The organism is Pseudaeromonas sp. HNCC25DJ182, assembly GCF_055413365.1.
Genome location: NZ_JBVAYG010000015.1, coordinates 1 through 57,435 on the forward strand (window position 1 = coordinate 1; position 57,435 = coordinate 57,435).

The 57,435-nt window shown below is 56.5% G+C and carries 52 protein-coding genes, 5 tRNA genes, 2 pseudogenes and 1 riboswitch (1 of these 60 only partly in view); of the genes and pseudogenes, 29 read left to right on the forward strand and 30 right to left on the reverse strand.

What is annotated here, in order from left to right:
• Positions 1–164: 164 nt before the first annotated feature.
• From metF to ACZYUB_RS12400, 11 genes and pseudogenes are all read right to left on the reverse strand, one after another.
• Positions 165–1,061 (reverse strand): methylenetetrahydrofolate reductase, encoded by an 897-nt coding sequence (metF, locus tag ACZYUB_RS12350; RefSeq protein ID WP_463948301.1) that lies wholly within the window; start codon positions 1,059–1,061, stop codon positions 165–167.
• A gap of 469 nt (positions 1,062–1,530) precedes the next feature.
• Complete coding sequence (locus tag ACZYUB_RS12355) at positions 1,531–2,601, reverse strand: protein-glutamate methylesterase/protein-glutamine glutaminase (RefSeq protein ID WP_463948303.1); 1,071 nt, start codon at positions 2,599–2,601, stop codon at positions 1,531–1,533.
• Positions 2,595–3,080 carry a chemotaxis protein CheD gene (locus tag ACZYUB_RS12360; protein ID WP_463948305.1) on the reverse strand — a complete coding sequence of 162 codons (486 nt, stop codon included), beginning with the start codon at positions 3,078–3,080 and terminating at the stop codon, positions 2,595–2,597. The genes ACZYUB_RS12355 and ACZYUB_RS12360 overlap by 7 nt, the downstream gene beginning before the upstream one ends.
• Positions 3,077–3,892 (reverse strand): CheR family methyltransferase, encoded by an 816-nt coding sequence (locus ACZYUB_RS12365; protein WP_463948306.1) that lies wholly within the window; start codon positions 3,890–3,892, stop codon positions 3,077–3,079. Before ACZYUB_RS12365 ends, ACZYUB_RS12360 begins: the two co-directional genes overlap by 4 nt.
• A 2-nt stretch (positions 3,893–3,894) precedes the next feature.
• Positions 3,895–4,422, reverse strand: a complete 528-nt coding sequence (locus ACZYUB_RS12370) for a chemotaxis protein CheW (RefSeq protein ID WP_463948308.1) — start codon at positions 4,420–4,422, stop codon at positions 3,895–3,897.
• 170 nt (positions 4,423–4,592) lie between these two features.
• Positions 4,593–5,274, reverse strand: a pseudogene (locus ACZYUB_RS12375) (methyl-accepting chemotaxis protein); the annotation flags it as partial.
• A 255-nt stretch (positions 5,275–5,529) separates the two neighbouring features.
• Positions 5,530–6,084: pseudogene (locus ACZYUB_RS12380) on the reverse strand (MCP four helix bundle domain-containing protein); the annotation flags it as partial.
• A 24-nt stretch (positions 6,085–6,108) separates the two neighbouring features.
• Positions 6,109–8,280 carry a chemotaxis protein CheA gene (locus ACZYUB_RS12385; RefSeq protein WP_463948310.1) on the reverse strand — a complete coding sequence of 724 codons (2,172 nt, stop codon included), beginning with the start codon at positions 8,278–8,280 and terminating at the stop codon, positions 6,109–6,111.
• A 16-nt stretch (positions 8,281–8,296) separates the two neighbouring features.
• A complete protein-coding gene (locus ACZYUB_RS12390) occupies positions 8,297–8,602 on the reverse strand; it encodes an STAS domain-containing protein (protein ID WP_463948312.1) in 306 nt (101 codons plus the stop codon).
• Positions 8,603–8,614: 12 nt separating this feature from the next.
• Positions 8,615–8,980, reverse strand: coding sequence for a response regulator (locus ACZYUB_RS12395; protein WP_460883174.1), 366 nt, complete (start codon positions 8,978–8,980; stop codon positions 8,615–8,617).
• Positions 8,981–8,992: 12 nt separating this feature from the next.
• A complete protein-coding gene (locus ACZYUB_RS12400) occupies positions 8,993–10,009 on the reverse strand; it encodes a methyl-accepting chemotaxis protein (protein WP_463948314.1) in 1,017 nt (338 codons plus the stop codon).
• A gap of 476 nt (positions 10,010–10,485) precedes the next feature.
• On the opposite strand from ACZYUB_RS12400, the gene ACZYUB_RS12405 reads away from it, so the two are divergent.
• From ACZYUB_RS12405 to hfq, 3 genes are all read left to right on the forward strand, one after another.
• On the forward strand, positions 10,486–10,848 hold the full coding sequence (locus tag ACZYUB_RS12405) for a DUF3302 domain-containing protein (protein ID WP_463948316.1): 363 nt from the start codon (positions 10,486–10,488) through the stop codon (positions 10,846–10,848).
• Positions 10,849–11,982 carry an HlyD family secretion protein gene (locus ACZYUB_RS12410; protein WP_463948318.1) on the forward strand — a complete coding sequence of 378 codons (1,134 nt, stop codon included), beginning with the start codon at positions 10,849–10,851 and terminating at the stop codon, positions 11,980–11,982.
• 136 nt (positions 11,983–12,118) lie between these two features.
• A complete protein-coding gene (hfq, locus tag ACZYUB_RS12415) occupies positions 12,119–12,481 on the forward strand; it encodes an RNA chaperone Hfq (RefSeq protein ID WP_463948320.1) in 363 nt (120 codons plus the stop codon).
• A gap of 54 nt (positions 12,482–12,535) precedes the next feature.
• On the opposite strand, the gene ACZYUB_RS12420 is transcribed toward hfq, so the two are convergent.
• The gene (locus tag ACZYUB_RS12420; RefSeq protein WP_463948322.1) at positions 12,536–13,141 is read right to left on the reverse strand and encodes an HAD family hydrolase; all 606 of its coding nucleotides are present in this window, start codon (positions 13,139–13,141) and stop codon (positions 12,536–12,538) included.
• Between the two features lie 92 nt (positions 13,142–13,233).
• Positions 13,234–14,106 carry a 4-hydroxy-tetrahydrodipicolinate synthase gene (gene dapA / locus ACZYUB_RS12425; RefSeq protein WP_463948324.1) on the reverse strand — a complete coding sequence of 291 codons (873 nt, stop codon included), beginning with the start codon at positions 14,104–14,106 and terminating at the stop codon, positions 13,234–13,236.
• 282 nt (positions 14,107–14,388) lie between these two features.
• On the opposite strand from dapA, the gene rsmC reads away from it, so the two are divergent.
• From rsmC to ACZYUB_RS12465, 8 genes are all read left to right on the forward strand, one after another.
• Positions 14,389–15,432 carry a 16S rRNA (guanine(1207)-N(2))-methyltransferase RsmC gene (gene rsmC, locus ACZYUB_RS12430; protein WP_463948326.1) on the forward strand — a complete coding sequence of 348 codons (1,044 nt, stop codon included), beginning with the start codon at positions 14,389–14,391 and terminating at the stop codon, positions 15,430–15,432.
• Positions 15,433–15,563: 131 nt separating this feature from the next.
• Positions 15,564–16,781, forward strand: coding sequence for a glucose-1-phosphate adenylyltransferase (gene glgC / locus ACZYUB_RS12435; protein ID WP_463948328.1), 1,218 nt, complete (start codon positions 15,564–15,566; stop codon positions 16,779–16,781).
• A gap of 3 nt (positions 16,782–16,784) precedes the next feature.
• Positions 16,785–18,242, forward strand: a complete 1,458-nt coding sequence (gene glgA, locus ACZYUB_RS12440; protein WP_463948330.1) for a glycogen synthase GlgA — start codon at positions 16,785–16,787, stop codon at positions 18,240–18,242.
• 117 nt (positions 18,243–18,359) lie between these two features.
• Positions 18,360–18,444, forward strand: a tRNA-Leu gene (locus ACZYUB_RS12445).
• Positions 18,445–18,513: 69 nt separating this feature from the next.
• Positions 18,514–18,598: transfer RNA gene (locus tag ACZYUB_RS12450), tRNA-Leu, on the forward strand.
• A 66-nt stretch (positions 18,599–18,664) separates the two neighbouring features.
• A tRNA-Leu gene (locus tag ACZYUB_RS12455) sits at positions 18,665–18,749 on the forward strand.
• Between the two features lie 77 nt (positions 18,750–18,826).
• Positions 18,827–18,911 (forward strand) — tRNA-Leu (locus ACZYUB_RS12460).
• An 87-nt stretch (positions 18,912–18,998) separates the two neighbouring features.
• The gene (locus ACZYUB_RS12465; protein WP_463948332.1) at positions 18,999–19,283 is read left to right on the forward strand and encodes a late competence development ComFB family protein; all 285 of its coding nucleotides are present in this window, start codon (positions 18,999–19,001) and stop codon (positions 19,281–19,283) included.
• 112 nt (positions 19,284–19,395) lie between these two features.
• Here ACZYUB_RS12465 and ACZYUB_RS12470 read toward each other — a convergent pair whose 3' ends face one another.
• From ACZYUB_RS12470 to ACZYUB_RS12490, 5 genes are all read right to left on the reverse strand, one after another.
• Positions 19,396–19,662 carry a SemiSWEET family transporter gene (locus ACZYUB_RS12470; RefSeq protein ID WP_463948334.1) on the reverse strand — a complete coding sequence of 89 codons (267 nt, stop codon included), beginning with the start codon at positions 19,660–19,662 and terminating at the stop codon, positions 19,396–19,398.
• Positions 19,663–20,020: 358 nt separating this feature from the next.
• The gene (gene rlmD, locus ACZYUB_RS12475; RefSeq protein ID WP_463948336.1) at positions 20,021–21,394 is read right to left on the reverse strand and encodes a 23S rRNA (uracil(1939)-C(5))-methyltransferase RlmD; all 1,374 of its coding nucleotides are present in this window, start codon (positions 21,392–21,394) and stop codon (positions 20,021–20,023) included.
• A 177-nt stretch (positions 21,395–21,571) separates the two neighbouring features.
• Positions 21,572–22,360: a substrate-binding periplasmic protein gene (locus tag ACZYUB_RS12480; RefSeq protein WP_463948338.1), complete on the reverse strand. Its 789-nt coding sequence runs from the start codon at positions 22,358–22,360 to the stop codon at positions 21,572–21,574.
• Positions 22,361–22,566: 206 nt separating this feature from the next.
• Entirely contained in the window at positions 22,567–24,441 is a 1,875-nt protein-coding gene (locus ACZYUB_RS12485) for a carbon starvation CstA family protein (protein WP_463948340.1), read from the reverse strand.
• A 251-nt stretch (positions 24,442–24,692) separates the two neighbouring features.
• Positions 24,693–24,860: a hypothetical protein gene (locus tag ACZYUB_RS12490; RefSeq protein ID WP_463948342.1), complete on the reverse strand. Its 168-nt coding sequence runs from the start codon at positions 24,858–24,860 to the stop codon at positions 24,693–24,695.
• Here ACZYUB_RS12490 and ACZYUB_RS12495 point away from each other — a divergent pair.
• Positions 24,859–27,042 (forward strand): alpha-amylase, encoded by a 2,184-nt coding sequence (locus tag ACZYUB_RS12495; RefSeq protein ID WP_463948344.1) that lies wholly within the window; start codon positions 24,859–24,861, stop codon positions 27,040–27,042. The two genes, ACZYUB_RS12490 and ACZYUB_RS12495, sit on opposite strands and share 2 nt — an antisense overlap.
• Before the next feature lie 393 nt (positions 27,043–27,435).
• Here ACZYUB_RS12495 and yedF read toward each other — a convergent pair whose 3' ends face one another.
• Both yedF and yedE read right to left on the reverse strand, forming a co-directional pair.
• Entirely contained in the window at positions 27,436–27,672 is a 237-nt protein-coding gene (yedF, locus tag ACZYUB_RS12500; RefSeq protein ID WP_460881974.1) for a sulfurtransferase-like selenium metabolism protein YedF, read from the reverse strand.
• Positions 27,669–28,889 carry a selenium metabolism membrane protein YedE/FdhT gene (gene yedE / locus ACZYUB_RS12505; protein ID WP_463948346.1) on the reverse strand — a complete coding sequence of 407 codons (1,221 nt, stop codon included), beginning with the start codon at positions 28,887–28,889 and terminating at the stop codon, positions 27,669–27,671. The genes yedF and yedE overlap by 4 nt, the downstream gene beginning before the upstream one ends.
• 1,106 nt (positions 28,890–29,995) lie before the next feature.
• On the opposite strand from yedE, the gene ACZYUB_RS12510 reads away from it, so the two are divergent.
• From ACZYUB_RS12510 to ACZYUB_RS12545, 8 genes are all read left to right on the forward strand, one after another.
• Entirely contained in the window at positions 29,996–30,283 is a 288-nt protein-coding gene (locus ACZYUB_RS12510) for a hypothetical protein (protein WP_463948348.1), read from the forward strand.
• A gap of 466 nt (positions 30,284–30,749) precedes the next feature.
• Positions 30,750–32,774, forward strand: a complete 2,025-nt coding sequence (locus ACZYUB_RS12515) for a pentapeptide repeat-containing protein (RefSeq protein ID WP_463948349.1) — start codon at positions 30,750–30,752, stop codon at positions 32,772–32,774.
• Between the two features lie 317 nt (positions 32,775–33,091).
• Positions 33,092–33,622: a GNAT family N-acetyltransferase gene (locus ACZYUB_RS12520; RefSeq protein ID WP_463948351.1), complete on the forward strand. Its 531-nt coding sequence runs from the start codon at positions 33,092–33,094 to the stop codon at positions 33,620–33,622.
• A 133-nt stretch (positions 33,623–33,755) separates the two neighbouring features.
• Positions 33,756–34,184: a hypothetical protein gene (locus tag ACZYUB_RS12525; RefSeq protein ID WP_463948353.1), complete on the forward strand. Its 429-nt coding sequence runs from the start codon at positions 33,756–33,758 to the stop codon at positions 34,182–34,184.
• Positions 34,185–34,345: 161 nt separating this feature from the next.
• The gene (locus ACZYUB_RS12530; protein WP_463948355.1) at positions 34,346–34,675 is read left to right on the forward strand and encodes a hypothetical protein; all 330 of its coding nucleotides are present in this window, start codon (positions 34,346–34,348) and stop codon (positions 34,673–34,675) included.
• Between the two features lie 118 nt (positions 34,676–34,793).
• Positions 34,794–35,678: a class A beta-lactamase gene (gene bla, locus ACZYUB_RS12535; protein WP_463948356.1), complete on the forward strand. Its 885-nt coding sequence runs from the start codon at positions 34,794–34,796 to the stop codon at positions 35,676–35,678.
• Positions 35,679–35,924: 246 nt separating this feature from the next.
• Complete coding sequence (locus ACZYUB_RS12540; protein ID WP_463948358.1) at positions 35,925–36,320, forward strand: GFA family protein; 396 nt, start codon at positions 35,925–35,927, stop codon at positions 36,318–36,320.
• Positions 36,321–36,361: 41 nt separating this feature from the next.
• Positions 36,362–36,865: a tetratricopeptide repeat protein gene (locus tag ACZYUB_RS12545; RefSeq protein ID WP_463948360.1), complete on the forward strand. Its 504-nt coding sequence runs from the start codon at positions 36,362–36,364 to the stop codon at positions 36,863–36,865.
• A gap of 430 nt (positions 36,866–37,295) precedes the next feature.
• On the opposite strand, the gene ACZYUB_RS12550 is transcribed toward ACZYUB_RS12545, so the two are convergent.
• The 5 genes from ACZYUB_RS12550 to ACZYUB_RS12570 form a co-directional block, all read right to left on the reverse strand.
• Positions 37,296–38,048: a substrate-binding periplasmic protein gene (locus tag ACZYUB_RS12550; RefSeq protein ID WP_463948361.1), complete on the reverse strand. Its 753-nt coding sequence runs from the start codon at positions 38,046–38,048 to the stop codon at positions 37,296–37,298.
• Between the two features lie 322 nt (positions 38,049–38,370).
• Positions 38,371–39,459: a 5-(carboxyamino)imidazole ribonucleotide synthase gene (locus ACZYUB_RS12555; protein WP_463948363.1), complete on the reverse strand. Its 1,089-nt coding sequence runs from the start codon at positions 39,457–39,459 to the stop codon at positions 38,371–38,373.
• Complete coding sequence (gene purE, locus ACZYUB_RS12560; protein ID WP_463948365.1) at positions 39,456–39,977, reverse strand: 5-(carboxyamino)imidazole ribonucleotide mutase; 522 nt, start codon at positions 39,975–39,977, stop codon at positions 39,456–39,458. Before purE ends, ACZYUB_RS12555 begins: the two co-directional genes overlap by 4 nt.
• 198 nt (positions 39,978–40,175) lie before the next feature.
• Positions 40,176–40,478, reverse strand: coding sequence for a P-II family nitrogen regulator (locus ACZYUB_RS12565; protein WP_460883864.1), 303 nt, complete (start codon positions 40,476–40,478; stop codon positions 40,176–40,178).
• Positions 40,479–40,480: 2 nt separating this feature from the next.
• On the reverse strand, positions 40,481–41,425 hold the full coding sequence (locus ACZYUB_RS12570) for a sodium-dependent bicarbonate transport family permease (RefSeq protein WP_463948367.1): 945 nt from the start codon (positions 41,423–41,425) through the stop codon (positions 40,481–40,483).
• A gap of 137 nt (positions 41,426–41,562) precedes the next feature.
• Here ACZYUB_RS12570 and ACZYUB_RS12575 point away from each other — a divergent pair, with 137 nt between their 5' ends.
• Positions 41,563–42,504: a LysR family transcriptional regulator gene (locus ACZYUB_RS12575; protein ID WP_463948369.1), complete on the forward strand. Its 942-nt coding sequence runs from the start codon at positions 41,563–41,565 to the stop codon at positions 42,502–42,504.
• Here the strand turns inward: ACZYUB_RS12575 and btsR are convergent.
• The 4 genes from btsR to ACZYUB_RS12595 all read right to left on the reverse strand — a co-directional run bounded on the left by btsR (position 42,479) and on the right by ACZYUB_RS12595 (position 47,055).
• Positions 42,479–43,234 (reverse strand): two-component system response regulator BtsR, encoded by a 756-nt coding sequence (gene btsR, locus ACZYUB_RS12580; RefSeq protein ID WP_463948371.1) that lies wholly within the window; start codon positions 43,232–43,234, stop codon positions 42,479–42,481. The two genes, ACZYUB_RS12575 and btsR, sit on opposite strands and share 26 nt — an antisense overlap.
• Complete coding sequence (locus ACZYUB_RS12585) at positions 43,228–44,907, reverse strand: LytS/YhcK type 5TM receptor domain-containing protein (protein ID WP_463948449.1); 1,680 nt, start codon at positions 44,905–44,907, stop codon at positions 43,228–43,230. Before ACZYUB_RS12585 ends, btsR begins: the two co-directional genes overlap by 7 nt.
• Before the next feature lie 315 nt (positions 44,908–45,222).
• Positions 45,223–45,825, reverse strand: a complete 603-nt coding sequence (locus ACZYUB_RS12590; RefSeq protein WP_463948373.1) for a VC2662 family protein — start codon at positions 45,823–45,825, stop codon at positions 45,223–45,225.
• Positions 45,826–46,020: 195 nt separating this feature from the next.
• Positions 46,021–47,055 (reverse strand): helix-turn-helix transcriptional regulator, encoded by a 1,035-nt coding sequence (locus ACZYUB_RS12595; protein ID WP_463948375.1) that lies wholly within the window; start codon positions 47,053–47,055, stop codon positions 46,021–46,023.
• 504 nt (positions 47,056–47,559) lie between these two features.
• Between ACZYUB_RS12595 and ACZYUB_RS12600 the strand changes: the two genes are divergently transcribed.
• On the forward strand, positions 47,560–49,992 hold the full coding sequence (locus ACZYUB_RS12600; RefSeq protein WP_463948376.1) for a beta-glucosidase: 2,433 nt from the start codon (positions 47,560–47,562) through the stop codon (positions 49,990–49,992).
• Positions 49,993–50,158: 166 nt separating this feature from the next.
• Here the strand turns inward: ACZYUB_RS12600 and ACZYUB_RS12605 are convergent.
• Positions 50,159–50,244: transfer RNA gene (locus ACZYUB_RS12605), tRNA-Leu, on the reverse strand.
• 194 nt (positions 50,245–50,438) lie between these two features.
• Between ACZYUB_RS12605 and ACZYUB_RS12610 the strand changes: the two genes are divergently transcribed.
• From ACZYUB_RS12610 to uca, 7 genes are all read left to right on the forward strand, one after another.
• The gene (locus tag ACZYUB_RS12610) at positions 50,439–50,966 is read left to right on the forward strand and encodes an RDD family protein (protein ID WP_463948378.1); all 528 of its coding nucleotides are present in this window, start codon (positions 50,439–50,441) and stop codon (positions 50,964–50,966) included.
• 406 nt (positions 50,967–51,372) lie between these two features.
• A riboswitch (guanidine-I (ykkC/yxkD leader) is annotated at positions 51,373–51,474 on the forward strand.
• A 63-nt stretch (positions 51,475–51,537) separates the two neighbouring features.
• On the forward strand, positions 51,538–52,632 hold the full coding sequence (locus tag ACZYUB_RS12615; protein WP_463948380.1) for a putative urea ABC transporter substrate-binding protein: 1,095 nt from the start codon (positions 51,538–51,540) through the stop codon (positions 52,630–52,632).
• A 36-nt stretch (positions 52,633–52,668) separates the two neighbouring features.
• The gene (locus tag ACZYUB_RS12620; protein ID WP_460883857.1) at positions 52,669–53,502 is read left to right on the forward strand and encodes an ABC transporter permease; all 834 of its coding nucleotides are present in this window, start codon (positions 52,669–52,671) and stop codon (positions 53,500–53,502) included.
• Entirely contained in the window at positions 53,499–54,302 is an 804-nt protein-coding gene (locus tag ACZYUB_RS12625) for an ABC transporter ATP-binding protein (protein ID WP_463948382.1), read from the forward strand. The genes ACZYUB_RS12620 and ACZYUB_RS12625 overlap by 4 nt, the downstream gene beginning before the upstream one ends.
• A complete protein-coding gene (locus ACZYUB_RS12630) occupies positions 54,299–55,021 on the forward strand; it encodes an urea amidolyase associated protein UAAP1 (RefSeq protein WP_463948384.1) in 723 nt (240 codons plus the stop codon). Before ACZYUB_RS12625 ends, ACZYUB_RS12630 begins: the two co-directional genes overlap by 4 nt.
• Positions 55,022–55,041: 20 nt before the next feature.
• Positions 55,042–55,689: an urea amidolyase associated protein UAAP2 gene (locus ACZYUB_RS12635; RefSeq protein ID WP_463948386.1), complete on the forward strand. Its 648-nt coding sequence runs from the start codon at positions 55,042–55,044 to the stop codon at positions 55,687–55,689.
• A 100-nt stretch (positions 55,690–55,789) separates the two neighbouring features.
• Positions 55,790–57,435, forward strand: the beginning of a protein-coding gene (uca, locus tag ACZYUB_RS12640; protein WP_463948388.1) for an urea carboxylase. It continues 2,002 nt past the right edge of the window; the window shows 1,646 of its 3,648 coding nt (coding positions 1–1,646); it begins with the start codon at positions 55,790–55,792; its stop codon lies beyond the right edge, outside the window.

Here is a 57,435-nt window from a genome sequence, read left to right on the forward strand (position 1 = left end):
GCCGCTTGCATCACCTTCCGAGGAGTGCGTGCTTTGCCGTGTCAGCGAGGCGGCATTATAGGGATGTCGAATCGGTTGGCAAGGGGATTCTCTTAAAAAGACCCCTTCTCCGGTTTAAGTGGCTATTTTTGCTGCATAACGAGGTAAAAACAGCCTCCCAGCGGCTATACGTGGGGCCGAACCCCCAGCGTGTGACATATAGCATAGGTCAGTTCGGAACGATTCAAGGTATAGAAGTGGAAATCCTTCACCCCTTCTCGGGACAATACCCGGACCATGTCGATTGCTACACTGGCACCGAGCAAGTTGCGGGTAGTCTGATCCTCATCAGCAATTCCAGAGAAGCGCTGGTGAAGCCAGTTTGGGATCTTCACATTGGTAAATCCGGCAAACTTTTGCAGCGTCTTGTAATTAGATACCGGCAAAATCCCGGGAACAATCTCGGCATCAATCCCTATAGCCGCGCAACGATCACGAAATCGTAGGTAGCTTTCAACATCGAAAAAGAACTGGGTAATTGCGCGGTTGGCACCGGCATCAATCTTACGTTTTAAATTCAGCAAATCCGCTTGTGCACTCTTTGCTTCTGGATGCTTCTCGGGGTAGGCCGCAACCGATACATCAAAATCAGCAACGCCTTTCAATAGCTCCACCAAGTCAGCTGCATACATATCGGGTCGTTGCGCACTATCTGGCGGTAAGTCTCCCCGCAGAGCCACAATATGCCGGATACCGCTATCCCAGTAGTCTTTCGCGATTTGAATCAACTCATCTCGACCAGCATCGATGCAAGTCAGGTGAGGAGCGGCAATCAGACCGGTTCTATCTTTGATGTCTTTGATGACTTTGTGGGTACGATCCCGAGTACCAGAGTTAGCGCCATAAGTGACGGAAACAAACTTTGGGGCCAAGGTGCGCAAACGCTCAATCGAATGCCACAGGGTTTGCTCCATCGATTCTGTTGTCGGTGGGAAAAACTCGAATGACACACCGATGTCACCATTCAGGTCGGCAAGGCTTTGATTGAGGGCCTCTACCTGACGTGCGCTATCAAAACTCATGGCTGTACTCCTTTTCTATTCGCTGCGACGACCTCCGGATTTACGAATATCCGCGCAGTGAATCAGCACTGGATGTTTGGACGTCTAAATGTCCAAACATCTTGGACAGTTCGCTGAGCGCTGTCAACCCACTTGATCGGTAAGCTGGATCACTTGCGCTGGGGTAAAAAACCACCCAGCCCGCCATTAATCACACCTTGGTCTGCATTTTTTACCAAATACAGACTAATTGATTGATACATGCCGTGATCACTAGTTTAAAGAGCTAAAATTACCCACAGAAAGCTGCAGGCACAAAACCAAAACAACTCGCGCCCGCCCGTTTATGAAGAAAAGGAATGCACAGACAGTTGCAGAAATAGATACCAGATCGGTGAGCGACCCGTGCGGGATTGAGAATATCGGGTCGCGGTAAACTCTCCAAACCTGGAGCCTGCTCGACATGACAAGGCCACATTTATAGGAAATGTTATAAATTTTTGCCCTGCCGAGAAAACATCATGATTTCATCGGGGATCTGTGCCAGTGAATGCACACCCACGGCAGCCCCCATCCGGATCGCTTCTTTGGGCATACCGAACACCACGCACGATGCTTCATCTTGCGCGATGGTCTTGGCACCCATTTCACGCATGGTCAGCAGACCTCGAGCTCCATCGTCGCCCATGCCGGTCATGATGACGCCCAGAGCATTGGGACCGGCAGCTTTGGCAACGGAGCGAAATAGGACATCGACCGAGGGCCGATGCCGGTTGACGGGAGGACCATCTAACACTTCGACACAATAATGAGCACCGGAACGATGCAGTTGCAGGTGTAATCCACCCGGTGCGATCAATGCAACTCCATCCAGGACCCGATCGCCATTTTTTGCTTCCCGAACCTCGATAGCACACAAGCAATTCAACCGTTCCGCAAATGCCGCCGTAAATTTTTCTGGCATATGCTGGACAATGACAATGCCGGGAGCATCGGCAGGTAACACACTCAATACCCGCTCTAATGCAATAGTTCCTCCCGTCGAGGTACCGATTGCCACAATACGGTCTGTGGTATGAGAAAACGAACGCGCAGGCTGGGATGTCAGATGAGAGGAAAGAAAGGGCTGTGCTACCCGCAGCTCCGGACGCAAAGCACGCGCAGAACCAGCTTCACGGATGGCAACCACCAGATCATGAGCAATAGTCTCAAGATGCTGTCTGACACCCAGCTTGGCTTTGGCAAATACCGCAACGGCCCCTGCCGCCAGGGCATCCAGAGTTAATGCTGCCCCTGCATCGGTCAGCGAGGAACAGATCACCACAGGTGTAGGATGAGTGGCCATCAATTGGCGCAAAAATGTCAGCCCATCCATTCGCGGCATTTCCATATCCAGTAAGATCACATCAGGCCATTGCTGTTCCAGCTTGGGTAGTGCACTCACTGGATCGGCGGCCGTCCCCAATAGTTGCAAATCGGGCTGCCCCTGGATCACCTCGGACATAAATTGCCGTACCAATGCGGAGTCATCAACTACAAATACTCGCGTCTTGGCTACCATGTCCCCTCCTGATAATCCGGACTACTAGGATCACCCAGATGCTGCCACCAAAAACGCCCCGAGGCGGCATCAACCAGCAGTTTGCGATGATGATGCCCCCCAGTCTGTTCGCATCTTAAGCTCAATCCCAGCCGACGCAGTTCTTGATGAAAAAAATCAATGTTCTTGTGGCCAATGCTCTGCTCATATTGCGCAGCCGAGTAAAATCTCGTACTACCACCAAACAATGCCAATGAAAAATCCTGGGGCCTAGCCCCTATCTTTTGGGCGTCATTCATCCACTGAGTCAATGCTACATCGCCATAGCGTAGACTTTGCGTATCGCCATCACGGAGTTTAGGTAACATCACATGACTCACAGATAGCAATTGACGCTCCGGCAACCAAGCAACCAAAGAGACACACGATCCTAACAGCGTAGATATCTGTTCACTCGTAGATCCAAAAAAATAATCGCCTGGGCCAAGGAATATCGTCATACTGCTGGCTCATGGTAATAAACAGCCGAGCCGCACGATGTCAATGGCAGCCCAAGACCATATAGACTTTCAGAATGACCAATAAAAAGGAAACCGCCTGGTTTTAAGCGAGAAACAACACGCTCAACAATGGATTTTTTCCCCTCCACATCAAAATAGATCAGTATATTCCGTAAAAATATGATATCAAAAACTGGCAAATCAGCCGGGAGATCTGTATTCAGATTGATACAATAAAAGCTAACCTTGTCCCGTAGTTCTTGTTTTATTTGTAGCAAACCCTCTAATTCGCCAACTCCTTTAAGACAATACCGTTTAAGGAAATCCGCCGGTATGGCCTGGGCTCGACTCATCGGATAAATCCCTTGCCTTGCCGAATCCAGAGCATGACGGCACAAATCAGAACCCACTAAGGACCAGTTCGAATAACCAGGTAATAAATCACTCAATAGCATACTAATGGAATACACCTCCTCTCCAGAGGAGCATGCCGCACTCCAGATGCTTAATGGCCGACGATCCCAATCTGTGATGATCGATTTCAAAAAATGAAAATGAGCTTCTTCCCGAAAGAAAAATGTTTCATTAGTGGTTAAGAGATCCACGGCTAGCCGTCGTTCGTCCTGTTGCCGCGGATCTTCCAACAAAGCAACATATTCCCTGAAAGATTCACACCCGAGAGCTTTCAGGCGTTTCAATAGTCGCCCGGCAACGAGTTGTTTTTTATGGTTCGCCATAATAATGCCAGATACATTTTGCATCAGCTTCTGAACGTGACCAAACTCAACATCACTCAATTGCGGCAAATCCATAGCTACCCCGTCATCACAGCATCAGGCACATCGACAATGGGTAATAACTCATCAAGATCTAATAATTTATCCACCTTCAATATAATTAAGAAACCCTGTTCTCGTCTCGCCATCCCCATAATGAAATCGCTGCGTATGGCAGTGCCAAAACTGGGTGGGGGTTCAATTTGTGCGATCTCAATATCCAAAACCTCATCGACAGCATCAACAACTAGTCCGACCAAATGGGGCCCATCCGTATTCGGCAGCTCCAGGATAATAATGCAAGTGCGCTTCCCCAAGACGGTTGCTCCTGCCCCAAAGCGCGCCGATAGATCGACAACAGGAACCACATTTCCCCGTAAATTAATGACCCCTAACACATAATTGGGCATCATAGGTACAGCGGTCAGATGCCCATACTCGATAATTTCCCTCACTCGATTAATAGGTAAAGCCAGCGCGATTTTCATGCAATGAAAAGATAGATTCTGGCCAGCACCGCGATCCTGAAGATCGGATGAGGAGGAATATGCAATCACATCATTCATACCGAGCACCTCCTAAAACTGGACAAAACGACCATCACCCGGCTCTGAATTCAGCGGCGACAAACTGGCCATTTTGCTAGTCCCTCGATTTAAAGCACCAGCAATTGGTTTGGCTTTGCTCGCGACATGACCCCCGATGTCCGAGACCTTAAAATAGCCAATCAGTTCAGTTAACTGTGCCGCTTGCGCATTCATCTCTTCGGCGGTCGCCGCCAGTTCTTCAGAGGATGAAGCGCTTTGTTGAGTGATCTGATTAAGCTGGTTCATAGCCACATTGATCTGACTTACGCCTGTGGTTTGCTCCTGAGACGCTGCGGTTATTTCCTGAACCAGATCGGAGGTGCGCTGAATATCAGGCACCAATTGGTCAAATAGCGTGCCCGCCTGCTCTGCCAACGAAACACTGTTGCCCGCGACTTCGCCGATTTCCTGTGCCGCAATCTGGCTACGTTCAGCCAGCTTACGAACCTCGGCAGCGACTACGGCAAAGCCTTTTCCATGGTCGCCGGCTCGGGCGGCCTCGATGGCTGCATTCAACGCCAGCAGATTAGTTTGGTAGGCAATGTCATCAATGATGCTGATTTTACTGGCAATCTGCTTCATTGCATTGACCGTTTCTTTGACGGCTTGGCCGCCGCGTAGCGCATCGTTAGCCGCCTTTGACGAGATGCCATTGGTCACTTTGGCACTTTCGGTATTCTGGGCAATCGATGCCGACATCTGCTCCATCGAAGCGGACGTTTCCTCGACACTCGCAGCTTGCTCACTCGCGCCCTGACTCAGGGCTTGGGACGTTGCACTAACTTGCTCCGCGGCGCTAGAAAGTGCATCGGCTGATGTTCGCACCTCGCGCATGGTATGACCGAGCTTATCCACCATTTCCTTGATGGCATACAGCAGGGACTTTTTATTATTTTCATCCAGGACTATCGCAACGCCCAAATCGCCTGCAGCAACCTTCCGGGTGATATCGACGGCATAGTCAGGCTCGCCACCTAATTGGTTGACAATACGATAAGAGATGAAAAAGCCCATTCCTAGTCCCAGCAGCACACCGGCAATAATAGCGCCAAACATCAAAGTAGTACTGTGCTGATACAAGGCTTGTGCGGCCATTGCTTGTTCTTCGGAACGTTTCACTTTCTGTTGAACAATTTTTGCAACTTGATCCATCATGCTCTGAATAGTCGGAGCAAAATCACCTTCCAGGTAATTATTGGATGGAGTCTCGGTGCGCAAGGGTTCACTCAGAACCATAGATTCAGTCTTCTTTATGCCATCCTTATAACTTGGCCATATACGATCAAATTCAGCAAATAATGCTTTTCCCTCTTCGGACACAAATTTAGGCCTAGCCTCATTAATCGCAGCTTCAACTGCGCTAAGACTTTTTAAATAACTAGCGATGTGTTGCTGACGACTCTCGTCTGTTTCAGCCAGCATGGCGGCTCGCAAATAGCGACCGATGGCAAGAAAATTCATTCGAGCATCGGCTGCAGCCTTCAACCCCAATAACTCTGTTTCATAGAGTCGATTGGTCATGCCATTGATGTCTCGCATATTGGCATAACCAACACCACCTACAATCGCAGCCACTAGCGACATCAATACGAACGCCAGAACAAGCCTTGTCCTTAATTTCATGTTTTTGAAGAAACTCATAACATTCTCCCGCGCAAAGTTTGCTTATAAAGAAAAATGGGTATATTGAGCCGAGCTAATTTGCTCATGCATCTTCTGCAACATCCCTGGAATATCCAAAATAAGAGCGACCTGACCCGAGCCTAAAATACTAGAACCGCTGATATCCTTTAATTGAGAAAACAAAGTGCCGAGTGGTTTTATTACAATCTGTTGTTCACCGAGCAACTGATCCACAATCAGTCCAAGCTGCTGCTTCCCATGACTAACAACCACGATGTTCTGCCGCTTGGATGGTTGACCCCCGATCGCGAAATGATGACGAAGATGGATGATGGGTAAGGGCTTGCCTCTTAATTCTCGATAATCATATATGGCGTCATCAATAATATGGGTCGCCTCCAGACACTCGGTGACCATATCAAGAGGAATAACCAGAGGTGTGTCACCGACACTGACCAGAAAGCCATCGATGATTGCTAGTGTCAACGGCAAGCGGATCCGCACACAACAGCCAGTCCCTTGCGTGGACTCCAATTCAATAGTGCCCCGCAATGCCTCTACATTCCGACGGACCACATCCATACCAACACCACGGCCAGAGAGATTGCTGACACTCTCCGCGGTAGAAAATCCCGGTTCAAAGATCAGTTGATACAAGGATTGATCATCCAGAAGATTATTGGCATCGATCAATCCCTTGGTTATCGCCTTTTGCCGAATTTTGCCGGCATCGAGCCCTTTACCATCATCATGGACTTCAATAACTATGCTGCCCGACTCATGAAATGCATTCAGTCGAATATTGCCCTGTGCCGGTTTCCCCGAAGCCATTCTCTGTTCTGCGGTTTCAATGCCATGATCGACCGCATTGCGCACCAAATGAGTCAAGGGTTCACTGATACGTTCGACAACCGATTTATCCAATTCGGTTTCAGCACCATTAATGGTCAGCGAGATCGATTTACCCAACTCCTGACTGGCATCGCGCACCAAACGTTGAAATCGCATGAAGGTCTCGCCAATTTCAACCATTCGTAAACGTAAGGCCGATTCTCTGATTTGTTCAACGTGTCGATTAATGGCCGACACCGAAGCGAGTAACTCACTGTCAGCTTTACTCCGCGCCAACATTTCACCACCGGCAGAAGCAATCACTAACTCCCCGACCAAATTAATCAGTTCATCGAGCTTCTGAGCTGAAACCTTGATAAAAGCGCTATCGGCATGACGTTTTTCTCGTATTTGGCTTTGTTTTTGCAGCGCTTGATTGACCATGACAGGAGGAACAATCCCCTCCTCCACCAACAATTCACCCAAGCGAGTTTTTTCCGGATGTTCCGCTTGTCGTGATAATCCTTCGCGCAACTCATGCTCGGTCAATAATCCACTTTGGATCAGTATCTCGCCCAGTAACTCTTTATCTTCAGGCAACTCCGAGATTAATTTTAAATAATCTTGTGTTTTGCTCTCCGGTGGCAAAATCCGGATTTGAGCAAGCTCCTGAATAAACTCGAACACCTCTTCAATCTCTGCTTTGGTGGCCTCGGTGACCAAATCGACTTCCACTCCGAGATAACAAACTTCCGCATGAAAATCAGGCCAATTCGGCAATCCATTTTGTATAAGCTGGATATGGCTAATGGAACCTAACTTGCACAAATATCGGATAAATGAGGCTGGATCAAAACCGAACTCAAATAAGTTCGGAGAAAAACGCAAAGAGATATGCCAACTAGCAGCACTGGGTGTTCGCGCCTCGCGCTCTACTTGCGGGAGTACCGGCTCTGCCAATGCACACGAGGCGTTCGTATCCCCTGGAACAAGCGACTGCAACAAAGCAAATTGTGCCGCATGCTGCTGGACCAGGGGAGACGGAGCCACGCCGGTGGCCAGCGATTCGACCTCATTGCTCAGAATATCCAGTCCTGATAGCAAAGCCGATATTTGCTGCCGATTCAGTCCTATGCCTTGGTCACGGACGCGCATAATCAGACTTTCTTGATGATGGGTAAATGCGACAAAGTCATCCAGCGCGAACAAGCCAGCAGAGCCTTTCAGGGTATGGACGGCCCGAAACAAGCTATTCAAGAGCTCTTCACCCTCGTCGTCACCATTATCCAGTGCCAGCAATATAGTCTCGGCCTGCTGGATGAGATCCCTGGCCTCTTCCAAAAAATTTGCTAATAACTGGCTCCACTGATCCTGACTGAACATGCCGGCTCCTTAATCATCAATGTTCCGAAAGCACAATGACATCGCCAAACAGCGAGGCTAATTGGTAAAGATCCAGGAGTTCGATCACAGAGTTTGAATGCTGCTGCAGTGTTAGCTGCACTCCCAAGCTTTTGCGTAATGCCAACAACAGTTGCAAGCCTGCGGTATCAATTTCCGATACTCCGGCCAAATCCATGATCAATTCGCCCTCTACCGGCCAAGCTTCGGTTATTTGTTGCTGAAATTCGGCCACCTCGTAAATGGTTAATGGTCCATGAATACGCACAAATAAATTGGAACCCTCGGTTGTTAGCTGCAACACAGTTCACCTCCGCTAAAGGATCAATTTTTCCACGGCAGCCAACAATTGCGGGGGCTGAAACGGTTTGATAATCCAGGCACGGGCACCAGCAGCCTGGCCCTCTTTTTTCTTGGATTCCTGACTTTCGGTGGTGAGCATGACCACAGGCGTAAATTTATGTTCCGGCTTACTCTTGAGAGCTTTCAGGAAGGTGATGCCATCCATATTGGGCATATTGACGTCGCTGATGATGAGATTAACGCGCTGTCCCACCAGCTTGTTCAAAGCATCCTGGCCATCACAGGCATCGATAACCCCGTACCCGACCGAGGTCAGTGCTGCCTTCACCAACTGCCGAATAGACAGGGAGTCATCCACTATCAACACTGTTTTACTCATGAACATTCCCTCTTAGAAAAAGGTGACGGCATCACTCTCGACTCGCGTATTGATTCGCCCTTGATGCTCTTCATCCGTCGTGAAGCGTTGACGGAAGCGCTGCTCCCAATGGTGCAAATCAAACTCACCACTTAACTCTTCAATCATCATGGTGCGAATTTCAGTCAAATCCGTTTGTAGATGTTCAAGTATCTGGCTGACCCTATCTTGAAACTGCAGCTTGACGATGATGTGGCTGATAGCGGTGGCACTCTCTTCAGATAACAAATGAAGCCGACTTCCCGCATCGTGAAGTTCATTGATTTCTGTACTTAACCGCGCAGTCACTGTCATCACCGCCTGATCGAGTAATGCGAGGTTGTTATCATCCGTCCGCACCAGATTATCTGCAGCGTCAATGGTGGCCTGAATGGCTTGGGTGACCGCCTCGACCTTCTTGGCAATGTCCCGGCCGGTTTCGCCAGACTGGCCAGACAAGGTCCGCACCTCGTCGGCAACCACCGCAAATCCTCGACCGGCCTCGCCCGCACGAGCCGCTTCGATCGCCGCATTGAGTGCTAATAAATTGGTCTGGCTCGCCAGTTTTTGCACAGAGCCAGCCATGTTCTTCAATTCCAACATGTAGTTACTCAGCTCGGTAATGGTCTGCTGCAGCTGGGTTTTATAACTGCGCGCCCCATCAAATGCGGCAATCACGCTAGCGAGTGAGCGATTAGTCTCCTCGAGGACCTGAGTAATCGAATGTCCGCCATGACGACCACCGAACAGATTCGAACTGGTCTGATTTTCTTCCTGTAATCGTCCCATCAACATGGAAAAAGGCGACAACAGGGCTTCGATGTTGTTGCGCACCAAGTCTCCGACCACATCAATCTGTCGATGCCAGGCATCCAGCACGGCAGGCATTTGCACCAGTAAGGGATCCGGCTCTGGCGTAACCACCATTGGAGCCTCGCTCTGCTTATCTGTCCTATCGCGTTCTAACCGCTGCTTCTGCTTGATAAACCGAAACAGCTCAACAAGCTGCATAGCCATTCCAGCGGCGATCAACAGCTGACCCACAATGGAATGATTCAACCCGATAGCCAATAAACCAAGGCCGCTCAGTAACAACACCAACACTCGGTACACAGCAAACCTCCGAGACCAAGAAGGAAAAAAGGACAGATAACCGACAGACACTTGGCAAGCTTAGGAAGGAATAATGGCGACAACCGGAACTCAGAGTCGTTATGTGACAGGCATCACGCGACAATATGAATGCGCAAATTCAGTGCCAATAACAGATAAAATCACTGAAAATCGCTAAATATGGCAAATATGACAGCAGGTAAATTTCAGGTGTTATTTATGCTAAAGCGCCTAACCACTGGATTTATTTACTATCTTCTTCTCTAAATATTTTGAACCTATGATACATATCACTCTAAGACGTAAATCCGATTGGCGGAACAGCCCAAACAACCGATATTGTTTACCAGACGAACCAACACGGAGAGTTGATCATGTTTCTCGACTATTTTGCCCTCGCGGTCTTACTGATCGTGGTGCTAGTGTGTTTTTACGGAATTATTGTCATCCACGATATTCCTTATGAAATTGCAGTGAAGCGGGATCATCCGCACCAGGATGCCATCCATGCCGCGGGCTGGGTCAGCTTGTTCACCTTGCATGCCATCTGGCCCTTCCTGTGGATCTGGGCCACCATCTACCGACCTGAGCGGGGATGGGGCTTTTCACAGCAACAACAGCAGCAGGATCACACGCAACTGGCAGCTCTGGAATTGCGGATCAGCCAATTAGAGCAGCAACTGCACGCATCAACTGGCACGGAAAACGCCAAGAGCGCCCAGCAGGGAGAAAAATAAATGGATTTGCTCATCATCATGACGTACGCAGCCTTTGCCTACGGCTGCTTCAAAGTGTTCAAGATCCCGGTGAACAAATGGACGGTCCCAACCGCCATGCTGGGGGGCGTCTTCATCGTCGCCGGTCTGATCCTGACCATGAACTATAACCATCCCTACACCTTCATTGCCCAAAAAGCGGTCGTTACCGTCCCCGTGATCCCGCAGGTCAGTGGCACAGTCTCTGAGGTGTTGGTCACCCCGAACCAACCGATTAAAGCGGGCTCGATTCTGTTTAAAATCGACCCGACCATCTATCAAGCACGAGTGGATCGTCTGACCGCTGATCTGGTCAAGGCAGAACAACAAGTCAAATCCCAGCAAGCACAACTGACCGCCAGCCAGAGCGAAGTCGAACGCGCTACGGCAGAACGGGACAAGGCGTTCAAGGATTTGGGACGATATCAGCGGGCGGCCGGAAAAGCCGTCAACCCGTTTACCGAACAAGAAGCGACCAATGCCAAGCAAGCGTACCTGGCACAGGAAGCAAATCTGGCCACGGCACGCGCTCAACAGTTGCAGATACAGAGTCAACTGGATGCTATGGTGGATGGCGAAAATGCTTCTGTGGTCAGCCTGCGCGCCCAACTGCGCGAAGCGAAATACAACCTGGAACAGACGGTAGTCCGTGCCTTGACCGATGGCTACGCCACTCAGGTGTTGTTGCGCCCAGGCAGTTATGTCAACAGCATGCCATTTCGCCCTTCGCTATTTTTTATCCCGAAGCAAGACCGCGGCATCGTCGCCTCGTTCCGGCAAAACTCGTTGCAGCGCGTCAAGGCTGGCGATGAGGCCGAAGTGTCGTTCACCGGCATCCCAGGTACTATCTTCAAAGCCAAGGTTAAACAGGTAATTCCTGTTGTTCCGGAGGGGGCCTATCAGACTCAGGGCGCGTTACAAACCGTGACCTTCGATAACCGCAATGGCGTCCTGGCGGAACTGGAACTGGATGCGGCCATCGAAGCCTACAACCTGCCTGATGGTGTATCCGCTCAGGTCGCTATCTACACCGATCATATGGCACATTTGGCAGTCATGCGGAAGGTGTTGCTGCGCATGACCAGCTGGATGCATTACATCTACCTGGATCACTAATCGACGCGGCCGATGCATGACCTAAAGGGCTTGGTCATGCACAAGTAAATAGCTGATGTGCGGGGGATTGTTTTGACAAGCCCCCCGCCCATCGAGCACAATCAGGCGTTCATCAGACCTAGTGGGACTCAATAACATGACGGCGGAAACCCAAAATTTCTCGACCCTAGAACAGGCCTTCTCTCTTGGGAATGGTCAGGACTCAGCACTCAACTGGTTGAGAAAAAACCGCAGTCAGGTCGCCATCTTTCTGGTCAGCGGTATCAAGCTGGAAGGCATCATCAGTGGCTTCGATCAGTACAGTGTGCTGTTGACGGACGCCCACGGTAACCAGCAGATGATTTACAAGGCCAAGATTTCTACCATAGCGTTGCTCACCAGCAGAATGGGCGGCGGTATCCAGCGCCCCCGTCGTCCGCCACGTCCTGGCATGGATCAACGCGGTGGTAGCTATGAAGATCGTCGCAATAGCCCCCCCGATGACACGACGCAAAGCTAAGTCCACTTATTCTTGATGCATAGCATGAGGCCCCATTCCGGGGCCTCGTTCATTTCAGCTTGTTTGCCCTGTCGTCAGGGTCGCCCAATCCGGCGCCCCCTCGACCACCATGACGCAATCCATCCCTGCAGCCTGTGCCGCCAACCGGCCAATTTCGGTGTCTTCAAACACCAGACAATCGGCAGCTGCAACCCCCAGACGCTCAGCCGCCAGCAGGAAGGTATCGGGTGCCGGTTTATGTCCTTGCACATCATCCGCGGCGACTACGGTGTGGATATAGAGCCCCAGCCCGCTTTGCGCCAGGATCCGCTCGGCATTGGCATGCAAGGAGCCGGTGCCGATCGCCATCGGTAACGTTGCCGCCGCCTGCTCCACCAGCGCCACCATGGCCGGAAACGGCGAGGCCTGCTCGATCATGGCCACATAATGGGACGTTTTGCAGCGAGCAACGGCTTCGGCGTCCAGCTCTATCTGCTGCTCCTGAGCAATCAGCGCGGCAATCTTGCGACTTGGAACACCACCACGAGCGTAGAGCCATTCCTTGTCACAGACGAAACCAAACTCCCGGGCAGTGAGTTGCCAAGCCGCCAGATGCAGGGGCATAGAGTCGACCAGCGTGCCATCCATATCAAAGATCAGGGCTTTGTAACGCTGCCACATGGAGTCCATCCTCGTTGTCAGAAGCAGTTGCAATAAAAAGGGGGATCCATGATCCCCCTATAGGTGACTCACTCGCGATGCCAATCTGGCAATCAGATCAATTCCAGCTGAGTCATGACGCTGCGGATCCGCTCTTTGGTTGCCGCACTCAACGGCATCACCGGCACCCGGCACTCTTCGGTGCACAGACCCAGCAGCGAGGCCGCGTATTTTGCACCCGCCGGACTCGGCTCGGCAAACATCACCTGATGCAGGGGGATCAGGCGATCCTGCAAAGCGCGCGCCGCAGCCCAATCGCTAGCCAGTGTCAGCTCCTGAACCTGAGCCACCAGTTTGGGGGCCACGTTTGCCGTAACGGAAATACAGCCAGTCCCACCACCTACGTTATAGGCCACTGCGGTAGCATCTTCGCCCGACAACCAGGTGAAGGGCTTCTTGATCAATTGGCGCTCGCTCCAGGGGCGAGCGAGATCCCCGGTGGCATCCTTGACGCCAACAATACGCGGCAACTCGGCCAGACGCGCCATGGTTTGTGGCTGGATATCGACGATCGCGCGCGGCGGAATGTTGTACAGAATGATCGGGATATTGGTCTCGTCATGCACCATCTTGAAGTGATGATAGAGGCCATCCTGATTCGGACGGTTGTAATAACCGGCCACATGGAGAGTCGCATCGGCACCGGCACGCTCGGCCACCCGGGTGTATTCAATGGCTTCAATCGGGTTATTCGAGCCAGCCCCGGCGATCACCGGCACGCGACCTGCGGCCTGTTTGACCACTAATTCGATGACGCGGCAATGCTCATCATGGGAGAGCGTCGGGCTCTCTCCGGTGGTTCCCACCGGTACAATGCCGTGGGTGCCCTGCTCGATATGCCATTCCACCATTCTGGTGAGCGCCGCTTCATCCAGCCGACCATCACGGAAGGGGGTAATCAGCGCTACGATTGAACCTTGAATCATACAAACTCCTTTTTGAAAACTCGGTATCCGGAACAAAAAACCCCGGTTACGGGCTGCGTAACCGGGGTTTATGAATCTGCCAAGGGCGGACGACCGTTACGCGGAAACGAAAAAAACCTCAGGTTTCAGAGGTTTATTGTATTTTCGTTTCAGACTCAGATTTGTCATCGGCCAAACTACATAAGTGTGCAATGAATGAGCATAGTTCTGCATCGCTGCATAAATGTCAAGCCTCGGCATCTCATGTATAATTCGCCCCCCATACCCTGCCGAGGCCCGAACATGTCTACCGCTCAAAGCCCTGTCAGCCAGCTGCTGGAACGCAATGCCGCCCTGTTTGCTGACAAACACCTGCTGATCGCCGGTTACATGGAAGACAACTACCCGCTGGCCCTGGCCACGGCAGCGACATCGGCCACTCTGTTCACCACCGATTACAGCCGGTGGCGGCAACTCACGGCTCTGCATACTCCCGATGCGGGTCAGGTGCAGATCCCGTTCAGTCACCAGCTTGACGCCGCCCCGCCCGCCTTCGATGCACTGCTGATCCTGCTGCCCAAGGCCAAAGCCGAAGCCCATTATCTGCTGGCAAATCTGTTGCCCCATCTGCGCAGCGGCAGCGACATTTTCCTGGTTGGCGATAACCGGGGCGGCATCAATGGTGCCGACAAGCTGCTGGCCCAATACACCCGCCACTGCCAGAAGCTCGATAGCGCACGGCGCTGCTCGCTAGTCCATGCCGCACTCGATCAGCCAGTCAATCCATTCCAGCTCGAGAGTTGGTTGCAGCACTATAACGTCAGTGTCCGCGGCCACAACTTGCGCGTGGTGGCATTGCCTGGGGTGTTCAGCGCCGATGGCCTGGATGAAGGAACCCGCATGCTGTTGGAGCACTTACCGCCCTTGCAAGGACGAGTATTGGATATGGGCTGCGGGGCCGGAGTGATTGGCAGCGCCCTATGCGCCTTGCATCCCGGGCTGGAGGTCGAGATGTGCGATATCAACGCCCTGGCGCTGGAGAGTGCCCGCCGCACCCTGGCAGCCAATCAGCTTAGCGCCAAAGTTTATCCCTCGGACATGCTGTCGGATGTTCAGGGCAAGGTGCAGCATATTGTCACCAATCCGCCGTTTCATGCCGGTCTCAAGACACTATATGGTCCGACAGAGCAACTGATCGCCCAGGCACCACAGAAGCTGGCGCCACGGGGATCACTGCTACTGGTCGCCAATGCCTTCCTCAAATACCAGCCCTTTCTGCAGAAGGCATTTCGCCAGCAGCAGATCCTGGCCGAAGATAAAAAGTTCAGGCTGTATCACAGCTTGTGACGGATAAAATTGTCTTAACAAGAGTTTGTTCAATCTGTTAGATTCAAAAAGCGACAATAATTACCTCTGACGATTCGAGGTAATTTTTTTAGTAGCAGAATGAAAGCGATTTCATCAGTTGGAGCATAGGCATGGCGGGTGTATTGGCGATGATCCTGGCAGGCGGGGAAGGCACGCGGCTGCAACCCCTGACGGTCACACGCAGCAAACCTTCAGTCCCGTTCGGCGGCAGTTACCGGCTGATCGATTTTGTGCTGAACAATTTCGTCAACTCCGACTTCCTGCGCATCTATGTGCTGACCCAGTTCAAGTCCCAATCCCTCTATCTGCATATGAAAAAAGGCTGGAACCTGACGGGGATCACCGGCCGCTTCATCGACCCGATCCCGGCACAAATGCGGATGGGGAAACGCTGGTATGATGGCACCGCCGACGCTATCTACCAGAACATGGGCTTTGTCGAACTCACAGCCCCCGAGCATGTCTGCATCTTCGGCAGTGACCATATCTACAAGATGGATATCCGCCAGATGGTGGACTTCCACAAAGAGAAAAAAGCGGCATTAACCGTGGCGGCGATCCGGGTGCCCATCGCCCAGGCTCATCTGTTTGGCATAATCGAAGTCAATGACGCCGGGCAGATGATCGGCTTTGAAGAAAAACCCAAACATCCGAAACCCTTGCCCCATGATCCGGACCACGCCCTAGCCTCCATGGGCAACTATGTGTTCGAAACCCAGACCCTGTATAGCGAACTCACGCTGGATGCCGAGAATGAAGCCTCCAGCCATGATTTCGGCCGCGACATTATTCCCAGCCTCTACCCCAGAGCCGCTGTCTATGTCTATGACTACAGCAATAACAAGGTTGAAGGCGAAAAGACGGCTGTGTACTGGCGCGATGTCGGTAACATCGACAGCTATTGGCAGGCCCATATGGATTTGGTGGCCGACAATCCGCCCTTCTCCCTATATAACCGCAAGTGGCCGCTGCATACCTATTATCCGCCCTTGCCACCAGCCACCTTTATCAATACCGCCGCACACCAGGCCTGTATTTCCCACTCCCTGATTTCCGCCGGTTGCTACATCCAGGGCAGCAGCATAGAGCGCAGCGTGATGGGCTTCCGCTGTAATCTGGCCTGCGGCAGCAAGATCGAGGAGTCGGTGCTGCTCGGGGATGTGAAGATTGGTGAGGGCTGTCGCATCCGTCGCACCATTATTGATAAGCATGTTGAAATTGCACCGGGCGTTGTGATCGGTGAAAATCCCGCCCATGACCGGGAACGGTTTACCGTTTCCGACCAAGGGATTGTTGTTGTGCCCAAGGGCGCCAGAGTTGGTTTTTAATTCATGAATATTCTGTTCATTGCTTCCGAAGTTGAAAGCTTTGCCAAAACCGGGGGCCTCGCCGATGTGGCCAAAGCCCTGCCACTGGCTCTCAAGCGCCGCGGTCATGACGTGCGTATCGTCATGCCTTACTACGCCAGCATTGCCGGCCGGGAAAAATCCCAGCACCTCGGCGGTTTTACCCTGCCAACGCGTCCGGGCCACACCGACATTCCCTACCAGGTCCGACAGATGGAGCTGGATGATGTGCCTGTCCTGCTGATCGACTTCCCGAACTACTTCGATCGCAAGAGCCTGTATGCCGAAAACAACAATGCCTATGCCGACAATGGCGAGCGCTTCGCGTTTTTTTCTGCCGCCTGCCTGCAAGTCAGCGAACAGATTGGCTTCAAGCCCGATATCGTCCATTGCAATGACTGGCATACCGCGCTGGTCCCCATGCTGCTGAAGACCCGTTATGCCAATAACTCCTTCTTCCAGAGTACCCGCAGCATATTGACCATTCATAACGGCGCCTTTCAGGGCGTGTTCGAGCGCAACCAGCTATGGGCTCTGCCGGAAGTCACCGACACCTACAACGAGTCGATCCTGCAGGGGCATGCCTACATCAACTTCCTGAAGTGTGGTGTGCTCTACGCCGACAAGATCAATGCCGTCAGTCCCAGTTACGCCTCGGAACTGATGACCTATCTGGGCGGCCATGGCATGGCCAAGAACTTCCAGGAACGCTCCAGCGATGTCCGCGGGATCATCAATGGCTGCGACTATGCCGACTGGGATCCGAAAACCGATCCGCTGATCCCGGTCAACTACGATGCCAATCGTCTGGCTGACAAGGAGCTGTGCAAGCACGCCTTGCAAAAGCGCGCCGGACTGGATATCGGTGATACGCCGCTGTTCGGCATGGTCTGTCGTCTGACCGAACAGAAGGGTCTGAATCTGCTGTTGCCGATCCTGGAAAAATTCCTGGTACATCGGGTGCAGGTGGTGATCGTCGGGACTGGTGAACCGTCGCTGGAAGAGCGGTTGACCGAGATGATGGCGGCCCATCCCGATCGCCTGGCCTATCTGAATGCCCACGACAATGGTCTGGCCCACTTAGTCGAGGCGGGCAGCGACTTTTTCCTGATGCCCTCCCTGTTCGAGCCCTGCGGCCTGAACCAGATGTACAGCCTGGCCTATGGCACCCTGCCCATCATCCGGGCGGTCGGTGGATTGCGGGATACCGTGGTTGACTATGACCATCAGGCCAAACGTGCCACCGGCTTCAGCTTTCAGGAGCCCGAACCCCTGGCCCTGCTGTCCACCCTGCGTCGCGCCCTGCTGTTCTTCCTGCAAGAACCCGAGGAGTATCATCGTGTTCAGCAGACCGCCATGCGCACCCGTTACCTGTGGAGCGATTCGGTGCTCAGTTACGAACAGATGTATAAAGACGCCTTGGGACTGGGCACTGGCCATTAATGCAGCGCGACTGGTGATAAAAACCCCAGTCGCGAAAAAATCCAGTGGATCCGGCAATTATTCCGCGAGCAATGGTTGACGTCCCCGGCAGAATAGATAGAATGCCAGCCGCAAGATGCGATGGTGGCGGAATTGGTAGACGCGCTAGCTTCAGGTGTTAGTGCCTTCGGGTGTGAGGGTTCGAGTCCCTCCTATCGCACCAAGTAATCTGTTGATTGGCAACATAAAAACCAGGCGTTGGCTGACAACGATAAAAGCAGTGACAAGTTGTGCGATGGTGGCGGAATTGGTAGACGCGCTAGCTTCAGGTGTTAGTGCCTTCGGGTGTGAGGGTTCGAGTCCCTCCTATCGCACCACAACTTCTTGATGAAGACTTGTCCATGCGGTTGGTCGCATGTCAATCCAACCAACAAACAATCCGGGCGATGGTGGCGGAATTGGTAGACGCGCTAGCTTCAGGTGTTAGTGCCTTCGGGTGTGAGGGTTCGAGTCCCTCCTATCGCACCACTTGATTGATGCAAGTGGGCCAGGATTGTCGGAACCATGCTGTTGGCGGCATGTAAATCCAGTCAACGACACAATGTGCGAGGGTGGCGGAATTGGTAGACGCGCTAGCTTCAGGTGTTAGTGCCTTCGGGTGTGAGGGTTCGAGTCCCTCCTCTCGCACCACAATTTGTGAGCCCGGGATGAGCATCATCCCGGGCTTTTTGTTATATATTTCCTGGTGAAACCAAACCATCAAGGAAGTATGTCGCCATGGCTCTGCAAGATATCCACAACTACTACGAAGATCTGGTCCAGCACTATATTCATGCGCTGGAGCTGGATCGCACCCGCGATGCTGATTTCCTGGCCGACTTGTACTGCCTGGTGCTCAACCAGCTGCCCGCGCACTACATCCGTTACGGGGTGGATATGATCTATTTCACCTCGGACGAGAAACGCCAGGAGATGGAAGAGAAGGTCAACTTCGCGGTCACCAGCGCCATCAGCTGGCTGGATAACGAAAACCATCGCCGCAACACCCGCGATCAGCAGTAACCGATCGCTTCACGACAAAAGGCTCGCTTAGCGAGCCTTTTGTGTTTCCAGCTCGAGACCATCCGGACATACCGCCCCCCACCTGCGCTCAGGGCTTAGTGCCCGAAGCGGCTTAGAACCACAGCGCCGTCAGTACAGTCGCCAGACAGACCACCACGCCCAGGGCATTGCACAGAAACATGGGCCAATCTTTTTGCTGCTTGAGCAAGGCATACCCCACCCAGGCGATGCAGTTGATGGTCGAGGCCACCGGCAACAGCATGGAGCCCGGCGCGCCACTGATATTCAGGCGGATTTGATCCACATAGGAGGCATACATCACCATGGCCATGATGGAAGCAAACCACCCCAGGTGCTGGATCATCTTCTCATTGTTCATTCTCACTCCTTGGCTTATCCAGAGCCTTGATGCTCGCTGATGGATCCATGTAATCGATTACACTTTATCGTGGCAATGATAACGTAGCGAGGGAGCATGAATAAATAGGGATCAGATAAAAACAGGATTAAATCACCGATCAGATCCATCACCACGTCATGGTAGCGATTTCACTGACAATGCAGGCCACATAAGGACAGCACTCAGTGGAGGGAGAGAGCGTCTGTTGAGCCAACCCTCCCCCAGCGATCGGGATGCGCTAAGCGGACCCTCTGCGCCAGGGATGCCGCCAACGAGCCTCCTTAGGATGGATTTACGGCGAGTTGGCGTAGGAGACGCTCTCTCCCAACCTCGTCGCTTAGCGGCAAAGCCGCAGGCGCACCACGGTTTCCACATGTAGGGTATGGGGGAACATATCCACCGGCTGCACCGCATCCAGGCGATAGCCGCGTGGCTGCAGATAGGCCAGATCCCGCGCCAGGGATCCCGGATCGCAGGAGACATAGACCAGAGTGCGCGGCGCCATCTGCAGGATAGTCTCCAGCACCACCCGCTCGCAGCCCTTGCGCGGCGGATCCACCACCACCACATCGGCGCGATAGGCCCGGGCATAGAGCTCGGGTACCACCACTTCGGCCTTGCCGACGTGGAACTCGGTGTTGGTCAGTCCATTGCGCTCGGCGTTCGCTCGGGCATCGTCTATCGCTTCGCTGACCAGCTCGACCCCGACCACAGTCGCCGCCTGCCGGGCCAGAAACAGCGAGATGGTGCCGATGCCGCAGTAGATATCAAACACCGTCTCCTGGCCGCTCAGCTCGGCCAGACGCAGCGCCTCGCGGTACAGCACCTGAGTCTGCTCCGGGTTGATCTGGTAAAAGGAGAGCGGCGAGAGCGCAAAGTCCAGGCCAGCGAGTTGATCGCGGATCACCGGCTCACCCCTGAGGGTACGGTTGTCAAAACCCAGAATGCGGTTGCCACGCTCGGGGTTGATGTTCTGCACCACGCTGGTCAGTTGCGGGAATCGCGCCAGCCGGGCCAGCAGCGCCTCCTGATGGGGCAGCTCGTCGCCCAGCGTCACCAGCACCAGCATCCACTCGCCGGAGACGCGACCGTCGCGCAGCATCAGATAGCGCACCACACCGCTGTGGTTCTCTTCGTCATAGGCGGCGATGGCTAACTCCCGCAGCCAGGCGCGCACCTCGGCCACCAGCTCGGCAGTCAATGCCGGCTGGATGCCGCAATCATCACACACCACCAACTGGTGACTCTGCTTGCGGAAGAAACCCAGCTCGGCCCCCTCGGGGCTCGGACGCACCGCATACAGCGCCTTGTTGCGATAGGCAAAGGGCTTATCCATGCCCAGACACTCGGCCACCTCGACGGCAGCGTCCCCCGCCAGCACCCCCTTGGCGGTGAGCTGATCCAGCACCAACTGGCGCTTGAGCCGCAACTGGGCGGCATAATCGAGGATGCCGATCTGGCAGCCGCCGCACTCGGTATGGGGGCAAAAGTTATCGACCCGATCCGGGCTGGGTTGCAGCACCGCCAGCAACTCGCCCTGGGCGTATTTGGGCTTGATGCCATGCAAGCGTACCTGCACCCGCTCCCCCGGCAAGGCACCGCTGACATACAGGGTGCGGCCGTCCAGCTCGCCGATCCCATCCCCCTTGTCGGTCAGGGCGGTGATGGTGACATCCAGCGGATGGGTCAAGGCGGGGGGGGATAGGGACATAACAAGGCTCCGGATTCACGATCAACGATACGCCCCATGGCGCATCGGCGGCGATTCTAGCACGGACCTGGAGGCTGACGAAAAAGCCCGTAGCCCCATATTGATGGCGTCATCTCGGCGATGAAGAAAATCTGACTCATCAGCCGCGAGCCATCGTGGCTGGATGGCAGCTTCTGGTTAAAGAGACTCATGGATGACAGTGGAGTCCTGCAGATAGCTATCCAGCAGGCGCTTGATATAACCCGATTGCTCCAACTCCTGCAGTCGAGCCGATACATAAGGCTCCAATGCCTGACAGGGCGAGCGGCGACTAAAGCCAATATGAATGGACTCGTTCGTCACGGGTGGGGACAGTACCTCGATTTCACGCTCCATACCCTGCCGGTGCAGATAGTAGTGTCCGGCATATTGGCCAGACACAAAGTAATCAATCCGGCCCAGCCTGAGCTTCTCAAAGTTCTCCTGCATGGAATCAGCCGTTTCTACCGTCAGATGTTGCTGCAAAAAGAGATCAAATTTGCTGCCGAAGGTGTCGCCTAGGCTCACCCCACCGCGCAGGCCGACCAGGGTTTGCCAGTCGTCCATCGAGTTTTGTTTGCCCCTGAGTCTGAAAATAGCGATCGGATTGGCAAAGATGGGATGATGCGAGAAGAGCAGATAGGTTTCCCGCTCCGGCGTCTTGCGCAGGCTCAGCAAGAGATCGATACGCCCTTCCTGTGCCATCTGCTGAGCGCGTTTCCAGGGGTAGACCACAGCCTTGAGTTTGACACCCGCCGGCACCAGAAGAGGGAGCAGATCGATACTGGCGCCCCGATAACTGAGCTGATCCTCGCTCCAGCCATAGGGTGGATAGGCAGGATTGGTGGCGTAGACCAGAGTCTCGCACTGAGCCGCCGCCATACAGGGCATGGCCAAGACGCCCAGCAAATAGCCAAGGCTCCAGGCTCGAAATATGTTGAACCCCATATGGCACTCCAATCGCTGACCTGCCCATAAGCGTAGCAGACGTCGGATGAGATCCCGGGGCCCCTCGGGGGGCGAAATAAGGAATGACGATCGGATCACATGCCGAACAACGGCTTGCTCAATCCGGGTTTGCCACCGACTGCGCGCCACAAAAAAGCCCCGCACAGGCGGGGCAACTCTCAGGACTCATACCAGACTATGGCGCATTACTCCGCCGTCAGTGGCACAGAACCCACCCGGCCCCTGGCATCACGCTGCGCGGCGGCTTCCAGCTTGGCGGCCATCGCCAGCTTGGCGGCATAGCCGGGCTGTTGACGCGCCACCCACAGCTCGCGCCATTTGATCATCGCCGAACCCAGAATGATGACCCCTAAGCCCAGCATCAGCAGCGAGATACCGCCGTTGAACAGGTTGTAGCCCTTGGCCGCCGGGTTGAAGTAGACATGGCTCACCATCCAGTAACCGGCATAGTTGACGGTGACGAACAGATAGGCCAGCGGGATGAGACAGGTCAGCATGTAGCGACGCTTCTGTGCCAGGCGCAGGATGATGGTCGCGCCTATGATCAGACCCACCGAGGCCATCAGCTGGTTGGAGACCCCGAACAGCGCCCACACCGAGCCGATATCGCCGGACATCAGCAGATAGCCCCACATCACGCAGGCCAGCACGCTGGCACCGATGGCGCCCGGCATCCAGTCAATGCGCTTGAGCGGTGCATAGAACTCGCCGAAGAAATCCTGGATCAGGTAGCGGGAGACCCGGGTACCGGAATCGACGGCGGTCAGGATAAACACCGCCTCGAACATCACCACAAACTGGAAGAAGTAGGAGGCCAGATCGCTAAACCACGGCACCTTGGTGAAGATATAAGACATGCCCACCGCCAGCGTCACGGCACCGCCGGTGCGGCCATACAGGTCCATGCCGATCTCCTGGGAGAGCATGGGCAAATCCACCACCTGCATCCCCAGCTTGGCGAAGGCTTCCGGGCTGGCGTTGATGGCGAAGTAATCCGCCGGATGCAAGGCGGTAGCGGCAATCAGCGCCATCACCCCAACCACACACTCGGCCAGCATGGCCCCGAAGGCGACCGGCAGAATATCGTTCCACTTATCCACCAGTTTCGGCGTAGTGCCGGAGCCGATAAAGGCGTGGAAACCTGAGATGGCGCCACAGGCGATGGTGATGGAGATAAAGGGCCACACGGGACCTGCCAATACCGGGCCGCCGCCGTGGATAAATTGGGTCAGCGCCGGGAACTGGATCTCCGGGTTGATGCAGATGACGCCAATCACCAGGGCACCGAACACGCCAATCTTCATAAAGCTGGAGATATAGCCGCGCGGTGTCAGCAGCAGCCACACCGGCAAGGCGGTGGCGAAGAAGGCATAGATGGGCAGCGCCAGACTGATGGTGTCGGCGCGCAGGGTCAACCACTCGCCAAAGGCGCTGGCCTGCACATAAGGGCCGAAGAACACGCAACCGAGCACGGCGATAAAGCCCACCCAGGAGGCGGCGCTCAGGTTACCGGTCAGCTTGTGCCAGATGCCGACCACCATGGAGATGGGGATGGTCATAAACACCGCGAACACGCCCCAGGCGTTACGCTCCAGCGCGTGCACCACCACCATGGAGAGACCCGCCATGGTGATGGTGATGATAAACAGCATGGCGAGCCCCGTACACCAACCGGCAATCGGCCCGAGCTCAGCCTTGGCCACCTCGGAGAGCGACTTGCCCTGATGCCGCATCGAGGCGAACAGCACCACGGTATCGTGCACAGCGCCACCGATGACGCAGCCGATCAGCAGCCACAAAAAGCTGGGCAGATAGCCGTATTGCGCCGCCAGCACAGGGCCGACCAGGGGACCGGCGGCGGCAATCGCCGCGAAGTGTTGACCGAAGTTGACCCAGCGGTTGGTCGGCACATAGTTCTTGCCGTCTTCGAGCTGGTGGGAGGGGGTAACCAGGGAATCATCGGCTTGCAGTACCTTGCGCACAAAGAATACGCCGTAGAGGCGATATGCAATGGCAAGGATGCACAGCGCCGCGATGACAAAAGTAATGGCGTGTTGCATACAGGAGTCTCCGTTCCATGCCCGCAGAGGTGGGGCTCAGACTCCACTCTAATCAGCCCGTTGCAAAGGCCAAGTCGCCACTGGGTGAGCGGTCGCCGGTGACGATGAGTGGTTGAAATGGGGGGGCGAGTGGCGGCCGGTTTGCCGCTTGGCCATCGCCGGCCCCCCATCGACCCGGAGCTCACCGATGGATTCGGCCAGCGGGCCGCCCCCCGAAGTCCCCGGCAGGAGTGGTCGTTTTGTGCAGCCCATCACGACTCGCGGCGACAGGCGCGGACTCCACCGCCGAAATAAACCACCCCGGAGGATGCCGGATGCCGGGGACGCTTCACATAGTGGGGGCCAGTGAGCAGACAGGGACTCATCACGTTTGCCCCACCGACCTCCTCATCAAGGGTAACCATCAGGGAAGAAACCATGTTCAAAGCACATCCGTTAGCCATCGCCATGTTGCCGGGTCTGTTGGCGCTCGCGGCAGCGAGCCAGGCCACACCCAATCCCACCTCACCAACCGTCACAGCGCCGGTAGCCGACCTGCCACCTCTGTATCTGTTGATCGATGATCGACCACCCGCCGATTCCCTGCGCTTTCGCGGCGATGACCAGCGGCAGTATCACCTGACCACCCGACTGACCAAGGGGAACTATCAGATCCAGATCGCCGACCGGGCCCGAACGTGTGGCAGCACCTTCGGCCCCGCCAGCGCGGCCCCGCTCCCCTTTGCCAAAGCCAATCCGCTGGCGAACTGCGCCAGCCAGCAGCACTACCAGCTGCGGGTACTGCTCGACGGCGACTACGACTTCACGCTGGATAACCGCAATCCCGAGGCGCCGACCCTGAGGGTGTTGCGCGCCACCCGTGCCGGCCATGTCAAGCGAGCGCTGCCCAGCGCCGACTGCCAGAGCTGGCGGGGCGGTGCCGTCACCGCCTCGGTCGGCAAGGCATGGCCGGATGGCACCCTGTTGCGAGACGCCTACTCGGGGCAGCAGGCGCGCGTGCAGCATGGCAGCATCACCCTGACCCCGGCCCCCCACAGCGAGGGGATACTGCTGTTGGAGCCCGTCACCGTTACCCCGGCTACGCCGTTCGGTTGGGACAATGCCACCGTCTACTTCATGCTGGCCGACCGCTTCAACAATGGCGACCCTCGCAATGACCACTCGTTTGGCCGTCAGGGGGATGGCAAGGACGAAATCGGCACCTGGCACGGCGGGGATCTCCAGGGCATCATCGACAAGCTGGACTACATACAATCACTCGGCACCAACGTGATCTGGATTTCCCCCATCATGGAGCAGATCCACGGCTTCGTCGGCGGTGGCAGCGACGGCTCTTTCCCCTTCTACGGCTACCACGGCTACTGGCCCCTGGACTTCACCCGGATTGACCCCAACTTCGGCGACGAGCAGACCCTGCAGACCCTGGTGGATGAGGCGCACAAACGCGGCATCCGCGTCCTACTGGATGTGATCATGAATCATGTGGGCTATGCCACCCTGGCCGATCTGCAGGATGTGGGGCCGCAGGCGGTGGTCAGAGAGAGCCAGGGGCTGCCGGCACGCTGGTCGGCGTGGAAGCCGGAAGGACGCTACGGCAACTGGCACGGTTACAGCTCCTACATCGACTACCAATCCCCGGCCTGGAGTCAGTGGTGGGGACCGGAATGGGTGCGAGCCGATCTGCCCGGCTACCCCACCCCCGGGAAGGATGAGGTGACCACCGCCATCGCCGGGCTGCCCGATCTGATGACGGAATCCAGCCGCGCCGTGAGTCTGCCCCCCCTGCTGAAGAACAAGCCAGATACCCTGGCCCGCCCACTCCCCAATGCCACGGTCAGCGACTACCTGGTCAAATGGCACACCGACTGGATCCGCAAGTTCGGCATCGACGGCTTCCGGGCCGATACGGTCAAGCATGTGGAGCCCCAGGCCTGGGCCAAGCTCAAGCGCGAAGGCATCCGGGCCCTGCAGGAGTGGAAGGCGGCCCACCCGGCCCAGAAACTCGACGATCTGCCCTTCTTCATGGTGGGCGAGGTGTGGGATCATGGCGTCGCCCGCGACCACTGGTACGACAACGGCTTCGATTCGCTGATCAACTTCGACTATCAGCGTGATGCCCTAAACAACGCCCAGTGCATGAATAGCGCCGATGCGCTCTACACCAAGTATGCCAAGGTGGTGAGCGAGCCGGGCGTCAATATCCTGAGTTATATCTCCTCCCACGACACCCGACTCTTGTTCGGCGATTTCGAGAGCACGCCGCTGCAACGCCGGATTGCCAACAGCTTCCTGCTGCTGCCGGGTGGGGTGCAGATCTACTACGGCGATGAATCGGGTCGGGGTCTGATGAAGGACAATGGCGTGGTCGATCAGGCGTCGCGCTCCGACATGAACTGGCAGGAGCTGGCTCACGGCGAGAAGGCCGAGCTGCTCGCCCACTGGCAGAAGCTGGGGCAATTCCGGCAGGCCCATCCGGCCATCGCCTCCGGCAGCCATCGCAAGATCAGTGACCAACCCTATGTCTTCCTGCGACAACGGGGCCAGGATAAGGTGTTGATCGTCTACGCCGGTCGACCGGCCGATACGGAGGTCAAGCCGTAAGCCGCGGCCAGCTGAGCTGGGCTCAGCCCGGATTGGCCGGTTCCGCCCTGGTCGGCTTGGGCGATTTGCCAACCGGCCGTTGGCGGGGGCGGGCCAAGGGGGAAAGGGCCTCCCCCTTGGCAATCCCGGGCCTTGAGTTTTGGCCGGCTGTCGGGAAGGCCCCGCATTCTGGGCTGCCCTCCACCGGCCGGGAGCCACACGCCATCCATGGCGTGACGCTCCCTTTTGCGGTCATCCTGACCGCGCACCGCCTCCAGTCACCCCACCCCGCGGCCCGACAGACGGCTTGGGCTTTGGTGGGTAAGTCACAAGCCAGAGCCCTACTCCCCTCGCCACCTGAAGGTTGGGCTGAGTTGAGCGAAGCCCGGATTGGCCGGTTGGCAGGAACGCGCCCTAGCGCTGGATCAGGTAGCGGATGGTCGGCCCGTGCTGCTCGATGGCCAGCACCTTGTAGCCGTGGTTCTCGGCATCCAGCGGGATATTGTTGATCGACTGCGGGCAGTCGGTGATCACCTCCAGCACCTCGCCAATCGCCAGCTGCGGCATCGCCTCCAGGGTGGCGACGGCGGGGTAAGGACAGGGCTCACCCACCATATTCAGGTGGTAGTCCGGGGTCGGCAGAGATTTCATACGGCCTCCTGGGCAGATTCGGGCTGGGTGGATGCGGGTTGTCGATGACGAAAGAAACGGCGCTCCCACAACAGGATCGCGAGCAGTGCCAGCAGCAAGAGGCCATAGGTCAGCGCCAGACCGCCCAGCGGGCCGAGCTCGGTCAACAGGTTCACCTTCTGGTACGGCAGCGCCAGCACGGGGGCCAAATCATCCCACAGGTAGGCCAACAACGTGGCGCCGAGAATATTGCCCAGACCGACCCACCAGAAATGGATCTGCCCCTCGACGGCGCGATACATCCAGCCGGTTTCGCAGCCTCCGGCCAGCACGATGCCAAAGCCGAACAGCAGACCCCCGAGCACGGCATTGGGACCGGCCCACAGGATTTTCGGCGTGGCACCGAGTTGCACATAACTGAAGATACCGATGGCGCTGACCGCCATGCCGAGAATGATCGCCTTGGCCATCTGCGCCCGACCTGTGATCCACAGATCGCGAAACGCCGAGGTAAAGCAGATCTGCGCCCGCTCGATGAGCAGGCCAAAGCCGATACCGAACAGCATCGCCAGCCCCAGCTTGGGCAGCGACAGCGAGGTCCAGCCCGCCCACAACAACATGCCCCCGAAGATCAGCATGCCCAGACGCAGACGGCGGCTGGCCTGACGCGGATCCTGGCTCAGGACGGTGGCGGCCGATACCTTCTGCAACTTGACCGGGATGCGGAACAGCGGCAGCAGGGTAAAGCGCGCCCCGGCATAGGAGCCCACCGCCGTCGCCAGGGCGAAATACCAGGCATGCAGCGAGAACTGCGGGATGCCGGTGAAGAAGGCGGCCAGATTGCAGCCCATCGCCAGCCGGGCACCGAAACCGGCGATCACGCCACCGGCCAGCGCCTGCAGGATGCGGATACGGTGCGACGGATGACGCCACTTGACGTTATTGGCCCACAGGGCGGCACTCAGACAGCCGCCGAGCATGCCGATGATCATCATGCCATCGACCCGATCCAGCGGGCTGCCCTGCAGGCCAATCACCTTGAAATAGCCCCAGTTCTCGGGCTGCAGTCCGAACGCCTGCAGCAGATGGCCGCCCCAGCGGGTGAACTCGCCGGTCACCGCCCAGAAGGTGCCAGTGATGCCGAAATAGTAGGTCGACAGCACACCGGCCGCGATCACCGCCGGTAGCGGCGGCCAAAAGCGGATCAGATAGTGCTGCTTGAAGTGTTGCCAATTCATAACGCCAGTCCTGTTAGCCACAGAGATCAATTCAAAGGAGGGGGATGATAAACAGCTGGGCCGCCGCTGCCCAAGCCATGATCAATAAAAATGCAGATTACAGGTTGAGGGGGCGATGGCGGGCGCCCGGCCCGCGCTCTGGGGCCGACACCGGCGCGCTGTCGGCGCGGCGGCACCTCGCTGCTCGGCCAGCCCATCGATCGGGCTAGGCCCTACGGATAGGCTGGCCTCTGTGTTGAGGCAATCTGTAGTAGGTTGGGCTGAGTTGGTCGAAGCCCAACACTGATGATGTGGCCGGTCGTGACTGACCGTGGCCCTTACGGTCGAATATCGATTCGGAATTTCGGTTTTCGGATTTCGTGTTTCGGATTTGGGATTTGGGATTTGGGAATCGGCTTGATCCGGTTCCGCCTAGCAAGCACTGGCGCTCTTGTTCACCTGCGGCGAACGGCGGCGGGCCAAGGGGGAAAAGGCCTCCCCCTTGGCAATCCCGGGCCCGTGCGTATGCCGACTGTCGGGACAGCCCCGCGCTCTGGGCTGCCCTCCACCGGCCGGGAGCCACACGCCATCCATGGCGTGACGCTCCCTTTTGCGGTCATCCTGACCGCGCACCGCCTGCAGTCACCCCACCCCGCGGCCCGACAGACGGCTTGGAGTTTTGTGGGTAAGTCACAAGCCAGAGCGTGTCTGGTTTGGCCTGCGGGGCCGCCTTTTAATCACCACCAGTCACTTTGATTTGAACCTGTTTGATTTGTCGCAAAAATCGCCAGGAAAATTTTGAATACTCTGCTACCAGGGTCAGATGAAACATGGCGTAGTTGGGCTTGGGGTGGCCGTTAAGCCCGTGCGGTAGCCATGATTAGCACTGGGAATCATGGGATCTGGGCTAATCGGTTGAGCACGAGAACAGGCCTAAAGGCCCTTATGGAATCCCATGCGAAAATAAGAAGGCCATTCGTCACTTATCGAGCAGATCTTATAAGTAATAAATAACTGAAAGGATTGATTGGACGAAATTCGCTAAGCAATAAGAAAATGATAGCGATGTATTTAAACCATCAAATTTAGATCATGAAAAAATCTTCTCATTAATAGAAACCGCAATATTGGAATTAGAAAGCAACACTCCAATATCTAAGGATCAGAAAAAACAACTACTAGATTTTTTGCAAAAAGCTAAAATTGAATTTTCAGAGAAAAAGCCATCATGGAATAAAATTGTTGGAGCATTAGTGATCGCAGCAGCGATAACAAGCGGCATTGCAGATGCAAAAAATGCTTATCGGAATATTGATGAGGCAATAAAATACATTATTGGAATTTCCATTGAGAAGCATATCCCTCACTCAACCCCACTGATAGAACATAAAAATCCGCCTCCTGAAAATGATTGAATTTATATTTAACAAAAATTAAGGCCGTTAGTGCGAATTGGCGAAACGCAATCTCAGATATATATTAAGACACAGGCTAAAACAACAAAACATAGAGAGTCTATTGACGAGTCTGATTATCTTAATTTCCCAGAGATAAATCAGAACACGATATACCCTGAATTTTATTCACGCTGACCAGACTATTTATAGCTAGCATGAAGCGTGACTAATCATGTCATCAGCAATGACAATTCTATATTTAACATGAGGGCTACGGGCCATATGCAAAATTAATCCTCAAATTCTGATCCTCGTTTAAAATGGTAGAACCGCAGGTGCGCATATTCCAATTTTCGAAAAAACATTAAACCACAAGAAACCAATATGAGACAACAAGATAAATTAATTATTTAGAGTGGCCAACCAACAAGTCCACCTGAAATATCTACTTTAATTGAAAGCATGTTTTTTACTTGAGTTTATTATGAAAGAACCAAAAGAAGATGTGATATTCCAAGCGTATAATTCATCGTCAGAGAAAAACCAATCATTCATGGTCATCTATATTTTGATGTTACTATATGTTTTTGTATCAATAACTAACACTGGTGACATTGATTTATTATTTGTTGATGGCAAGTTAAATTTACCCATAATAGACACACCTGTACCAGTGGTTTCGTTCTACATCATTGTGCCAGCAATTATTTTAGTGGGTCACTATATTTTGCTTCTCAATATTTTTGCACACATTGAGATTGCAAAAGAGTGGCGACGTATTGATAAGAGAATGACCGTTATTTTACCATTCATCATCAATCACTTACTATTTTCCATGCGAATGGATGCGATTAGGAATACAAGACGAATTCGTTTTATTGTATCGCTTATCTGTATTATGGCGCCTGCTTTGACTTTGGTTGCAATTCAGGTTAGATTCGCAGATTATCATAGCATGGCGGTGACGACATTCCATTTCCTAATCGTTAGCATGGATGTTTATTTAATTATTGAATTTTTTAAAAAAACTAATCCTTTATTTAATGAAGCATGGAAGGTTGTTGGCGTTTTCTTTCTTTTTTCTTCTGCCATAAATATATTTATCACTGGATTATCCATTTTAAATCCACGCATACTTGTTGGGTATGAAAATTACTTTTTCGTTCCAAAGATAATTGTGACGGAATATGATGCCACATTTTCAGGAGGAGAAAAAAACAGTACTAAACTTAAACATCCTGGTGTCAATTTATCTAACAGAAACCTTCAGTTTGCCAATATCATAGGAATCAACATTGATAAGGCAAGGCTTTCCAATACGGACTTATCTTACGCTCTGGTACGAGATTCCTCAGCGATGAGTTCACACATTAAAGAGTCTATATTCGATCATGCAAAGCTTGATAATGTTGATTTATCTAAATCAACAATTGAAAACAGTAGCGCACAAAATGCAACGTTTCAAAAAACTAATCTTTCTAATGTTTTCATGACTAATGTCAATTTAGCGGGATCCACACTTAAACATGCTACCATAAATGAAGCATATTTTTCTGCCTCAGATTTAAGTCTTACCGATCTTTCCGATATGTTGATTTATGGCGCTAGCTTTTATAATACAAAAGCACTTGGTATAAATTTAAGCCATGTTGAAATGAAAGGGGTTATCTTTAACAATGTAGATGCGAGAGGTTCTACTTTGCTTAGCGCATCATTGAAAGGCAGTAATATTACATCTTCTGATTTTAGGTATTCAAACCTTAATAAAATATCAGCATTAGCATCCGTATTGTCTCATAATAGTTTTCAAGGCATCCAGATTCTTGGAGCTGATATATCTTATTCATTTTTATATAAAAATGATATGTATGGTGCAATAATTTACAACAACAAATGTCTATTTTATTTAAATGGTTTTAAATCATCAAGAAGAAACGATATAAATACAAAGGCGGAGATAAAGAACTTGGCGAGCGTAGTTAACGAAGTGAATCAAATTCAAACCAATTTAGACACAAAAGTGACTGCAATTAATAGGCTTAAATATATTAATAACGATTTCCTTGGCATTGGTAATGATCCATTCATCAGCTTTTTATCACAACAAGAAAATCGAAAAGATGCCGAAGATGGAACATGTCAAATTATTAATGAGGACCTAACATCACGATACAATCATTTTGCTGAAATATACGACGGACTTATAAACATGTCGTGCAGTGATAAATGGATCTCAAGGGGTATATATAGAAATTTCTTCTCTGACTTCATCATGGGCCTACCTAAGGAAGATAGTAAAGACATCATTATCCCAGACACTACTATTGTCTCAGAAAGCGATATTAGCACAGACCCAAAAATCAGCCCATACAGGAATAAATTCAGAACAAAACTGCATGATAAATGCTCTAGTTTCAGTTCATTTGTTAGTGGCAATTCGTACAGTGAAAATCGATCATTGGCTACTATTACAATTCACTTTAATATTCAAGAGAGTGAACTACCTTAACACAAATCGAGCTAAACCATTAATAATAATCCAGCATTTATCTGCATCCCCCCAGACTAAATCAGATATTACCGCAATCTTTTATCTTATAAACCAGCCGTCACATCTAGTGCTAGCATTGCATGAAAACTTGTGAGCTAAATTATATTCACCTGAAAGATAAATAATTTTATTATAATTGACATAGATAACTAAGCAATATCAGGACCGCAGATTCTATTAGCAATAGCGCAATCCCACGCATGAATAAAAACAACCCGAATAAATAACCTAACACAAAATTCGATGCGACAATTTCCAACGCTAGCAGAGGAATCATGAATATTCGAATCGCGACGACTCAAGATGGTGATGGGATCAGACGGCTTTGTTGGTCGGCTTTCCCCGAAAGGGAAAACGAAATAGTGGCGACACTGGCGGTGGAGCTGCTTGCCGAGAACTCGGCGTTACCGATCATCTCTCTGATTGCCGAAATGGAGGATGCCGTGGTGGGGCACGTCGCTTTCTCTCCTGTCAAAATAGAGAACCAGGCGACTATTCAGGCTTATATTTTGGCGCCGCTGGCGGTGCGGCCGGATTGCCAAAATCAACGCATTGGTTCGGTACTGGTTGAATATGGCATGCAGCAATTATCCACTCTGGGTGTCGATATTCTCTTTGTCTACGGCGCGCCGGAGTATTACGGCCGATTTGGCTTTAGTGCTGAGGCTGCGAGTAGCTATAGCGCACCCTATCCGCTTCAATATCCGTTTGGCTGGCAAGCCGTCGCCATCCGTGAGGGTGTAATAGAAAACGGACCGCATGCGACGCAGTGTGTCAAAGCCTTGTGCAAGCCACTGTTATGGTAATCCGCTCCGCAGAATACTCTATGAAACAAAAGCATTGATGTAATTACGCTTCGCTCATCACATCTACGGGCTACGCAGTATCACAAGTGAAAGATACACCCCGCATGGGTGATAAATTAAAATGGATCACTGAATGAATCAGCATAAAACCAATCACTTACTTAACCCTATTAAAGCTCACAATAATACTCAAAGAGTGTCATGTTCATTTAAACGAATATTGGTATGTCTCTTTACCATATACCTGACTGGTTGTGCTGCTCCATATCATCGGGCAGACAAAGAGGGGATTCTTGACCTGCATCATATTGGATATGATGATGTTAAAATGGGTGATGGAATATTTTATGTTGAGTATTCTGGAAATGGTTTCTCAAGTTATGAATATGTCGAAGAACAATTCCATCGGCGAGCTAGTGAGCTATGCCCAAATGGTTATGACACAAAAGTGACTAGATCAACAAGATATGAGTCAAACTTTGACAGCATGACATGCATATATGATGACTGCAGGAACTGGAAAACAGCTCAAGGTATTGTGTCATGCAAAAAATCCAAATGACGCACTACAAATCCACCAGTCCATTATTAGAACATAGCTGAGACGCGAGAATAATAATCACGCCAACAGGATCGTTTGACCATTATTCAGGGAGATATATGGATACCTGTGTAGATTTTGAATCCCGGCTTTTTACACCGTTTCTCTCTGAGGAGGGGCAAGTGAATCCTCAGGTGTATGGTGCCGAACTGGCGTGGTGGTTATCACGGGAGCTGGCGCTGGAAGGGGTTGAAACCAGCTATCCGGCTAGTGAGGACTGGGGCTGGTTTATTGAATATCTCGTGGCGGATAACGAATATTGGCTCTGCTGTAGCAACCAAGATGGCTCGCCAACGACATGGCGGGTGTATCTCGACTGTAAAGCCAAGGGGCTGTTTGGACGCAATAAGGCACCGGTCGCCAGCGCTATGCCGCTGCTTCATGCCTTGAACCAGGTATTAGCGCGCTGCGACGGCATAGCCAATATCCAATGGCACCAAGACGTGGTTTAACCCTTAACTCCCTGCCGTTCTTCACCGCAATCCCCCCACCACTCCCCTCGGTTTATCCTGTTTTTACATTGGATTGCTTGCCGCTAAAATGGCGCGCCCCTACTCATCTTGGAAAACCATGAACTATTGCAATGCTCTTCTAGTGGCGCTCGCGCTTTGGATGCCTGCGGGATTATCGGCGGCGGGTCATGACTTTCAGGCCGTGGAGCAAGCGATTGTGGCGCTGGAGGGGAAACTCTCGGCGCGGATTGGGGTTGCGGTACTGGAGGTAAAAACCGGGGAGCAGTGGGATTACAAGGGCGATGAGCGGTTCCCGTTAGCCAGTACCTTCAAGACATTGGCGTGCGCAAAATTATTGCAAGATGCCGAGCGCCAGAGGCTCAAGTTGACGGATAGCGTCACGGTTCAACAATCCGATCTGGTCACCTATTCGCCGGTGATCGAAAAACAGGTCGGGCAGCCCGTCACCCTGAATGGGGCATGTGCGGCAGCGATGCACACCAGTGATAATACGGCGGCGAATATTGTTCTCCACGCCGTGGGTGGGCCCGAGGGGATCACCCGCTTTATGCGCGAGTTGGGCGATCCGCTGACGCGCCTGGATCGCCGGGAGCCGGAGCTAAATCAGGGCTTGGCCGGTGACGCGCGGGATACCACCACCCCCAACGCCATCACCCGAAGCCTGCAGACGCTGTTATTTGGCTCGGCCTTGTCGCCTTCGAGTCAGCAGCAGCTGCAAAGCTGGATGGCGCAGAATCAGGTCACCGGCAATCTGCTGCGCTCGGTATTACCCACCGGTTGGAGTATTGCCGACCGCTCCGGGGCCGGTGGTTTTGGTGCCCGCAGTATTACCGCCGTAGTTTGGCCGCACACGGCGGCGGCGTCATCACCGCTGATTATCAGCATCTATATCGCACAGACCGATGCAACTATGGATGAGCGCAATCAGGCCATCGTCACCCTGGGCCAGGCGATCTTTAAGCACTATCTGCCGCAGCCTTGACGGCGGTGCCGCACAGTAAAGAAGAGGCATGGCGTCTGGGACAAATGCGGACCGTTGGCGGCAGGGATGCCGCCATCGAGGCTACATGGATGTATTTACGACGTGTCTGCGCCTCGTACAGACTCCTCACGCCTGAGCAGAGCCTCCCCACACATAACGGGTACATAGCCTATTTCTGATGTGGTTGACTTGCTGGGCAGCGCTTCCTACTGTGGTGGCTTCCTCAGGCCAGCCCAGGAGGCTGTGATGTTAACCGGAAGCTGTTTGTGCAATGCCATTCGCTATGAAATTCGAGGGGAGCTTGGCCAAGCCATGATGTGTCATTGCTCCAAGTGCCGCAAAGCCAATGGCTCGGCATTTGCCGTCAATGCCGCCGTGAAGGCCGATGAATTTAAAATTATCGCCGGGCAAGACTACGTCACCGAATTTGAATCCACGCCGGGCGTGTTTCGCTCCTTCTGCAAGCAGTGCGGCTCGCCATTAGTCAGTCGCCGCCCCTCCCAGCCGGATCTACTGCGCCTGCGCATTGGCACCCTGGACACCCCGGTCCAGCTCAAACCCGTCGCGCATATCTTTGTCGACTCCAAAGCCCCCTGGGATGAAATCCACGACGATATCCCCCAATACCCCGAGCGCCCATAACGGCCGCTCGCGGCAGCGGAACGCGAAAACAGGAGTGCGGCATGCAACAAAAAGCAGCGGGGATGGCTGGTGTGATCCAGCAGGCGGTGGCGTTGCGCCAGCAGGGCCACTACGACGAATCGCGCCTGCTGCTGCGTGGTCTGTTAGACCAGCCTGAGTATGCGCCAAGCGCGCATTTACAGATCGCCTGGTGCTATGACAACCAAGGCCGGGAACAAGAGGCTATCCCCCATTACCAAGCCGCTTTGTCCGGTGAATTGTCAGCCACCGAGCGCTTCGATACCCTCTTCGGCCTGGCCTGCACCTATCGCAGCCTGGGAGATTACGCCACGGCCTTGGGCTACTTCGAGCAGACCCTCGCCGAATATCCCGCTGCCCTGGAAGTGCAGCCCTTCTACGCCATCTGTTTATACAATCTCGGTCGCCACCAGGAAGCCACGTCCCTCCTGCTCACACTCCTGGTCTCAACCACCCAGCACCCCGAGATCCAGAACTACCAAAACGCCCTGTTGCTCTATGCCAACAACCTGGATAAAAAGTGGTAGCCCAGCCCCATCGCTAACGTCTTACGTCTGGCACTTGGCTTCAGGCTTCAGGCATTTGCCCTTCGCCACCCAATCAGAAGCCATCTGCCGGGCCGGGCTGCGGGGTGAATGGAGCCGGTGAGCGGTCAGGATGACCGTAAGAGGGAGCGTCACGCCAGGGATGGCGTGTGGCTCCCGGCCGGTGGAGAGAATCCCGAAGCCCGGGGTTTTCCCGGCAGTCGGCATAAACCTGGGCCCGGGATTGCCAAGGGGGAGGCCTTTTCCCCCTTGGCCCGCCGCCGTTCGCCGCAGGTGGACAGATCGCCAACGTCTGTCAGGCGGAACCGGATCAAACCAGAGCCAGAATCGGCTCACCCCGATGGAGGAACCGGATCCAGATCGGCGATCCGCGACCGATCCAGAAGTCGAGTCCGCATCGATATGCGCATCCTCACCGCTGGATCCGATACCGATCCGCCAGTCGCGATAGAGTGCCATCCTGATCCATCGCCTGTAGCGTAGACTGCCAGGCCGCCATTACTGCCGGATCCGTGCCCAGCGAGGCCACCACCCAGGCCTGATAGTCGCTGACCTTCGCCCCTCTGACCAAGGTCTCCTCCGGCAGACCGTGTAAACGGATGAAGAAGCGTACCGCCGAGCGCGAGGCGATCCAGCCGTCGATGCGACCACTCATCAACTTGCGGCCATTGGCATCATCGGAGGTAATGAGCTCGACGCGATCCAACCCCTTGCGCTGGGCGGCGATGGCATTGGCCGCTCCGATATTCGCCCCCAGCATCCGCAGCGCCTTGGCTTGCTCCAGCGTCGCGGCCACCGGCTGGCCCTTGACGGTGTAGACGCTGAAATCATCCACGACCACCGGATAAATCCAGTGCACCGTCGCCTCGCGCTCCGGGATGCGCCCCACCCACAGGGCGATGACGTTGGCCTCGCTCTGCACCGTGCGGTTAGCACGCGCCAGCGGCTGCACCTCGATGACCCCGCGATACCCCAACCGCTGCATCACCGCCTGCCCCAACTCATAGGCATAGCCGCGATAGTTGCCCTGCTCGCTGAAGACAAAGGGCGCTATGTTCGAGCAGACCACCCGGGGCTCTGGTGCCTCGCCCGCCTGCAGGCATGGGCTCACCCCGGCCCACAGGCCGATCAGCATCAGCAGCGAGACCACTCCCCCTCTTCCCATCGATGCTCTCTCCTGGCCCGGCCATCGTGTTAAGCGTAGCCATGGTTCCACCGCCTGGCTGATACGCTGCCCGGCTCTGCCATGCGCTGTGCATGACAGACCCGCAAGGCACCATTATTTCAGGGGATGGCTCGTTGAACCTTGCGCCGCCGCAGGAAATGGCAGTGCGGCCTCGTGCGCGCCACCTGGGCGCTGGCCAAAGGTGTGACGGAATGGTGAGATGACGGAATGATGGTGGGAGAGATGATGAATGGCTGGAGGCATAGCCCGAGCGGGAACACCAGAGGGCCATGCCGACCGGCATGGCCCGGGCTGGATGAGGTTAGCCAGCGGCAGTTGTGACGCCCTGCAACTGCTGCCACTGCTGCTGCAGGGCCTGCGGCGAGGCACAGCGCAGGGTCAGATGACCGAGTTTGCGCCCCGGCTTCTCGGCCTTGCCATACAGGTGCAGATGGAGATCGGGCAGTGCCAGCAGGGGTGGCAGCGGCGGCAGCGCGCCAATCAGATTGAGCATGGCGGTGGCCGCGATGAGCGACGTGTCCCCCAGCGGCAACCCCATCACCGCCCGCAGATGGTTGGCAAACTGGCTGGTCTGCGCCCCTTCCAGCGTCCAGTGGCCGGAGTTGTGCACCCTGGGGGCCACCTCGTTGGCAATCAAGCGGCCATCCTGGACGAAGAACTCGATGGCCAGCACGCCCACATACTCCAGCGCCGACAGCAGGGAGCGGGCATACTCCTCGGCCTGGGCCTGCAGCGGATCGTCCACCAGCGGCCGGGAGCTGTGCAGTATCCCCTGCCGGTGCTCGTTTTCGGTCAGCGGATAGCAGACCAGCTCACCGGTGGGGCTGCGCACCGCCAACAGCGAGACCTCGCGACTAAAGGGCACCATGGCCTCCAGAATGGCAGGCCGCGCCTCGGCGGCGCGCCAGATGGCCGCCAGATCCGAGGTTGCATCCAGCCGCCACTGCCCCTTGCCGTCATAGCCCTGGGTGCGCCACTTGAGGATGGCGGGCAGTCCCAGTTCGTGGACCGCCTGCTCCAGCTCGGCAAACGAGCTGACGGCGCGGTGCGGCGCCACCGGTATTCCCAGGTTGCTCAGAGTCTGCTTCTCGATCAGCCGATCGCCACACAGTTGCTGGGCGCGCACCGGCGGATAGAGCGGCACTTGGCTGGCGATCGACTCCAGCAGCGGCACCGGGATCGACTCCGACTCATAGGTCACGGCATCGGCCCAGGCCAGCAGATCGTCCAGCGCCCCCGGCACGGACCAATCCCGGCAGCTGAAGGGCGCGACCTGAGCGGCGCAGCCATCGGCTTGCGCATCGACGATCCGGCACTCGATGCCCAGTGGCGCGGCGGCGAGCGCCAGCATACGGGCCAGTTGGCCGCCCCCCAGAATCAGCAGTTTCATGCATTCCCCCCCGATAGCTCGATCCTCGGATCCGGCTGCGCCAGCACCTGCTCGGTCTGCCGGGCGCGAAAATCGGCCAGCGCCTGGCGCAGTGCCGGATCCTGATTGGCCAGCATGCTGGCCGCCAGCAAGGCGGCATTGGCGGCTCCGGCAGGCCCGATGGCCAGGGTGCCCACCGGAATGCCCTTGGGCATCTGCACAATCGACAGCAAGGAGTCCATGCCGCTGAGCGCCCTGGATTCCACCGGCACACCCAGCACCGGTAGCAGACTCTTGGCCGCCACCATGCCCGGCAGGTGAGCGGCGCCACCGGCTCCGGCAATAATCACCTGCAAACCGCGCTCTTGCGCCGTGGCCGCATAGTCGAACAGCAGATCCGGCGTGCGATGGGCCGACACCACCCGCACCTCGTGGGGCACGCCCAGCTCCTCGAGCATCTGTGCCGCGGCCGACATGGTCTGCCAGTCCGAGCGTGAGCCCATGATGATCCCCACCTTTGCATCTGTCGCTGTCGTCACCCTTGCCTTCCTCTTGTTTGCCTCAATGGATTACTAACTGTTTCGAACCACCACTCATTACAGCGACGGGGAAGCACTGGCTGACCCTCCGCGCCAGGGATGGCGCGGTGGAGCCCCCACGGATGGGTTCACGGCGTGTCAGCCTGAGCTTTCCTGTCGATGTCCCATGATGAAGAGCCCCATGATGAAGTTCGGCATCTAGAATTTGTTTGCCCGCCGCACGCGGATCTCGCTGCTGAAGATCACCATGGCGAAGTTGTCGTAATAGTGGGCCTGCAGATGGTCCATGATGGCCTCGGCCACCGCCTCCTCGCAGATCACCTCGATACGGATATTGCGCACCTCATCCCACCCGGCATCACGAATGCCGCGGCTGCCCTTGCCCCGCGCTTCTGTGATGGTGTAGCCACGGGCGCCGAGCTGCTCCAGCTGGCGGGTGAGCTCACTCTCCAGCACCGCCTCGGTGATGATGGTGACCAGTTGTCGATAGACAGCTTGCATGATTAACCTCCAGCCTGATGGAGCCATTGCGCCCAGGTCAGGTACATCGGGATCCCCACCAGGACGTTGAAAGGAAAGGTGACGCCGAGCGAGGCCGCCAGCGACAGCCCGGGGTTCGCCTCGGGCACCGCCATCCGCATGGCCGCCGGCACTGCGATATAGGAGGCGCTCGCCGCCAGAGTCGCCAGCAGCATGGTGCCGCCGAGGGAGAACTCGAGCTCCAGCGCCAGCAGGCCGCCCACGAAGGCGCCCAGCAGCGGGATCAGGGTGCCAAACAGCAGGATAAACAGGCCATGACGGCGCAGGGAGCCCATCTGGCTGGCGGTGATGAGGCCCATCTCCAGCAGGAACAGCGCCAGCACGCCCTTGAAGAGGTCGAAGAACAGCGGCTTGAGCGGTGCTATCGCCTCTCCCCCGCAGATCCAGCCGATGAGCAGACCACCGGTCAGCAGCACCACCCCTTTGCCGAAGAAGATCTCGTGGCCCATGCTGCGCCAGCGCGTCTGGCGGCTGATGCCCCGGGCGAGCACGATGCCGACCAGAATGGCGGGCGCTTCCAGGATCACCACAAACACCGGCATATAGGATTCGTACGGTATGGCCATGTGGGTCAGATAGGCGGTGGCGACGGCAAAGGTACCGACGCTGACCGAGCCGTAGTGGGCGGCCACGGCGGCAGAGTCGGCGCGATTGAGGCGCCCCAGCCAGCGCAGCAGCGGGAACAGCAGCAGCGGAAACAGCAGCCCCAGCAACAGCACACCGAGCAACTGTGGCAGCAGATGGCCAACGTCGCTGGCGGCCAGCTCGACGCCACCCTTGAGGCCTATGGTGAGCAGCAACAGCATGCTCAGGAAGTCGTAGATGGCGGCCGGGAGTCGCAACTCCGCCCGCGCCAGCCCGGCAATCAGACCGAGCAGAAAAAACAGAATGACTGGATCCAGTGACACAAGATGCCCCCTGTCGATGAACGGGTGCGCTACCAGCGGCAACGACCCTACCTTGGGTGGGGGCAAGTCTAACAAGGGTTCTTCATCAGAAATAATCGAATATAATTAGTGAAATGTTCGTTACAGGCTGATGATTGATGCTCAACTACAAGCAGCTTTACTACTTTTGGCAGGTGGCCAAACTCGGTGGCATCACCCGTGCCGCCGAACAGTTGCACCTGACGCCGCAGACCCTGAGCGGCCAGATCGGCGAGCTGGAACGCACCCTGGGCACGCCGCTGTTTGTGCGCACCGGCCGCCGCATGGAGCTCTCCGCCGCCGGGCAACTGGCGCTGCCCCACGCCGAGCAGATCTTCATGCTGGGCAATGAGCTCGAAGCCCTGTTGCACAATCCGGGGCGTCAGGGCGAGCTGACCCTGCGGGTCGGGCTTACCGATGCGGTGCCCAAATCCATCGCCTATCGGCTGCTGGCCCCGGCGCTGCAACTGAGCCAACCGGTGCGCCTGCTCTGCCAGGAGGAGAAGCCGGAGAAGCTGTTCGCCGAACTGGCGCTGCATCACCTGGATCTGGTGATCTCCGACCGCCCGCTGCCCGCCACCGTCGGCGTCAAGGGCTACAGCCATCGGCTGGGGCGTAGCCCGCTGATCTGGGTCGGCACTCCCACCCTCGCCGCGCGCGCGCGCCATGACTTTCCCCGAGCCTTACGCGAACTGCCGCTGCTGTTGCCCGGTGCCAATGCCGCCCAGAGCGCTCCGCTGGCCCGCTGGCTCCAGGAGCAGAAACTGGCGACCCATGTGGTCGGCGAATTTGATGACAGCGCGCTGATGAAGTCGTTCGGCGAGGCGGGCGTGGGGCTGTTTCCGGTACCCGAGGTGATCCTCGAGGAGGTGTGTCGCCACTATGGGGTCGAACAAGCCGGGCGGCTGGACGAGATCCAGGTCAGCTATTACGCCATCTCCCTGGAGCGCCGCCTCACCCATCCGGCGGTGCTGGCGGTCAGCCAGACCGCGCATCAATTGTTATCCGGCAAAGCCGAGACTACCAATGCATCGACTACGGGATCGCCAGCTGATCCTTGAGTGGCCGCAGATAACGGCGGCTGACCGGCACCTTGTGGCCGCCACAGGTCACCACCTCGGCCAGACCGCCATCGAGTAGCAGGATCTCGCGGATCAGCGCCGGATTGAGCAGATACTGGCGGTGACAGCGCAGAAAGCCGCTCTTCTCCTCCAGGGTGCGCAGGGTCAGCTCGGTGGTGCCCTGGCGCTCCCCCGCCACCACCCGGTTGCCGGTCAGATCGCTGTGCACATACTCCACCTCGGCCAGCGGCAGCAGCAGGATGCGGTTATGACCGATGCAGGGAATGGTGCGCAGCGGGGCCGCCACTAATCCCGGATCGCCAGAGCCCGGGGCCGCTACCCCCTCCCGCTCCGCCACAGGCGGCTCTCGATGCGCCAGCAGCAGCAACCGATCCAGGGTGCGTTGCAGCCGGGCCGGATCCAGCGGCTTGAGCAGATAATCCAGCGCGTGCTCCTCGAAGGCGCGCAGCGCGTACTCGTCAAAGGCAGTGACAAACACGATATGGGGCAGCGCGTGCGGATCCAGCATGCCCACCAGCTCCAGACCGCTGATGCGCGGCATCTGGATATCCAGAAACAGGATATCCGGCTTCAGGCGATGGATGGCCGGTAGCGCCTCCAGAGCATGGGCGCACTCGCCCAGCACCTCGATACAGCCGGAGGCCTGCAGCAGCAGACGCAGCTCCTCGCGGGCCAGGGGTTCATCGTCGACTATCAGTGCCGTTAACATAGGACCTCCATCCGGGGCAGAGAGATAATCACCCGGGTCAGGCGCCCGGGCTCGCACTCGACCCGCACGCCATAGCGCTCGCCGTAGCGCGCCTTGAGGCGCCGGTCGACGATATTCATCCCCAGCCCGGATCTGTCCGCTGGTGGCTGATACAGACCGGCGTTATCACTCACCACCAGCTGCAACGCATCGGCCTGCACCTCGGCCCCCAGGGTCAGGCAACCGGGCTCCAGCATCTGCGAGATGCCATGCTTGATGGCATTTTCCACCACCGGCTGCAGGGAGAAGGCCAGCAGCCGGCACTCCAGCACCGATTCCGGGATCTGCCACTGCACGCTCAGATGATCGGCAAAGCGCGCCTGCTCGATCTGCAGATAGGCCTGCACATGCTCCAGCTCATCGCGCAGGCTGACCTCGTCACTCTGGCGTTTGAGATTCTTGCGAAAGAAGGTGGAGAGGTGCTGCACCAGGGCGCGGGCCTGCTCCGGATCCCGGCGGATCACCGCCGACAGGGTATTGAGGGCGTTGAATAGAAAGTGCGGATTGATCTGGGCCTGCAGCAGCTTGATCTCCCCCTGGGCCAGTAGCCGTTTCTGCTCGTTGTATTTGCCGGAGAGGATCTGCCCGGAAAGCAGACGCGCTATGCCCTCGCCCAGAGTGCGGTTCATCGAGGAGAAGAGTTTGCGCTTGGGCTCGTAGAGCTTGATGGTGCCGACCACCTGCCCCTCCTCGCCGCGCAGCGGGATCACCAGCGACGAGCCCAGCTTGCAGCCCGGATGCAGGGTGCAGCTGTAGGGAATGAGATTGCCGTCGGCATAGACCACCTCGTTGCGGCTGATGGCGGCAAAGGTGTGGGGCGAGGTGATGGGCGTCCCCGGCAGGTGGTGATCCTCACCGATGCCGATAAAGGCCAGCAGCTGATGACAGTCGGTGATGGCCACGGCACCGACGCCGGTCTCTTCATACAGGATGCGCGCCATCTGGGCGCAGGTCTGCTGGGTGAAGCCCTGATCCAGCACCCCCATGGCCCGCTCGGCGATCTTCAGCGCCCGGGCCGAGAAGGCCACCGAATACTTCTCCAGCATGGCGCGCCGATCCAGGATCATGCCCATAAACATGGCCGCACCCAGGGTGTTGGCCACCAGCATGGGCAGCGCTATGTTCTGCACCAGATGCCAGGCATCGGCCAGCGGTCGCGCCACCAGCAGGATAATGCTCATCTGCATCAGCTCGGCGACAAAGGCCACCGCCGCCACCATCCAGGGATTGAACAGCCGATCCAGCCGCCGCCGGGCGACAAAGTGGCGATGCACCAGACCGCCGAGCAGCCCTTCGGCCACGGTGGAGAACATGCAGGCCAGCGCCGTGAAGCCGCCGAGCGAGTAGCGATGCAGGCCGCCGGTCAGCCCCACCAGCAAGCCAACCGCCGGGCCACCGACGATACCGCCCAGGACGGCGCCGATGGCGCGGGTATTGGCGATGGAGTTCTCGATGCGCAGACCAAAATAGGTGCCGAGGATGCAGAAGGTGGAGAAGATGAGGTAGCAGACCAGCTTGTGCGGCAGGCTTAAGGTCACCTGGGTCAGTGGCATAAACAGCGGCGTCTTGGAGAGCAGCCAGGCGATCACCAGATAAACGCACAACTGCTGGAACAGGGAGATCACCAGCGACAGTTGTTCCATGCCCATACATACCTCGGCGTACCACGAAAACCGCCGTGTTATAACAAAGCCGCCGATCCGCAACTGCGGGCTGACGCACGAAAGCCGGGGCTGGGCCCTAATGCGAGTCAGTTAGCGGAGGAGAGATAGCCTGTTGAGCCAGCCGTTGGCTGCAGGGATGCCGCCATCGAGCCCCCATGGAAGGGTTTACGGCGGGTTGGCGAAAGAGGATGTCTCTCCCGAACCGTTTAACTGACAAGCATTCGGGCTGCGCACGGGAATTAAGCGGGGGAGCAGACTAGCTCCCCGCAACCGGGTCGTAGGCGATTAGAACGACTTGCTGATATTGATGAGTGGCAAGATCGGGAAGATACCGTTGGCGGCATAGTTGCCCAGACCGATCTGCACGCCGTCCAGATGCTGGGTGGCATTGAACAGCCCGAGCTGGAAGGTGGTGCGCTCGGCGTAGTTGACGAAACCGACGTTGGCCAGGGCATTGCCCTGGGCAATGTTCACCATGCCGAAGTTCAGCCCCTGCATGCTGTTGCCGACGTTGACGAGACCGGCATTCAGACCCTGCGCCTGGTTGGTCAGGTTGACTAGGCCAATATTGACCCCTTGATCCCGGCCCTCATGCCAGTTGACGGCGGTCAATGCCACACCGTGGAAGGATTGTCGCACCCGAGCGGCACCGACGCCGAGGGCAAACTGGATACCGGTAAAGTGGTTGGTATCGGACAGCGCAAACAGCGGCACATCCAGCCCGCTCACCGAGCCGGTCTGACCATACAGCACACTCAGACGAGCGCCGGAGACCTGCTGCGAGGCCGGCAGATTGATCCCCGGCAGAGAGAGTTGCACCGGGGTACTGGCCTGCGCCCAGCTGGCACAGCTCAGGGTCACGGCGGCGGCCAAGAGTCGTAATTGCATCGTAAAGCTCCTTTTATGATGTATGCCGGTTATAGATTCCTGCCGGTGTATTGGTGCGGGAATTCAGCTGCCCGCGACCAGAGTCGCCGCCATCATAAACCACAAACCCCAATCGAGGCTGAATCAGCTGCAGACAGGCGCACAGCGCCAACGACTTTTAGCACGAGTCGGCAGAAACTCAACCCGGCCGCCCGGTCACATCCGCTGGCCGTAACGCTGACGATAGCCCAGGGGCGTCATGTCCAGATGGCTGCTGAAAAAACGGGAAAATACCGCCTGGGAGGAGAAGCAGACCCGTTCGCTGATCTGGGAAATGCTCTGATCCGACTCCACCAGCAGACGGCAGGCCAGTCGTAACCGGCTTTGCTTCAACAATTCGCTGAAACTGGTACCGGCCGGTCGCAGACGCTCGTTCAGGGTCCAGCGACTGATACCGAGCAGGGCACAGACCTGGGGCAAGATGTGCTGCTCCCCCTGCAACCAGGCTTTCTCGAAGGCGTGTTCAATCAGCTCGCTGACTAAACCGGCGAACGTCAACGGCGGCGCTATCTGCTCGCAGCTGCGCTGCAACGACAGCATCTGCCCCTGGTGCAGTACGCGGTTGAAGCAGTGATTCGGCCGATCCAGCTGGCTATTCTCCAGTAACAACAGGTTGTGGGCCTGGGAAAAGTGGCAACGCTGGCCAAAAAAGGCCTCCAGGGCGGAGTCGGAACCGTCGCGCGCTATTTCCAGCCAGATCTGCCCCCGCAGATCCGGAATGCTGTTGCGCAATGCATCAAACATCATGATGAAATTTCCCACCGCTGAAAAATTACCGGCTCTGGGACCTTCAACCACATATTCAACCCGGGTGTGCGTGTCATTCCGGGTTATTAATATCTCATCGCAATCACCCACTATCTTTCGATACTGTTGATATACCTGCAATAATTTCAGGCCGGTTTCCTGATTTAAATAGGAACCGACAAACTCCGGGAAATTGGAATAATTAAAAGTCGTTAATCCTTGTTGGATATTTTTCTCCAATATGGATTTAATAATTATCTCCTGATAATGCCCGGTGAACTGGAGAAATCGGAAATGCTGCTGCGCTGACAGCCGCCCGCCATTTTTTTCCAACACATGCCGACTGATCCCGCACTGCGCCATGATGGTCGACACCACGACGCCCTGGGAATCCAGTATCCCCAGCATGTTCCTCGCTATCAGGTTTGACACACTCTGGCCCATGAGTGTTCTCCTTGCTATGCCGTGAGTACGATTCCCGCCGTGCTCCACGTCATCCGACCCCATCTCCGCCCGGGTGCGGCCGCTTCATCCTCTGTGTGTTGGGGTCCACCGCGCGTTATCGGGCGCATCTGGACTTGTTTGTATCTGGTTATTATTGAATGGTGAACGAATAGCTAAAACGGCCCATTCATTGCGGCGATGTTTATATCAGTCCGACTTCGTTAACAAAGGGATCGGGCTCACAGATAAGGGGTTTATGTGAATGCAACAAACTGTAACGCTGTGACCCTGAAAGCACTTTCATAACCTCCCCCCAAATGCAAAAAAGTTGCCCCCATCGGCCAAAGACAAAATAGTTCAAACCGCTAGGCTAAAGGCCGGAAATAGATTGCTGTTGGCGTGACATAACTATTTGGTAATTATTAAATCACTTGCCTTTCCTATTTCCGATTAACACACAAAGAACCGTGGACTAATTTCAGCCTGCTGCAAAAGGAATGGGAAATGACAACATATAACCACAAGGTCAAGGTGACCGCCGTTGCAACCGCCGTCTCGCTGGTCCTGTTTGGCCTGGTTGGCTGTAACAGCGACTCCGACAATAACACCAGTACCACCAAGGACAACGCCTATTACAAGGCCAAAGCCCAAGCCATCATTGCCAAGATGAGCGCCGATGAAAAAATGAATATGTTGATCGGCCCCGGCTATGACATGTCCACCTTCACCATCAACACCGCCGCGGTCGCCAATCTCAAGGCCGCCGTGGAGGGTGCCGCCGGCTATATCAGCGGCGTACTGAACAGCGATGAGGGCGTGGACGTCGCCGCCGCCGTACTCGCCGATGGCCCGGCCGGGATCCGGATCAGTTCGACCCGGGATGATGAATCCGGCACCTTCTATGCCACCGGCTTCCCGGTCGGAACCCTGCTGGCTTCCACCTGGAACCTGGATCTGGCCAAGAAAGTTGGCGCCGCCGCCGGGAATGAAGCCAAGGAGTACGGGGTCGATTTCTGGCTGGCGCCCGGGATGAACATCCAGCGTAACCCGCTCAATGGCCGGAACTTTGAATACTATTCCGAAGATCCGCTGGTCGCCGGTGCCATCGCCGCCGCTGTCACGGCCGGTTCCCAGTCCGAAGGCGTTGCCACCACCATCAAACACTTTGCGGCCAACAACTCCGAAACCAACCGCATGAACGTCGACAACATCATCTCGCCGCGGGCATTGCGCGAGATTTACCTGCGCGGCTTCCAGTATGCCGTGGAAACAGCCCAGCCCTGGGCATTGATGACCTCCTACAACAAGGTGAATGGTGCCTATACCAGCCAGCGCGCGGATCTGGTCACTCAGGTGCTGCGGGACGAGTGGGGCTATCAGGGTCTGGTGATGAGTGACTGGTTCGCCGGGGATGATCCGGTCGCCCAGCTCAAGGCCGGTAACGATCTGATCCAGCCGGGTGGCGTTAACTTTGCCAACGGCGGCAACTACACCGACTACCTGACCCGAGTGAAAACCGCCTTTACCAGTGGCGAGATCAGCGAAGAGGTGATTACGGACGACGCCACCCGCATCCTGACCCAGGTGCTGAAGACCACCACCAATCAGGGCGTCGGCGGTGGTAACAATCCGGATCTGAATGCTCATGCCCAGATCTCCAAGCAAGCCGCGGAAGAAGGCATGGTGCTGCTGAAGAACGACAATCATGCTCTGCCGATCACCCCAGGCAAGAAGATTGCCGCCTTCGGGATCGCCCAGATCAATACCCTCAAGGGCGGCACCGGCAGTGGGGATGTCCACTCCGCCTATGTCACCTCTATTGCCGATGGCCTGGCCAAGCAATTCACCCTCGACAGCACGCTGAAGAGTTTCTATGACGACTTCTTCGCCGCTAACAAGAAGGAAACTACCGATGCCTTCGGGGTATCAACCATAGTCACCTGTGTCGAGGCGGATGTCAGCGCCAGCGACATCGCCACCTATGCCGCCAATGACGACATTGCGGTCATCACCCTGGGGCGTAACTCCGGCGAAGGTGCCGATCGTACCGACACGGCCGGGGATTATCAGCTCACCACGCTGGAAACCGATCTGATCAGCGATGTCGCCACCGCCTTCCATGCCCAGGGCAAGAAAGTCGTGGTGGTGCTCAACGTTGCCGGTGTCATCGATACTGCGTGGAAAGATCAGGTGGATGGTATCTTGCTGGCTTACATGCCAGGCCAAGAAGCCGGTGATGCGGTGGCCGATCTGCTCTCCGGCGCTGCCAACCCGAGCGGCAAGCTGGCCCAGACCTTCCCGGCCAGCTATGACGATGTTCCTTCCGCCAGCAGCTTCACGGGGGTTGATTCCGATACCGATGGCACAGTCGACACCAACTACTACAACGAAGGCATCTATGTCGGCTATCGCTACTACGACACCTTCAACCAGGAGGTTTCGTTCCCGTTCGGTTATGGCCTCTCGTACACCAGCTTCGAGTACACCCATGCCGCCGTGGCCAGCAATACCCTGGATAGTAAGGGCGCCACCGGCAGCGTGACCGTCACGGCCACAGTGACCAACACCGGCGGTGTCACCGGCAAGGAAGCGGCCCAGGTCTATATCGCGGCGCCCGCAGGCACCATTGCCAAACCGGCCATCGAGTTGAAGGCCTTTGCCAAGACCGCCGCGCTGGAAGCCGGAGCCTCCGAGGATCTGACGTTCACCATCCCGGCCAAGTGGTTGGCCAGCTTCGATGAAGCCAACAACCAGTGGATTGTCGACGCCGGAACCTACCAGGCCTACGTCAGCCCCTCCTCGAATGTTTCCACCACCACGCCGGTGACCTTCACCGTCAGCAACAAGATCGTCATCAGCAACACCACCGCCGGCGCCCTGGCGCTGCCGACTGGCGTGACCGCATCTTCGTTCGAAACTGTGTTTACCGCCAAGTAACACAGTCCCTCTGGCGGGTCTTTGACCCGCCTTTTTTTATCTTCGCGCGACCGGATAGAACATAGACGTTCACCCCTGGAACGAGGGAGGAAGGGAAATACAGATCCAATGTCGCAAAACACCAAAAGCAAAAGGCCACTCCGAAGAGTGGCCTTTTGTCTGAATTTGGTGCCCAGGGTCGGACTCGAACCGACACGGTTATTCACCGGCGGATTTTGAATCCGCTGCGTCTACCGATTTCGCCACCTGGGCGTGCACGCCGTTACCTTGCGGTCTCGGTCTGTTGTGCGGGAGGGATTATACAAATCCCCATCGGCAGCGCAAATGGTTTTTTCCATTATCTCAATCGGTTGATGATTAAATCGTCGATGCGGTCACTGCAACAGGAACCCCGGCTTGAGGTAGACTAGGCAGCCCTGAATCACCCATAACTAAAGCAGTACCCTATGTCGAAAAAGAAACCAAGTCTCCGTCCGGCGGCGAATGATGCCGAACCGACCCAAAAAGTGATTATTCCGACCCACCCCCGCGCCGGGCTGTTTCGTCGTCTGGGCGCCTGGGCGCTCGATCTGCCGCTGGTCGGCATTCTGCTGGGCGCCGCCGCTTTCCTCGGCTACGGTCTGGCGCTGGTGCTGGAAGCCATGGGCCGTCTGGAGCTGGGCGAACACCCGGATGTCCAGCAATGGCTGGCGCACAACACCCTCTATATCCTGTTTCTGACCTGCGTGGTGTGCGGCTTCTATCTGTGGTTCTGGTGCAAGCGCGGCCAGACCCCGGGCATGCGGGTGCTGCGCCTGCGAGTGCAGAACACCGACGGCTCCCACCTCAAGGTGGGTCAGGCGCTGGTACGGATGTTCAGCAGTGCCTTTGGTCTGGGCAACCTGCTGGTGATCTTCGATATCAATCAGCTGGCCTTTCAGGATCACTGGGGGGATTGCGAAGTGATCCTGCTCGATCCGGAAGATATGCAATAACCTGCATCGGACTGCCCGGGCACAGCAGAGCCCGGGCAGTGTCATACCGGTCATTACCAGCAATGCCGGGAAATTCCCTTTCGCCAACACGCCATAAACCCGTCCCTGGGGGCTCGATGACGGCATCCCTGCCGCCAACGGTTGACGGAACGGGAATACTCCCGGCTCGCTCGGCTCAACATGGATTCCGGGCCGTTACTCCCCATTCTGGGGCGCCAGCTTGGCTATTTCCTCCGCTTTTTGCCCATCCCTGCCGCTCGCCATTCGCTCCGAACCCAGGGAAGGCCCGTCATCACCGGCTGAACATCTTGTACACAAGCTGGCACACTCTCTGCTTTACTTAAGCTCAGATACACGCTGCATCTGACGATCCGGGGTCTCCAGATCAAGGCCAGAGCCACAATCTGCAATAGACGACTAGGGTTCCGACCGGTTTAACCGGTGTCTGGTCCGAGAGTGGTCGACCTTCCTCTTGAGGGTTACACGGCGGGATAAAAGCCCGGGAGAAGCAAGGCCATATGGCTCCTGATCTCAGTTGCTTTTAACCAATGTGCTCCCAGGGAGGGAACCCATGAACCATACCGTCACCATCACCCTGCTCCGCCGTCTGCTGTCGCGCCTGTCCGTGGCCCTGCTGTTGATCCCGCTGCTGCTCACCGGCGGCCTGGCTCATGCCGAAGACAAACCCAAGTTCAAGGTCGCCTGGACCATCTACGCCGGCTGGATGCCCTGGGACTATGCCGCCCAGAGCGGCATCATCAAAAAGTGGGCGGATAAGTATCACATCGACATCGAGGTGGTGCAGATCAATGACTATGTCGAGTCTATTAATCAGTACACGGCCGGTGGCTTCGATGGCTGCGTGATGACCAATATGGATGCCCTGACCATACCGGCGGCCGGTGGCGTTGACTCCACGGCGCTGATCGTCGGCGACTTCTCCAATGGCAACGACGGTATCGTGCTCAAGGGACGCAGTACCCTGGGCGATCTGAAGGGGCAGAAGGTCAATCTGGTGGAGCTGAGCGTCTCCCACTACCTGCTGGCCCGTGCACTGGAAACCCAGGGCCTCTCCGAGAAGGATGTCACAGTCGTCAACACCTCGGATGCCGATATTGTCTCCGCCTACGCCACCCCGGATGTCACCGCCGCCGTGACCTGGAATCCGCTGCTGAGCGAGATCGTCAAGACCCCGGGCAGCCACAAGGTGTTCGACTCCAGCTTCATCCCTGGGGAGATCATCGATCTGATGGTGGTCAACAGCGCCACCCTCAAAGCCCACCCGGAACTGGGTAAGGCGCTGACCGGCGCCTGGTACGAAACCATGGCCCTGATGTCCGGTGCCGATGAGCGCGCCAAGGCCGCACGCAGCCATATGGCCAAGGCCTCGGGCACCGATCTGGTCGGCTATGAAGCCCAGCTCGCGGCCACCCGCATGTTCTATCAGGCCAAGGATGCACTGAGCTTCACCAACAGCTCTCAGCTCAAGAGCACCATGCAGCAGGTGGCGGAGTTCTCGTTCGCCCACGGTCTGCTGGGTGACAGCGCGCCGAATGCCCAGCTGGTGGGGATTGAAACCCCCAGCGGCATCTATGGCGACAGCCAGAACGTCAAGCTGCGCTTCGACCCGAGCTTTATGCAGCTGGCGGCCGACGGCAAGCTCTGATCCCCGAAGGCTGACTCGTCAGCGGAGTATAGTCCCATGACCCGACTCATTAATCGCCAGCCGGCGCGTACCAGCCGGCTGCTGTTGGCCCTGCTGCCCTTTGCGTTGCTGCTGCTCTGTTATCTGCTCAGCTCCCAGGCGCGGCTGGAGATCAACCCGCAGGACAAGCTGTTGCCGGGACTGGGCAGTATCGTCGAGGCCATTCAGCGGCTGGCGTTCGAGCCCAGCAAGCGCAGTGGCGAAATCCTGTTACTCACCGACACCCTGACCAGCCTGCGGCTGCTGCTGATTGGCGTCGGCAGCTCTGCGCTGCTGGCGCTGGTGCTGGGGCTCGGCACCGGAGCCATTCCGCTGCTGCGCGCCCCACTGTCACCGCTGGTCACGGCGCTGTCGTTGATCCCGCCGATGGCGATCTTGCCGATCCTGTTTATCAGTTTCGGCCTCGGCGATCTGGCCAAGGTGATGCTGATCGTGATCGGCATTACCCCCATGCTGATCCGCGATCTGCAACTCAAGACCCTGAGCCTGCCCGCCGAACAGCTGGTCAAGGCCCAGACCCTGGGCGGCAGCAGCTGGCAGATCATGCTGCGGGTGATGCTGCCCCAGGTGCTGCCGCGCCTCATCGAGGCGGTGCGGCTGACCCTGGGCAGTGCCTGGTTATTCCTCATCGCCGCCGAAGCCATCGCCGCCACCGCGGGGCTGGGCTACCGCATCTTCCTGGTGCGCCGCTATCTGGATATGGCGGTGATCCTGCCTTACGTCGCCTGGATCACCCTGCTGGCCTTCAGCATGGACTGGCTACTCAAGCAGGCGGCACGCCGGGCCTTCCCCTGGTATTACGGCCGTGGTGGCGAAGGAGCAGCGACATGAGCCAGACCCCGTTATTACAAGCCAAGAATCTGTGGAAGGAGTATGGCGACAACTGCGTGCTGGAGCGCGTGAATGTCACCGTCAATAGCGGCGAGTTTGTCACCATAGTCGGCGCCTCCGGCTGCGGTAAAACCACCTTTTTGAAGCTGCTGTTGGGCACCGAAACCGCCAGCCGCGGTGAACTGCTGCTGGATGGCACGCCCATCGGCAACGAGCCCGACGAGCAGCGCGGCATCGTCTTCCAGCGTTACTCGGTGTTTCCGCACCTGACTGCGCTGCAGAATGTGATGCTGGCTGACGAGTTCGCCGCCAGCCCACTGCTCGGCCGTCTGTTCGGCACTCGCAAGCAGCTGGCGCGGGATCGAGCCGCCGCCATGCTGGAGCGGGTCGGCCTCGCCCAGTCTCTGAACCGTTATCCGGCCGAGCTCTCCGGCGGCATGCAGCAACGGCTGGCGATTGCCCAAGCGCTGATGAAGCAGCCGAGGATCCTGCTGCTGGACGAGCCGTTCGGTGCCCTGGATCCGGGCATTCGCGGCGACATGCACCAGCTGATCCACGAGCTGTGGCAACAGCAGGGCTTGACCATCTTCATGATCACCCACGACCTGCGCGAGGGCTTTGCCCTGGGCAGCCGACTCTGGGTGTTCGACAAGGTGCGGCACGATCCCCAGCAGCCGAACCGCTACGGCGCCCACATTACCTACGACATCCCCCTCGACAAGGGCGGCCCTCTGCCCGACGCGGTACAGCAGGTCACCAGCCGCCCGTCGCCGTCTATGTCTTATCAGGAGTTAGCATGAGCGAATTGATGTATGAAGGCCGGTTACCCGGGGGCAGCCACTGGTCGCTGATAATCCCCAAGGGCACCCTGTTGCGCCTGACCGATGAAGAGGGCGGCGCCAATCTGGGACTGCTGTTTTACAACCCGAAGAATCTGCTGGAGCGTTACAACGCCCCCGATACCTTGAAGTGCCAGCACACCTTCAAGCTGACCCGGGGCCACTGCCTCTATTCGGATATGGGCCATATCTTCTGCTCGATCGTCGAGGACAGCACCGGCTGGATCGACACCGTCGGTGGCACCAGCAATAAAGCCAAAGTGAGTGCCCGCTGGGGGTCACGCGACTATCAGCGCGACCGCAACCTGTGGCTGCAGAACGGCTATGACAGTTTTCTGGTCGAAGTGGCCAAATATGGCCTGGGCGAGCGGGATCTGGCGGCCAATCTGAACCTGTTCAGCAAGGTCGCGGTCAGCGACGGCGGCGATTTGCAGTTTGTCAGCGATCACTCACCCGCAGGCGCCAGCATCACACTGCGCTTCGAGATGGATACCCTGGTGGTGATGCACACCTGTCCCCATCCCATGAACCCGGTGGCGGAATACCCGCGCAAGCCGGTGCGCTATGCCCTGCTGGAAGCGGACCCGGTGGCGGCAGACGATCCCTGCCTCAACTCCCGGCCGGAGAATGGACGTGGCTTTGCCAACAACGCCCGTTATCTCTGCTGCCCACACCATTAATGAAGTAAGGAGTGACTACCATGCTGACCACAAGTCCATTGCTGCCTGAACAGGCCCTGGTGCGCCAGACGGTTCCGGCAGGCGATTACTGGCTGCAGGAGCTCAAGGCCGGACAGACGCTGCGTATTCTGGATCTGGAAGGCAACCAGGCCGCCGATACCCTGTTCTTCAATGCCCGGGATCCGGCCGAGCGTTACAGCGCCATGGATACTATCCGCGAGCAGGGTAACGTCTACCTCACCACTGGCAGCCGTCTGCTCTCCAACCGCGGCAATCTGCTGCTGACCATCAGCGCCGATACCTGCGGTCGGCACGATACCCTGGGCGGCGCCTGCGCCACCGAGAGTAACCAGGTGCGATATGACCTCGACAAGCAGCATATGCACGCCTGTCGGGATAGCTGGTTGCTGGCCGTCAGCGAGAATCCGCAGTGGGGACTCTCCAAGCGCGATATCACCCATAACATCAATTTTTTCATGAATGTACCGGTAACGCCCGAGGGCGGTCTGAGCTTTGCCGATGGCATCAGCGCGCCGGGTAAATATGTGGAGCTGGTGGCCGCCATGGATGTCATAGTCCTGCTGTCCAACTGCCCGCAGTTGAATAATCCCTGCAACGCCTACAACCCGACGCCGGTCGAGATGATCATCTGGGATCCGGCAGCCTAGCCAGCACCGCGCATTTCCGAACCCTATCAGCCCCGGGACGACCCAATGAGGGCTTGCAACAAGGAAGGCGGGACGACCCGCCCGAGTGGAGTCTGATCCCATGTTTGCCAAAGTATTGATCGCCAACCGCGGTGCCATTGCCTGTCGCATCATTCGAACCCTGCAAGCCATGGGGGTGGGTGCCGTCGCCGTCTACAGCGACGCCGATGTCGACAGCCTGCATGTCAGCACCGCCGACGAGGCCTATAGCCTGGGCCCGGGTCCGGCCAGCCAGACCTATCTGGATCAGGAGCAACTGCTGCGCATCGCCCACCGCTGTGGCGCGCAAGCCATACACCCCGGTTATGGCTTTTTGAGCGAAAACCCCGAGTTTGCCCGCCGCTGCGAGGTCCAGGGCCTGGTGTTTCTGGGGCCGACGCCCGAGCAGATGACCGCCTTTGGTCTCAAGCATCAGGCCCGTGCTCTGGCCGAGGCAGCCCGGGTGCCGCTGCTGCCGGGCTCCGGCCTGCTGGCCGATGTGCACCAGGCGCTGGCCGAAGCCGAGCACATCGGCTATCCGGTGATGCTTAAAAGCACGGCCGGGGGCGGCGGCATCGGCATGCAGCGCTGCTTCAATGCCGCCGAGCTGGAAGCCGCCTACGCCTCGGTCAAGCGCCTGTCGGAGAACAACTTCAGCAATGGAGGTCTGTTTGTCGAGAAGTTCATCGCCGACGCCCGTCACATCGAAGTGCAACTGTTCGGTGATGGCCAGGGCGAGGTGATCGCCATCGGCGAGCGGGATTGCTCCGCCCAGCGCCGCAACCAGAAGGTGATCGAGGAGTGTCCGGCCCCCCATCTGAGTGATAAGGTACGGCAGGCGCTACGGGAAACCGCCGTGGCACTGGGGCGCAGCATCGGTTACCGCAGTGCCGGCACCGTGGAATATGTGCTAGATGCTAACACCCAGCAGTTCTACTTTCTCGAGGTCAACACCCGACTCCAGGTCGAGCATGGCGTCACCGAGCAGGTCTTTGGCCTGGATCTGGTGCGCTGGATGATCGAGCTGGGGGCTGGAACCCTGCCACCGCTGGCCGAACTGGCGCAGACCTTGCGGCCCAGAGGCCATGCCATCCAGGTGCGGCTCTATGCCGAGGATCCAGCCCAGCAGTTCCGCCCCTGCGCCGGTCTGCTCAGCCATGCCGCCTTCCCGGTCGTGGATCGTCGCCGCTTGCGCATCGACAGCTGGATCGAATCCGGGGTGGAAGTTCCGGCCTTCTTCGACCCCATGCTGGCCAAACTCATCAGCCATGGCGACGATCGAGCCCAGGCCCTGCAGCAGTTACAGGGGCTGCTGGGCGACAGCGAAGTCTATGGCATCGAAACCAATCGGCACTGGCTGCAAGCCCTGCTGGCCAGCCCGCTGGTGCAAAGCGGCTCGGTCCTCACCCGGTCGCTGAATGATTTTATCTGGCAACCCCAGACCCTGGATGTGCTCAGTGGTGGCACCCAGACCACACTGCAGGATGTCCCCGGCCGCATCGGCTACTGGCATATCGGCGTGCCACCTTCCGGTCCCATGGATAACTGGTCGTTTCGCCTCGGCAACCGGCTGCTGGGCAATTCACCCGATGCCTGTGGCATGGAGATCACCCTGAGCGGCCCCAGCCTGCGCTTTAACTGCGAGCGGCAAATCGTGCTGGCCGGTGCCGAGCTGGACGTGCGACTGGTCAGCGCCTCAGGCGAGAGCCGCAGCCTGCCGTTCTGGCA

What these genes read in the sequence shown, in the direction of transcription:
- ACZYUB_RS12550 (WP_463948361.1), bottom strand. Translation starts at nt 38,048, where the DNA reads ATGGGAAGAGGGGGAGTGGTCTCGCTGCTGATGCTGATCGGCCTGTGG.
- ACZYUB_RS12365 (WP_463948306.1), bottom strand. Translation starts at nt 3,892, where the DNA reads ATGGATTTGCCGCAATTGAGTGATGTTGAGTTTGGTCACGTTCAGAAG.
- ACZYUB_RS12495 (WP_463948344.1), top strand. Translation starts at nt 24,859, where the DNA reads ATGTTCAAAGCACATCCGTTAGCCATCGCCATGTTGCCGGGTCTGTTG.
- glgA (WP_463948330.1), top strand. Translation starts at nt 16,785, where the DNA reads ATGAATATTCTGTTCATTGCTTCCGAAGTTGAAAGCTTTGCCAAAACC.
- ACZYUB_RS12400 (WP_463948314.1), bottom strand. Translation starts at nt 10,009, where the DNA reads ATGCAGCTTGTTGAGCTGTTTCGGTTTATCAAGCAGAAGCAGCGGTTA.
- rsmC (WP_463948326.1), top strand. Translation starts at nt 14,389, where the DNA reads ATGTCTACCGCTCAAAGCCCTGTCAGCCAGCTGCTGGAACGCAATGCC.
- bla (WP_463948356.1), top strand. Translation starts at nt 34,794, where the DNA reads ATGAACTATTGCAATGCTCTTCTAGTGGCGCTCGCGCTTTGGATGCCT.
- ACZYUB_RS12630 (WP_463948384.1), top strand. Translation starts at nt 54,299, where the DNA reads ATGAGCGAATTGATGTATGAAGGCCGGTTACCCGGGGGCAGCCACTGG.
- ACZYUB_RS12405 (WP_463948316.1), top strand. Translation starts at nt 10,486, where the DNA reads ATGTTTCTCGACTATTTTGCCCTCGCGGTCTTACTGATCGTGGTGCTA.
- rlmD (WP_463948336.1), bottom strand. Translation starts at nt 21,394, where the DNA reads ATGTCCCTATCCCCCCCCGCCTTGACCCATCCGCTGGATGTCACCATC.
- ACZYUB_RS12615 (WP_463948380.1), top strand. Translation starts at nt 51,538, where the DNA reads ATGAACCATACCGTCACCATCACCCTGCTCCGCCGTCTGCTGTCGCGC.
- ACZYUB_RS12620 (WP_460883857.1), top strand. Translation starts at nt 52,669, where the DNA reads ATGACCCGACTCATTAATCGCCAGCCGGCGCGTACCAGCCGGCTGCTG.
- ACZYUB_RS12395 (WP_460883174.1), bottom strand. Translation starts at nt 8,980, where the DNA reads ATGAGTAAAACAGTGTTGATAGTGGATGACTCCCTGTCTATTCGGCAG.
- ACZYUB_RS12465 (WP_463948332.1), top strand. Translation starts at nt 18,999, where the DNA reads ATGGCTCTGCAAGATATCCACAACTACTACGAAGATCTGGTCCAGCAC.
- btsR (WP_463948371.1), bottom strand. Translation starts at nt 43,234, where the DNA reads ATGTTAACGGCACTGATAGTCGACGATGAACCCCTGGCCCGCGAGGAG.
- dapA (WP_463948324.1), bottom strand. Translation starts at nt 14,106, where the DNA reads ATGATTCAAGGTTCAATCGTAGCGCTGATTACCCCCTTCCGTGATGGT.
- ACZYUB_RS12625 (WP_463948382.1), top strand. Translation starts at nt 53,499, where the DNA reads ATGAGCCAGACCCCGTTATTACAAGCCAAGAATCTGTGGAAGGAGTAT.
- ACZYUB_RS12490 (WP_463948342.1), bottom strand. Translation starts at nt 24,860, where the DNA reads ATGGTTTCTTCCCTGATGGTTACCCTTGATGAGGAGGTCGGTGGGGCA.
- ACZYUB_RS12545 (WP_463948360.1), top strand. Translation starts at nt 36,362, where the DNA reads ATGCAACAAAAAGCAGCGGGGATGGCTGGTGTGATCCAGCAGGCGGTG.
- ACZYUB_RS12385 (WP_463948310.1), bottom strand. Translation starts at nt 8,280, where the DNA reads ATGTTCAGTCAGGATCAGTGGAGCCAGTTATTAGCAAATTTTTTGGAA.
- yedF (WP_460881974.1), bottom strand. Translation starts at nt 27,672, where the DNA reads ATGAAATCTCTGCCGACCCCGGACTACCACCTGAATATGGTGGGTGAG.
- hfq (WP_463948320.1), top strand. Translation starts at nt 12,119, where the DNA reads ATGACGGCGGAAACCCAAAATTTCTCGACCCTAGAACAGGCCTTCTCT.
- metF (WP_463948301.1), bottom strand. Translation starts at nt 1,061, where the DNA reads ATGAGTTTTGATAGCGCACGTCAGGTAGAGGCCCTCAATCAAAGCCTT.
- ACZYUB_RS12480 (WP_463948338.1), bottom strand. Translation starts at nt 22,360, where the DNA reads ATGGGGTTCAACATATTTCGAGCCTGGAGCCTTGGCTATTTGCTGGGC.
- yedE (WP_463948346.1), bottom strand. Translation starts at nt 28,889, where the DNA reads ATGAATTGGCAACACTTCAAGCAGCACTATCTGATCCGCTTTTGGCCG.
- ACZYUB_RS12590 (WP_463948373.1), bottom strand. Translation starts at nt 45,825, where the DNA reads ATGCAATTACGACTCTTGGCCGCCGCCGTGACCCTGAGCTGTGCCAGC.
- ACZYUB_RS12610 (WP_463948378.1), top strand. Translation starts at nt 50,439, where the DNA reads ATGTCGAAAAAGAAACCAAGTCTCCGTCCGGCGGCGAATGATGCCGAA.
- ACZYUB_RS12370 (WP_463948308.1), bottom strand. Translation starts at nt 4,422, where the DNA reads ATGAATGATGTGATTGCATATTCCTCCTCATCCGATCTTCAGGATCGC.
- glgC (WP_463948328.1), top strand. Translation starts at nt 15,564, where the DNA reads ATGGCGGGTGTATTGGCGATGATCCTGGCAGGCGGGGAAGGCACGCGG.
- ACZYUB_RS12555 (WP_463948363.1), bottom strand. Translation starts at nt 39,459, where the DNA reads ATGAAACTGCTGATTCTGGGGGGCGGCCAACTGGCCCGTATGCTGGCG.
- ACZYUB_RS12355 (WP_463948303.1), bottom strand. Translation starts at nt 2,601, where the DNA reads ATGGTAGCCAAGACGCGAGTATTTGTAGTTGATGACTCCGCATTGGTA.
- ACZYUB_RS12410 (WP_463948318.1), top strand. Translation starts at nt 10,849, where the DNA reads ATGGATTTGCTCATCATCATGACGTACGCAGCCTTTGCCTACGGCTGC.
- ACZYUB_RS12485 (WP_463948340.1), bottom strand. Translation starts at nt 24,441, where the DNA reads ATGCAACACGCCATTACTTTTGTCATCGCGGCGCTGTGCATCCTTGCC.
- ACZYUB_RS12565 (WP_460883864.1), bottom strand. Translation starts at nt 40,478, where the DNA reads ATGCAAGCTGTCTATCGACAACTGGTCACCATCATCACCGAGGCGGTG.
- ACZYUB_RS12420 (WP_463948322.1), bottom strand. Translation starts at nt 13,141, where the DNA reads ATGTGGCAGCGTTACAAAGCCCTGATCTTTGATATGGATGGCACGCTG.
- ACZYUB_RS12525 (WP_463948353.1), top strand. Translation starts at nt 33,756, where the DNA reads ATGAATCAGCATAAAACCAATCACTTACTTAACCCTATTAAAGCTCAC.
- ACZYUB_RS12520 (WP_463948351.1), top strand. Translation starts at nt 33,092, where the DNA reads ATGAATATTCGAATCGCGACGACTCAAGATGGTGATGGGATCAGACGG.
- ACZYUB_RS12360 (WP_463948305.1), bottom strand. Translation starts at nt 3,080, where the DNA reads ATGACGATATTCCTTGGCCCAGGCGATTATTTTTTTGGATCTACGAGT.
- ACZYUB_RS12540 (WP_463948358.1), top strand. Translation starts at nt 35,925, where the DNA reads ATGTTAACCGGAAGCTGTTTGTGCAATGCCATTCGCTATGAAATTCGA.
- ACZYUB_RS12635 (WP_463948386.1), top strand. Translation starts at nt 55,042, where the DNA reads ATGCTGACCACAAGTCCATTGCTGCCTGAACAGGCCCTGGTGCGCCAG.
- ACZYUB_RS12470 (WP_463948334.1), bottom strand. Translation starts at nt 19,662, where the DNA reads ATGAACAATGAGAAGATGATCCAGCACCTGGGGTGGTTTGCTTCCATC.
- ACZYUB_RS12575 (WP_463948369.1), top strand. Translation starts at nt 41,563, where the DNA reads ATGCTCAACTACAAGCAGCTTTACTACTTTTGGCAGGTGGCCAAACTC.
- ACZYUB_RS12600 (WP_463948376.1), top strand. Translation starts at nt 47,560, where the DNA reads ATGACAACATATAACCACAAGGTCAAGGTGACCGCCGTTGCAACCGCC.
- ACZYUB_RS12595 (WP_463948375.1), bottom strand. Translation starts at nt 47,055, where the DNA reads ATGGGCCAGAGTGTGTCAAACCTGATAGCGAGGAACATGCTGGGGATA.
- ACZYUB_RS12515 (WP_463948349.1), top strand. Translation starts at nt 30,750, where the DNA reads ATGAAAGAACCAAAAGAAGATGTGATATTCCAAGCGTATAATTCATCG.